Source organism: Pseudomonas gessardii (assembly GCF_001983165.1).
GTDB classification, from domain to species: Bacteria; Pseudomonadota; Gammaproteobacteria; order Pseudomonadales; family Pseudomonadaceae; genus Aquipseudomonas; species Aquipseudomonas gessardii.
In genome coordinates this window covers 1-43,351 of sequence record NZ_MNPU01000050.1, presented here as the reverse complement: position 1 = coordinate 43,351, position 43,351 = coordinate 1, and the positions used below count along the sequence as shown (strand labels likewise).

Here is a 43,351-nt window from a genome sequence, read left to right as displayed (position 1 = left end):
CTTGGTAACTTCTTGAAGATCGTTTTGGAGGGGCATGAAACGAACTCATAAAAACAGAGCCCGTTTCTATTATTGCTTGGCGGAGAAGTCAATTTCTTAACTGACTGGCATTAGGGCTTGCCCGCGAAGGCGTAGTGTCAGTTGATGCATAGGTGACTGACCCACCGCCATCGCGGGCAAGCCCGCTCCCACAATGAGTCCTCCTATACCTTGAGGTGTCAGTGGGTCCAGGACGCCGCACGCTCGGTGTGCAGGCCGTACCGTTCAATCGCCTGCTGACACACCTGCGCCTCCAGGCTGCCCTGCTCCACCAGGGCGGCCAACGCGGCCAGCACGATATGGTGGCGGTCCACCTCGAAGAAATCACGCAGCGCCGCCCGGGTGTCGCTGCGCCCGAAGCCATCGGTGCCGAGCACGGTGTAGTTCGACCCCAGGTATGAACCGATCATCTGCGGCACAGCCCGCACATAGTCCGACACGGCCACCACCGGCGCGCCCTCGGGCAGGCAGCTCGCCAGGTGGCTGCGCCGTGGGCTTTGCAGGGGATGCAGGCGGTTCCAGCGCTCCACCTCCCGCGCCTCACGGGCCAGTTCGCTGAAGCTGGTCACGCTGAACACCTCGCTGTCGATCTGCCAGTCGTCTGCCAGCAACTGCGCGGCGACCTGGGCCTCGCGCACCAGGGTGCCGGAACCGAGCAGGCGCACCTTGGCGCCGGCACTGCCATCAAGGCGGTACAGGCCCTTGATGATCGCCGCCTCGACGCCCTCGGGCAGGCTCGGTTGCGGGTAGTTTTCGTTCATCAGGGTCACGTAGTAGAACTCGTCCACATCGTGCTCAAGCATCTGGCGCATGCCGTGGTCGAGAATCACTGCAAATTCGCCGGCAAACGCCGGGTCGTAGGCGCGGCAGTTGGGCACGGTCGCGGCCATCAGGTGGCTGCTGCCGTCCTGGTGCTGCAGGCCCTCGCCACCCAGGGTGGTACGCCCTGCCGTGGCGCCGAGCAAGAAGCCCCGAGCGCGCTGGTCGGCAGCGGCCCAGATCAGGTCGCCCACCCGCTGGAAGCCGAACATCGAGTAGTAGATGTAGAACGGCAACATGCGCAAGCCATGCACCGAGTAACTGGTGGCCGCCGCGACCCAGGAGCTGATGGCGCTGGCTTCGCTGATGCCTTCTTCGAGGATCTGCCCGTCGGTGGCTTCGCGGTAGCTGAGAATCGAGCCAATGTCCTCCGGCTCGTAGCGCTGGCCGACGCTGGAATAAATGCCGATCTGCTTGAACAGGTTGGCCATGCCGAAAGTGCGTGCCTCGTCGGCGACAATCGGCACGATACGCGGGCCCAGGGCCTTGTCCTTGAGCAAATTGCTGAGCATGCGCACAAAGGCCATGGTGGTGGACATTTCCTTGCCTTGGGCCTGGGTCGCGAAACCGCCGTAGCCACTCACCGGCGGCACAGGCACCGGTTCGGCGCTCTGGCTGCGGCTGGGTACATAACCGCCCAAGGCGGCGCGGCGCTGGTGCAGGTAGCGCATTTCGGCACTGTCGGCGGCGGGTTTGTAGAAGCTCAGGGATTCGGTCTGCTCATCGCTCAGGGGCAATTGGAAGCGGTTGCGAAAGGCGATCAGCGCCTCGCGGTCGAGTTTTTTCTGCTGGTGGGTGGTCATCTTGCCCTGCCCGGCCTCGCCCATGCCAAAGCCCTTCTTGGTCTGGGCCAGGATCACCGTAGGGCGCCCCTTGACCCGCCGCGCCGCATGATAGGCCGCATGGATTTTCAGCATGTCGTGGCCGCCGCGCTTGAGACGGTCGATCTGCTCGTCGCTCAAGCCAGCCACCAGCTTGGCCAGGGACTCGCTCTGGCCGAAGAAGTGTTCGCGGTTATAGGCACCGTCCTTGGCGGCAAAGGTCTGGAACTGCCCGTCCACGGTCTGGGACAAGGTGCGCACCAACGCACCGTCCTCATCCTTGGCCAGCAAGGCATCCCAGTCCGACCCCCAGACCAGCTTGATCACGTTCCAGCCGGCACCGGCAAACAGCGCCTCCAGCTCGTCGATGATCCGCCCATTGCCACGCACCGGGCCATCGAGGCGTTGCAGGTTGCAGTTGACCACCCAGGTCAGGTTGTCCAAGCCTTCGCGGGCGGCCAGGGTCAGGGCCGACATGCTTTCCGGCTCGTCCATTTCGCCGTCGCCGAACACGCCCCAGACGTGGCGGTCGGTGGTGTCCTGCAAGCCGCGATGGTGCAGGTAGCGCATAAACCGCGCCTGGAAAATCGAGCTGATCGGGCCAATGCCCATGGAGCCGGTGGGGAACTGCCAGAAGTCCGGCATCAACCACGGGTGCGGATAGCTCGACAGGCCACGGGCGCCGGCCTTGACGGCACCCAGTTCCTGGCGATAGTGGGCCAGGTCCTGCTCGCTCAAGCGCCCTTCAAGAAAGGCCCGCGCATAGATACCAGGCGCGGAATGCGGCTGGTAGAACACCAGGTCGCCGCCCATGTTGTTGTGGCGTGCCCGGAAAAAATGGTTGAAACCCACCTCGAACAGGTCCGCCGCGCTGGCGTAGCTGGCGATATGACCGCCCAACTCGCCATAGGCCTGGTTGGCGCGCACCACCATGGCCAGGGCATTCCAGCGCACCAGCGAGGCCAGGCGCTCTTCGGTGGCCAGGTCACCGGGAAAGTGCGGCTGCTGGGCCACGCTGATGCTGTTGATATACGGCGTGCCATGGCGTGGCTTCCAGCCGATGGCCGGGGTATTGCCGGCGTCGGCCAGCATATCGAGGATCTGCCGCGCGCGCTCAGGGCCGGCATGGCGCACCAGGGAATCCAGGGCGTCGCGCCACTCGGTGAGTTCCTGCGGGTCAATGGCTGTTTGCTGGACTGTCTTGACAAAACCGTTCATGGGGGCACCTGCGAGCTGTTTTTTTCCAGTTTATGTCTGCCCATAAGGATTTTTTGACTGTTCTGGGTAGGTAAAAGGGCGATTTGCAGCACAAAACACTTAAACACCCCTGATTAAAAGCACGTTGTGCTTGCGTCACCTGAGTCAACGCAATTGTGTTTAAAATGCCGCCCGTTTAATGATCGACGCCGCCCGATGACCCCAGACACCCTCGCCCTGCTCCACACCCACTTGCTGACCGCCCTGCGTGATGTGCCCGTGGAAACCCGTCGCCTGTTCCACGGCCGGGGTCGTTGTTGGCCGGGGCTGGAGCAGTTGACCGTGGATTGGCTGCAAGGCGTGGTGCTGGTGTCGTTGTTCAAGGAGCCCGAGGCAGCGCAGCTGCAAGCCTTGCAACACCAACTGCGCGAACTCTGCGAAAGCTGCGAATGGCAACAGGCCGGCGCCCACACCCTGGCCCTGCAACATCGCTACTTGCCGCAAAGCACCACCGAATGGCTGTGGGGGGAAATGGTCGAGGAACTGACCATCACCGAAGGCGGCCTGCGTTATCGCATCGACCTGGGCAAAAAGCAGAACAGCGGGCTGTTCCTGGATATGCGCTACGGGCGCAATTGGGTGCGCGAGCACGCCGGTGGCCTGCGGGTGCTGAACCTGTTTGCCTATACCTGTGGGTTTTCCGTGGCCGCCATCGAGGGCGGGGCCGAGCATGTGGTCAACCTGGATATGGCCCGTGGCGCCCTGAGCCGGGGCCGCGACAATCACCGGCTCAATGGCCATGACCTGGGCAAGGTGAGTTTTCTGGGGCATGACTTGTTCAAGTCCTGGGCCAAGGTCACCGGCAACGGGCCTTATGACCTGGTGATCATCGATCCGCCGTCCTTCCAGAAAGGCAGCTTCCTGCTGACCAAGGACTACCAGCGCGTGCTGCGGCGCCTGCCGGACCTGCTGACACCCCAAGGCACGGTGCTGGCCTGCATGAACGACCCGGCGTTGGGCGAAGACTTCCTGATCGAAGGCGTCACCCGCGAAGCCCCGGGGCTGCGGTTTGAGCAGCGCCTGGCAAACCCGCCGGAATTTCCCGATATCGATGCACAAAGCGGCTTGAAGGCCCTGGTGTTCCGTCAGGGCTGATGCCGAATCCGCCAGTGCTTGCTACGCTGAATCCAAGGCCTTGGTGGTGAACCTTATCCCCCCCTTCCCGGTCGATACCTGCATCCCTTGGCCAGATTCGACGCCCAACCGCCGTCGGCTGCCCCGTTTCACCTTTTGGAGAACGCCCCTGTGATATCGACCCTGCATGTAGCCAGACTCAAAGCCTGGGGCGCCCACGGCTTTACCGCCACCGGCGTGGTGCTGGCCTTCCTGGCGACGCTGGCGCTGCTGGAGAACCAACCCAAGGCGTGCCTGCTGTGGCTGGGCCTGGCGTTGATCGTGGATGGCGTGGACGGGTCGCTGGCGCGGCGGGTCAATGTGCAGACGGTGCTGCCGAGCTTCGATGGCTCGGTGCTGGACCTGGTGATCGATTACCTGACGTATGTGTTTATCCCGGCGCTGTTTATCTACCGCTATATTGACCTGCCGGACTTCACCCACCTGTTCACCGTGTCGGTGATCCTGGTGTCGTCGCTGTTCTGCTTCTGCAACGTCAATATGAAGAGCAAGGACAACTACTTCCAGGGCTTCCCGGCGGCCTGGAACGTGGTGGCGCTGTGTGTCTACATTATCGACCCGAACGCCTGGGTAACCCTGGCCACGGTGATCGGCCTGGCGCTGCTGACCGTCACGCCGATGAAGTTCCTGCACCCGTTCCGGGTCAAGCGCTTTATGCCGATCAATATTGCAGTGACCACGGTGTGGCTGCTGTGCAGTCTGTTGCTGGTGATCGACCAGCCGTACACCAACAAACTGACCATGGGCTTGTGGTTGTTGATGTCGGCGTATTTCCTGGGGATCTGTATCTGGCGTACGGCGGTGGAGTGGTTGGATAAACGCAGGGCGTGATGCCTACCAGGCTGGCTCAGAACGCCAGCTTGAAACCAATCAACCCCAGCATCACCGCCAGGCACGGGCGCAGCAGTTCATCCGGCACCCGGCCGGACATATGGCTGCCGACATAGATGCCCGGCAGCGAGCCCATCAGCAAGAACCCCAGCAAATGCCAGTCCATATTGCCCATGCTCGCGTGCCCCAGGCCCGCGACCAGGGTCAGGGGGACCGCGTGGGCGATTTCGGTGCCCACCAGGCGCTTGGTGGCCAGGAACGGGTACAGGATAAACAGCGCCACGGTGCCCAGGGCCCCGGCACCGATGGAGGTCAGGGCAACCATGGTGCCCAGGATCGCACCGGTGAACACCGTCAACCCGTTGAGGCTGCGCGGGCTCACATGGTAGTTGTCGCCGGCATGGCGCTGGGCAAAGGCCAGCAATCGCTTCTTGAACAGAATCGCCAGGGCCGTCAGCAACAACACCACGCCCAGGGCTTGCTTGATCACCTCGTTCATCGCGCTGGGATCGGTGTGCAGATTCTTGAGGAACCACAGCGTCAGCAGCACCGCCGGCACGCTGCCCAGGGTCAGCCAGCCGGTGATGGTCCAGTCGATGTTCTTGTTCTTGCCATGCACCAGCACCCCACCGGATTTGGTGATGGCCGCGTACAGCAGGTCGGTGCCCACGGCCGTGGCCGGGTTGATGCCGAACCACAACAGAATCGGGGTCATCAGCGAGCCCCCGCCCACGCCGGTCATGCCGACGATAAAACCAACGATCAGGCCCGCCACCACAAAACCAAAATTACCCACATCCATTACAACTACCTGCGGCCTTATAAAATTCTGGCGGCAGCATAGCGATTTTTCTTATAACGACTTATACCAATAAGATCTGACTTTATTCCTTTTTCGGCATCCAGCCCTTCTGGCACTGGATTAAAACGCCGACACGCGCCATCCTCCGCGCTTTACGCCCAAAGGATCTGTTCATGCACGACCAAGCCCTCGCCCCCGCCGATTTCGAGTTTATCGAAGACATTCTGCTCAAGTACGGCGATGACAACTCGGTGTTGAACCTGGCCGAACTCGATGGCTACTTCACTGCCCTGGTGTCCGGCCCGGCACCGGTGGATGTGGCTATCTGGTTCCCCGCGATCTGGGGTGGGCAGATGCCGGCATGGGAAAGCAAGGAAGAACTCGGGCAGTTTATCGACCTGTGCACGCGCCATCTCAATAGCCTTGCCCAGCAGTTGGCCAGCGATGCCCAGGGTTTTGAGGCGCGCTTTGAACACACCGAACATCAGGACCTGCCACTGACCCTCGCCGAGGAATGGTGCTTTGGCTATATCCGTGGCGCCGCGATCAGCGAATGGCCCACCCTGCCGGCCGAGCAGGCGGCGCAGTTGGAAGCCATCTCCTGGTGCGCCGAGCAGGACAATTTCGAATTGCCGGCAGACCTGGATGTGGCGGCCCATCAACAGCAGGTGGCGCGCATCGAGCCAGCAGCCAGGGCCTTGCATGCCTATTGGTTGAGCCAACGCGGTTAAACCCGCGGCATGATTTGACCCTGCCCTGCCGGATGGTCGATTATTCGTCTCCGCCAGCCGGCCACTCCCAGCCACCGCGCCTTGAATCAGGAGCCTTGTACCTTGAGTTCGCAGAAAACCGTGACCGTGACACCGCCCAACTTTCCATTGCACGGCAAGGTAGCGCCTCCCGGCTCCAAATCCATTACCAACCGCGCCCTGCTGCTGGCGGCCCTGGCCAAGGGCACCAGCCGCCTGAGCGGCGCGCTGAAAAGCGACGATACCCGGCATATGTCCGTGGCCTTGCGCCAGATGGGCGTGACCATTGACGAGCCGGATGACGTGACCTTTGTCGTCACCGGCCATGGCAAGCTGCAGTTGCCGGCGCAACCGTTGTTCCTCGGCAATGCCGGCACCGCGATGCGCTTTCTCACCGCCGCCGTGGCGACCGTGGAGGGCACCGTGGTGCTCGATGGCGACGAGTACATGCAAAAGCGCCCCATCGGCCCGCTGTTGGCGACGCTGAACCACAATGGCATCAAGGTTGAAAGCCCCACCGGCTGCCCGCCTGTGACCGTGCAGGGCACTGGCCGTGTGCAGGCCAAGCGCTTTGAGATCGATGGCGGCCTGTCCAGCCAATACGTCTCGGCGCTGCTGATGCTCGCCGCCTGCGGCGAGGCCCCGATCGAGGTGGCCCTGACCGGCAAGGACATCGGCGCCCGTGGCTATGTCGATCTGACCCTGGACTGCATGCGTGCGTTTGGCGCCCAGGTGGAGGTGGTCAACGACAGCACCTGGCGTGTGGCGCCCACCGGCTACACCGCCCACGACTACCTGATCGAACCCGACGCCTCGGCGGCCACCTACTTGTGGGCGGCCGAAGTACTCACGGGCGGCAGCATCGACCTGGGTGTCGCCCCACAGGACTTCACCCAACCCGACGCCAAGGCCCAGGCCGTGATCGCCCAGTTCCCGCAGATGCCGGCCACGGTAATTGGCTCGCAGATGCAGGACGCCATCCCGACCCTGGCCGTGCTGGCGGCGTTCAACAACACCCCGGTGCGTTTCACTGAACTGGCCAATCTGCGGGTCAAGGAATGCGACCGCGTCCAAGCCCTGCATGACGGCCTCAACGAGATCCGCCCGGGCCTGGCGACCATCATCGGTGACGACTTGCTGGTCGCCAGCGATCCGGCGTTGGCCGGCACGGCGTGCACCGCACGGATCGACACCCACGCCGACCACCGCATCGCCATGTGCTTTGCCCTGGCGGGCCTGAAAGTCTCGGGCATCCAGATTCAAGACCCGGACTGCGTGGGCAAGACCTATCCTGAGTACTGGAACGCCCTGGGCAGCCTGGGCGTGCAACTGACCTACTAAGCCGTCAGCATCAGCGTGGGGAGGGAGTGATCATGACAATTCGCCAACCCTGCCCACCGGCTGTGTGTGACTGCGAGCGCGAACAATTGCTCGCGGCGCCCGGCGCCGACCAGCGCATCCTGCAACTGACCCGCCAAGAAGAAAAAAAGCTGCTCGAGCGCCTGGAAAACCTGCAAAGCCTGGCCGACCTGGAACGCATGCAACAGCTGATGCTGCAACAACTGGGCATCCGCGTGCACATCGCCCCGGGCCATACCGAAGTCAAAAGCATGCGTGGGATCCAGATTGTGATCGACGAGCTGCCGGGGCTGTGTCGCAAGACGCGGCAGTCGATTCCGGCGGCGATTCGCAGAGGGATGGAGAAGCGACCGGAGATTGCTTATCGGTTGCTGGATGCCCATGACCTGTTTCGAGGCGGTTGAACCCGCCACCCGATAAAAGGTGGCGAGTTTCAGGTACGCGCCTTACCAGGTGTAGGTACCACCACCCGGAGTTCGGAATGTAAATGTTTTTTCTTTGGCGGAATGTTTAATGTCGCTATTGCTCGCCGATTGCTCGTTTTCTAATACGTGTTTTTGAATATTATCCAACACCTCTAACCTAGCCTCGAACGCATCAGGCTTTTTGCCCGAGGTGTCGATGGTAGGGGCCAGTATTCCTGGGGTATTAGCTGAAATCGAGGACATATTCTTCTCCATTAGTCATAGGATCGCCAACCTGAGCTGCTCCGTTGCTGCAGCTTATGCGGGCACCGCTCACTAGTGGCAAACAGACAAAAACCGTTCCAAAGCATTCGTGCGCAATCTATTTCCAGCCATTTAAACCAGCAACCACCGCACACCTGAACGCTACGCCTGCCGCCCCTGAACAAACCTGCGGGCCTTGCGCGTCAGCTGGTCAAAATGCCGGTCGCGCTGTTTCTCGGCATCGATCATCGCGCGCTTGCCGTGTTTGTGTAGCAAATAGGTGTGGATCTGCCGCACTTCCAGGGAGCTGTAGATCGACGCCACCTCCAACACGCCCATCAGGCCATCGGTGCTGTAGTCGCGGGTGTTCATCAACACCTGGGTGCCCCGCACGCCGCGCACCTGAAAACCCATGGCCTCGAACGCCGGGACTTTTTCCACCGCGCAGGCCAGTTCGCCATGGGGGTAACGGCTAAGCATCTCATCGATCATCGCCCGCGCCACGCCCTGGCGACGGTGGCTGGCCTGCACGGCCATATAGGCCACACCGCAGGCTTCGGGATCATCCTTGACCGGCAGGTACAGCAGGAAGCCGATAACCTTGGCTGGATCCTGCTTATCCATCGCCACGATCAGCTCAACCGCAATGCCCTTGGCCCCGCCCACCGCCTCCAGATACAGGTGCACTTCGTAGCCGATTGCATACTGGTAGACGTTGTACAGTAGGTTGCTCGGCGGGATGGCGACACTACTGATATCGGTCAGGTAGTCGACCACCATCTGCAGGATCTGGCTGTTGACGGGCTCGGGGCATGGGCTGGCGTAATGGGTAAGGGTGAACATCGAATTCCTGTTTCCTGGTCTTTCACATCAAGGCTGGCGGGATTGTACCTGTTATGCGCCACACACCTCGCGTAAACAGCCACGCAACCAGCGATGCGCCAGGTCGGCATCCAGGCGTGGATGCCAGAGCATGGCCACGCTGAACGGCGGCACATCCACCGGCAGGGCAAAGCTGTGCATGTCATCGCGCAGGCCGTGGGTGTAACGCTCCGGGACGCTGGCGATCAGATCGGTCCTGTGCGCCAGGGCCACGGCCGTGGAGAACCCGGTGACGATGGTTGCCACGTCTCGCGTCAGGCCCTGGGCCGCAAGCGCATCGTCAATCTGCCCACGCTCGCGCCCGCGCCGCGACACGTAGATATGCCGGCCGGCGGCGTAACGCGCCAGGGTGATGGGGCCTTGGCTCAATGGATGGCCGGCGCGCACCACGCCGATAAAGCGGTCGCGAAACAACAACTGAGTCAGCACTTCGGGGTTGGCCGTGCTATCGACCACGCCGGTTTCCAGGTCCACGCCGCTGTCACGCAGCGGTGTACCGGGCTTGTGCATAAAGTGCAGGCGCACGCCGGGCGCCTGTTCGGCGACACGGGCAATCAGCGCAGGGCCAAAGCTCTCGACGAACCCTTCGCTGGTGCGCAGCACAAAGGTGCGCACCAAGCCCTTGAGGTCCAGGACCTGCAGCGGGCGCAGCAGCGCCTGGGCATCCTGCACCAGTTGGCTGACCTGCTCGCGCAGTTCCAGGGCGCGTGGCGTCGGCACCAGGCCACGGCCGGCGCGCACCAGCAATGGATCACCGGTGGTTTCACGCAGCCGCGCCAACGCCCGGCTCATGGCCGAGGGGCTCAGGCCCAGGCGTTGGGCGGCACGGGCGACGCTGCCTTCGGCGAGCAACACGTCCAGGGTGACCAGCAAGTTGAAGTCAGGCAGCGACACGGCGGCAATCCTTATCAGGCGTTTGACGCAGGTATAGAGTGCAACTACTGCGTCTTCCGCCATAGTAGGCGACGCCGTAGAGTGCGGGCAACGACCACTGCACGCCAAGGAAACCCCATGACATCCCCTACCCCACGCGGCGCGCTCGCCGGTTTGTCGTTGTGCATGTTGCTGGCCTCGCTGGGCACCAGCATTGCCAATGTCGGCCTGCCCCAGATGGCCGAGGCCTTCACTGCGCCCTTTGCGGCGGTGCAGTGGGTGGTGCTGAGTTACTTGCTGGCAACCACTGCGGTGCTGGTGAGCGCCGGTCAGTTGGGGGACCGATTCGGGCACCGCCGTCTGCTGCTCGCGGGGCTGTTGATCTTCGCCGTGGCGTGCGCTCTGTGCAGTGTCGCGCCGTCTCTCGGCCTGCTGGTGGCGGCGCGGGCACTGCAAGGTGTCGGGGCCGCCATCATGTTGGCAATGACTATGGCGCTGGTCACGGCCACCGGACGCGTGATGGGCTGGCTGGGAAGCCTGTCGGCCATCGGCACCGCCCTGGGGCCGGCCATCGGGGGAGTGTTGAGCGCCGCATTTGGCTGGCGTGCGCTGTTCTGGATCATGCTGCCACTGGTTGTCCTGGCCTATGGGCTGGTCCACTGCGCACTGGCCGCGGGTGATCGGCAACCGTCAGCCCCTGGCCATCGCCCCAGTGTGTGGCGGGTGCTGCGCGACCGGGTCCTGGGCGCCGGGCTGGGCATGAGCGCGCTGGTGGCAGCCGTGATGATGGCCACCCTGGTCGCCGGGCCGTTTTATCTGCGTCATGGCGCCGGGCTCAATCCTGCGCAGATGGGCCTGGCGATGGCCGTCGGCCCCGGTCTCGCGGCACTGGCAGGCTTGCCCGCCGGACGCCTGACGGAGCGTTTCGGCAGCGCTTGCACAACGCTGGGCGGCCTGTTGTGCATGCTGGCCGGCTGCCTGGTGCTGGCGCTGATGCCCATTGGCGCAGCGGGCTATATCGGTGCACTGGCTCTCCTGACCCTGGGCTATGCGCAATTCCAGGCGGCCAACAACACGGCGGTGATGAGCAAGCTGTCGGCGGATCGCCGCGGGGTGGTGGCCGGGCTGTTGAACCTGTCGCGCAACCTGGGCTTGATCATCGGCGCATGGGCCCTGGGCGCGGTGTTCGCCTGGGGCACCGGCGATATTCACTCGGCCCTGCCCGCCGCAGTCGGCCAGGGGCTGAGCATGACCTTTGGCGCGGCGCTGGGCCTTATCGTCCTGGCCTTGCTGCTGGCCGTCACGCGCCGAGTAAAAGCACAGCAAGCCATCACGGCACCTTGACAAGGGAAAATCGTAACAGCTATTGTCTGACAACCTGATCACCTAGGTTTTGCCATGCTTGAGCTCCAGCGTCCAGATTCCCTCGTGGTGCGTGTTGTCAGCGCCATACGGGCCGAGATTGACTCCGGACAACTGGCGCCCGAGTCGCGCCTGCCGACCGAGCAGCAACTGGCGGAACAGTTGAACGTCAGCCGTTCGGTGGTGCGCGAGGCGATCGCCCAGCTCAAGGCTGATGGCGTGCTGACCGCCCGGCGTGGCCTGGGCTCGTTTATTTCGCAGACCCCCGCCGGTACGGTGTTCCGCTTCCCCGAAAAGAACGGCCGGCGCCCTGACCTGGCACAAATGTTTGAAGTGCGCCTGTGGATCGAAACCCAGGCGGCCTCTATTGCCGCCCAACGCCGCGACGCTGACGACCTGCAACGCATGAAACGCGCCTTGCAGGAAATGCACGACAAGCGCGCCGACTTTGAAGCTGCAGCGCTGGCCGACGTGGCGTTTCACCGGGCCATCGCCGACGCCAGCAAAAACGAATACTTCGTTGCCTTCCACGACTTTTTGCGTAGCCAATTGGCCAGCGCCCGCAAGACGGCCTGGGAAAACTCGGCCTCGCGCTTTGCCAGCGGTTCGGCCGACGCCACCCAGGAACACCAGGCGCTGTACCAGGCCATCGTCGACGCCGATCCCCAAGGCGCCGCCGCTGCCGCCGAAGCGCATTTGCGCGCTGCCGCCAAACGCTTGCAACTGGAGCTGCCGGCAACCCATTGATCCATCGAACACCTATAAAGCGTGCCTGCGGGTGCGCCGTTTTTTTAACAAAAACATTAGTCTGACAACCTGATAAGCAGACTGAAATGTACTGATTTAGGTAGCCCATATGATTTATGACTTTTGCATCATCGGCGGCGGCATTGTCGGCCTGGCCACCGCGATGGAGCTGCTCAAGCGCCAGCCCAACGCGTCCCTGGTGATCCTGGAAAAGGAACCGGTCCTGGCCAAGCACCAGACCGGCCATAACAGCGGCGTGATCCATGCCGGCATCTACTACGCGCCGGGCAGCCTCAAGGCCGACCTGTGCAAGCGCGGCGCCGAGGCCACCAAGCAGTTTTGCCGCGAGCATGGGATCAAGTTCGAGGTGTGCGGCAAATTGCTGGTGGCCTCCACCGCCCTGGAAGTGCAGCGCATGGAGGCGCTGTATGCGCGCTCGCAACTCAACGGGATGAAGGTCGAACGCCTGGACGCCGAGCAATTGCAGGCCCGCGAGCCAAATATCGTCGGCCTTGGCGGGTTGTTCCTCGATGCCACCGGGATCGTCGACTACCGCCAGGTCTGCGAAACCATGGCCGGGGTGATTCGCCGCAATGGCGGTGAGATCTGCCTGGAAAAAACCGTCACGGCCATTACCGAAGACACCGACAAGGTCACCGTCAGCACCCACGACGGCGCCTGGCAGGCGCGGCACCTGGTGGTGTGCGCCGGCCTGCAATCGGACCGCCTGGCAACCCTGGCCGGGATCGATATCGACCACCAGATCATCCCGTTCCGGGGGGAGTATTTCCGCTTGCCCGCGTCGAAGAACAACATCGTCAACCACTTGATCTACCCGATCCCCGATCCGGAACTGCCGTTTCTGGGGGTGCACCTGACCCGCATGATCGATGGCAGCGTCACCGTCGGCCCCAATGCCGTGCTGGGCCTGGGTCGGGAGAACTACAAGAAGTTTTCCGTCAACTGGAAGGATGTGGCCGAGTACGCGCGCTTCCCCGGGTTCTGGAAAACCCTCTGGCAGAACCTCGGCTCCGGCAGCGTGGAAATGAAGAATTCATTGTTCAAGTCCGGCTACCTGGAGCAATGCCGCAAGTATTGCCCGTCCCTGGAACTCGACGACCTGCTGCCCTACGAAGCCGGGATCCGCGCCCAGGCGGTGATGCGCGACGGCAGCCTGGTGCACGACTTCCTGTTCGCCCAGACGCCACGCATGCTGCATGTGTGCAACGCGCCGTCACCGGCGGCCACCTCGGCGATTCCGATTGGCGAAATGATCGCCGACCGCATGTTCACCCCCCACTAAATCCCCCTGTAGGAGCTGTCTCGCCCCGCGAGGCTGCGATGACGGCGGCACAGGCAACACATGTATTGCCTGGCCCACCGCTATCGCAGCCTCGCCAAGGCTCGACAGCTCCCACAGTTGACCGCGTTTGCAACCCCCTAATAAATATAATGACTGAGAAGGAAGTACAGCATGACGGCAAAAGCCCACAACCCCGCCACGGTGGAAACCCCGGCCCAAACCAAGAAACGCCTGCGCAAGGTGGCTGCCGCCACCATCTTCGGTTCGATGCTGGAGTGGTACGACTTCTACCTCTACGCGACCATGGCGGCGATTGTCTTTTCCAAGATCTTCTTTGATAACAGTGACCCGAAAACCGCAACCCTGATGGCCTTCTCCACCTTCGCCATCGGCTTTATCGCCCGCCCTTTCGGCGGCATCCTGTTCGGCTACCTGGGCGACAAGTTCGGCCGTAAACATGTGCTGGTGCTGACGTTCTGCATGATGGGCGTGTGCACCACGCTGATCGGCCTGATCCCCAGCTATGCCTCGATTGGCATCTGGGCGCCGATCATTCTGGTGTTTATCCGTATCATCCAGGGGCTGGGTGCCGGAGCCGAGTTGTCGGGCGCGGCGGTCACGTCCTACGAACACGCCTCGGAAGGCAAGCGCGGCAGCCAGGGCGCCTGGCCGGCGCTGGGGTTGAACCTGGGCCTGTTGCTGTCGTCGCTGACCGTGTACCTGCTGACCATCAATGGCAATGAGTTCCTGCTGGCCGGCGGCTGGCGCATCCCGTTTATCTGCAGCATCGCCCTGGTGGGTGTGGGCCTGTGGGTGCGCAACAGCATCCCGGAAACCCCGGAGTTCAAGGAACTGAGCCAGGCGCCGGCCAAGGCCAAGGTCTCGCCGCTCAAGGCACTGTTCAAAAACGACCTCAAGGGCCTGGCGGTGGTGTTCTTCGTGGCGATTGGCTACAACGCCCTGAGCTATATCTTCAAGACCTTTTCCCTGGCCTACCTGACCCAGTTCAAGGGGGTCGACGTGCACGTCACCTCGCTGTCGGTGACCATCGCCAGCCTGGTGGCGATTGTCGCCGTGCCGTGCTTCGGCTGGCTGTGTGACAAGTGGAGCAGCAAGTCGGTGCTGGTGCTCGGCGGTGTGTTGTCGCTGCTGTTCGCCTACCCGTTCCTGGCGCTGCTGAACACCGGCGAAAGCCTGATGATCTACCTGGCCATCGGGATCGGCACCGGGATCCTCGCGCCGATGATGTTCGCGCCCCAGGGCTCGTTCCTCAGCCGGCAGTTCCCGACCCAGACCCGCTCTTCGGGCTTCGGCACCGGGCGGGAAATCGGTACCGCCATCGCCGGCGGTTTGGCGCCGCTGGGGGCCTTGTCGATGGTGGCCGCTTCGACCACTCACTCGACGGACGGCGTGGTGATCATCCTCGCCATCGCGTCGGTGCTGGTGGTGGTGTTTGCCCTGTGTGACCAGGGCCGCAAGCACTCGGCATTCAAGAACTGAGGGCAAAATATTGCCCAAGGGGTGCATCCGCGCCCCTTCATCGCGCATCATGGGCACTTTCATGCTCAAGGGAAACGTCCATGCGCGCTCTGTCATTGATGATAGGTGTCACGACGCTGGCCGCCAGCCTGGTGTTTTGCGCCACGGCGTCGGCGAGCGAAGAGAGTCAATTGATCGACTCGATCAACCAGTACCGCAGCCAGGTGCAGCGCTGTGGCGACCAGGGCTCCCAGGAATTGCCGCCGCTGGCGGTCGATCCGCGCCTGGTGTTGCCGGTCAATAATGTCGGCGATTTGCAGCAGGCCCTGGCCCAGGTGGCCTACCCGATGGTCAATGTACAGGCGATCAGCCTGTCCGGGCCGCGCGACGCGCAATCGGCAATGAAGGCGGTGCGCGAGAGCTTCTGCCGGGTGGTGCTGGACCCGCAATTTGTCGATATCGGCGTCAGCAACACTGGCCAGGACTGGCGCATTGTCCTCGCCCGCCCGCTGTTGAGCCGTGGCCTGGCCAGTTCCCAGGAGGCCGGCCCGCAGTTGCTGGAGATGGTCAACGCCGCCCGCAAACAACCGCGCCAGTGTGGCGAGCAAGCCTTCGCGGCCACCACCCCGCTGGCCTGGAACGCCCAGTTGGCGAGCGCCGCCGACAGCCATGCACGCAACATGGCCAACCATAATTTCTTCGACCACCTGGACCGCGACGGCCGCACCCCGGGCGACCGCGCGGAACTGGCGGGTTATGTGGCCCAACAGGTCGGCGAAAATATTGCCGCCGGCCTGGATACACCGCGCAAAGTGGTCGATGGCTGGCTCGCCAGCCCCGGGCATTGCGCCAACCTGATGAACCCGCAGTTCCGCGAATTGGGTGCCGCCTATGGGCTGGACCCAAAAAGCGACGCGGGAATCTACTGGACGGCGCTGTTAGGCACGCAATAGCGCTGCACTGGCCGGCGCTGCTTGGTATTGCCCTGTGTTGAGGGCAGACGTTATACCAGGGTTTGGTTACCCCTTGAGCGCCGCCTCAATCGCCGCAATGTCGATTTTCACCATGCCCATCATCGCCTCGAACGCGCGCTTGGCTGCCGCAGGATCGGGGTCGGTGATCGCCGCCGTGAGCAGGCGCGGGGTGATTTGCCAGGAGAGGCCCCACTTGTCCCGGCACCAGCCACAGGCAACCTCCTCGCCGTCATTGCCGACAATGGCCTGCCACAAGCGATCCGTCTCGGCCTGGTCATCCGTGGCGACCTGAAATGAAAATGCCTGGTTGTGCTGGATACCCGGCCCGCCATTGAGGCCCAGGCACGGGATGCCCATGACGGTGAACTCCACGGTCAGGACATCGCCCTGCTTGCCCGCCGGATAGTCACCCGGTGCTGTGTGTATGGCCTCTACCGAGCTGTGTGGGAAGGTCGCGGCGTAGAACCTGGCAGCCTCCAACGCAGCGCCGTCGAACCAGAGGCAGATGGTGTTTTTGTGGGTCATCTGGATGCTCCAAAAAGGCGATTGACCGTTTCAGTCTAGCCAACCCCAGAACCGGCGGCGCTGGCGCGTCTCCCCATCAGCCATCAGCGCGTGCTGCGCGACGCCGACTTCATTTCCAGCCACGCGAGCGCACGTACGGCCCCCATGGGGCGCGCGCGCAGATAGCCCTGGCCCAGCTTGCAACCCAGCTTGAGCAAGCGCTGGCGCTGGCTCTCGTACTCGACGCCCTCGACCACGACCGCCATCCCCAACGCCTCCCCCAATGCCAGGGTGCTGCTGATCGCCGCACGGTTGCGGGTGCTGGTTTTCAGGTCGCGGGCAAAACGGGCATCGAGCTTGATTTCGGTAAAGGGCAGTTGGCACAGGCGCTCCAACGACGAGTAGCCGATGCCAAAGTCATCGATGGCCAGGCCGACGCCCATCATCCGCAGGCGAATCAAGGTGTCGAGCACGCCGGGCGAGATCTCCAGCAATCCACTTTCAGTGATTTCAAAGCTCAGGCGCGACGCTGGGATAGCGTAGCGCTCCAGGGCCTCGCACAAACGCGGGAGCAGAGACTCATGGGCCAATTGCCCGGCCTCCAGGTTGAGCGCCAGCGACAACTCATGCCCCTGCTCCCGCGCCGCCTTGAGGAACGCAAGTGCCTGTTCGAGCTGGGCAAACAGCAGTTTATCCATCAGACCGAAGCGGCGGGCCTGCGCCAGGAAATCCGCCGGGCACAACACCCCATACTGCGGGTGTTCCCAGCGCGCCAGTACTTCAAGACTGCTCGCTTCACCGGTCATTAAGTTGAACTTGGGTTGGAAGAATGCCTTGAGTTCATGCTGTGTAATGGCCCGCTCCAGGCAAGCCTTGCTCGCGTGACCATAGCGAACCTGCCGAGACACGGGGTGCCCCGCCGCGACCGTTGTTTCCAGGTAGCGGGTCAACAGCGCTGCAATCGCCCCGGCCCGCACCGGGGTATCGACATAGCCCAGGAGGCTGCTCCCCAGCAGGCCGATCAGACGTTCGATGGCCTCATGCAGGTCTTGGGACCGAGCGCTGCACAGGATGATGGACTTGACCCGCCGGGTGCGGCTGAGCACTTCAAGGTTCGTCAGCCCTTGCACCCCATGCTCCTTGAGGGGGCAGAGCACGATATCCACCGGCCCTGTGCGCTCAAGCACTGCCAGGGCAGCGGCCACGTCGGCCACGCCCATCACCCATTCACACCCCGAGTCCTTGAAGACCTGGGTGGCAACGAGTTGCTTGAAAGGATGCTCTTCGACGACCAGAACACGAATCGGCAGAAAGGACATGAAAAATCACAGATGAAATGAAAGTGCCCCCATTCTCACGACTTTTCCTACCGGCGCATTTAGGAAAGCTCCTAAATGGAAATCGAAAATTCCGTGTTGGGTGGCTCTTACACGAGCTGAAAACGCCGTAGTGCACGTGTGGGAGCTGGCTCCCACATTCAATCTGCATTGTTTGCCGTTGCCCTACATGTCGTAGCGCAACACCAAACCCACCGTGCGCGGCGCGCCCACATCGACAATATCGCCGCTGCGGTTGTTGGTGATGTATGCCTTGTCAAAGGCGTTTTTCACAAAGCCGGAAACCGCGACGCTCCGGGTGACCTTGTACTCGGTGTTGAAGTTGACCAACCAGTAGTTGTCGCTCCGGCGCTCACCCGTGACCTTGCCTGCCGTATCGAACTCATACTCCGACGGCGCGGTGCTCTGATACACCAGGTCGGTGTTCAGGGTCAGGCGATCATTCCAGCGGTAGAGGCCGCCCAGGGACAGTTTGTACTTGGGCGAATAAAGAAATGCCTCGCCGCTCATATCGCGGCCGTCACCGGTCACGAAGTCCTTGTACTTGCCTGCGGTGATCGAGCCCCCAGCCGTCAGGGTCAACTGTTCGCCCAGGTCTTTCTCGACAAACACTTCCAGGCCCTTGATATCGCTGCTGCCGGCGTTGAATACCTGGACAAAGTCGGTGTTGCGCTCCAGCACGCTGACCTGCTGGTCCTTCCAGTCGGTGTAGTACAGGTTGGCGCGGGTGCGCAGGGTCTTGTCGAAGAACGAGCCACGGTAGGACAGCTCGTAGTTGGTGGTGTATTCCGGGTCGTAGCCCTCATGGCCGCCACCGGCACGCACGTTGACGCCGCCACCGCGATAGCCCTTCTGCACCATCACCCCCAGGTATTGGTTGGCGGCCAACTCGAAGTCCAGGCCCAGTTTCGGCAGGAGTGCATCAAACGACTTGCTGACCTTGCCGGGGCTGGAGAAATCGTCCTGCTTGATGTCGGTATCGTTGGTTTCGTGGTCATAGCGCAGGCCGGTGATCAGGGTCCAGCGCGGGGCGAATGTCCAGTTGATTTCACCGAATACGGCCTTGCTTTCAAGGGTCGTCTCGCCCTTGGCAGTGCCGAACAGGACGTTGTCGAACAACAGGCGGTCATGGAAGTTGTTGGTGTTGTGGCCGTAGTAGGCGCCGACAAAACTCTTCACCGTGTCGCCGCTGTAGTTCAGGCGCAGTTCCTGGCTGAACAGGTCGCCGTCCTGGGTGCGCAGCACCACCTGGTTGGCGTCGGCGGACTGGTCGAAATCCAGGCGCGCGTCGTAGTCCGAGCGGGTATTGGCGGTCAGGCTGGTCAGCGACCAGTTGTCGTCCAGGCGATAGTCCACCTTGGCGCTGAGGGTGTCCTGCTCAAGCTTGTCATAAGCCTTGGTGTTGGATGTCATCTTGTAATAACGGATCTTGTCGTTCTGGCGCATGGCCGAGTTGTCACCCTTGCGGCTTTCGCCATGGGCGTAGGTCAGCAGCACATCCAGATCGTCGTTGGGCAGGATCAGCAGCTTGCCCCGGGCATTGCCGGTGCGGGTCGGGTTGGCGTCGTCATGCAGGGCGACGTTGTCGATATAGCCGTCGCCTTCCTGGTAATCCACGGCAATACGCCCGGCGATCTTGTCAGCAACCAGCGCGCCGCCACCGGCCACCGCCGCACCGCGCTCGCCGTAGTTGCCCATGTTGGTGCGCGCTGCAAAACTCGGCTCGAAGGTGGGGTTGCGGGTCTGGATCACCACCGCGCCGGCCAGAGAGTTACGGCCCTGGGTGGTGGATTGCGGGCCGAGGAACACTTCGACCTGGTCGACGTCCCACAGCGGCATCGGGCTGAGGGTCAGGGCGCGGTTCGGTTGCACGGCGCCATCGACGAATACCGACACCGCCCCGTTGAGCGTGGCCGGGCCCTGGTCGTCGAAACCGGACACCGGCACGCCGCGAATCCCCCAGTTTTCATTGCCGGACTGGTTGTACACCCCTGGCGTGCGGGCCAATACATCCACCAGGTCACGGTCCTGCTTGTCACGCAGTTGTTGCTCAGTCACCACCACCACGCTTGACTGGGTCTGCTCCAGGGTACGGTTGATTTTTTCACCGGTGACGGTGATCGGCGCGATCTCCAGAGCGCTCGCAGGTTCTGCGGCCCACGCACCGTTGCACAAGCAGATAGCCGAACCCACCGCCGCCATTGTCGTTTTTTTGAAATTCACGCCCTGCTCCCCTACGCCTGTTTTTTTGTTTTTTCTGATGCCCAGAACGCTGTGTGTGCCCAGCCGGCGGCAGTCTAATCGAATCCTGATGTTAAAGAAATACAATTGATAACAACTCTCATTCACAATTTCCAGTTGCAGTGTGACGAAGCTGATACCCCCGGGCACCATGGCGTTTACTCCACGTTGACCATTCAAAGGGTAGTCGTTATTATCGCCAAAACCTACCGTCCGGTAGGCAGTTTTTTAAGTTGGAGGCTGTATGAATTCGCTCCCCACCCACAGGGCCTCCCTGCGGCTGGCTATTGGCCTGGGACTGATCGGCGCCCTCGGCCCGTCGGCTGTCGATATGTACTTATCGAGCCTTCCCGAGATTGCCCGCGAGTACCAGAGCAGCTTCACCAGCGTGCAGTTGACCCTGACGTTCTTCCTCCTGGCCATGGGCGCCGGCCAGTTGATCTTCGGGCCCATCGTCGACGCCTATGGCCGCCGCCGGCCCCTGCTGGCCGGCCTTGTGGTGTTTACCCTGTGTTCACTCGGCGCGGCGTGGGCACCGAGCCTTGAGGCCTTGATCGCCCTGCGCTTCATACAGGGCCTGGGCAGCGCCCTGACCCTGGTGGTGATCATGAGCATGGTGCGGGACGTCAGCGAAGGCGTGGCCGCAACCAAGCTCTTCGCATTGTTGATGACCATCGAAGGGGTTGCGCCAATCTTCGCCCCGGCACTGGGCGGGGTTATCGATACCCACTACGGTTGGCGTGCGGTGATGCTGGTCCTCGCCGCTTTTGGCCTGGCGGTACTCGGCAACAGTTGGCTGTCGCTGCCGGAAACCCTGGCCCCCAGCCAAAGGGAACCGCTGCGCCTGGGCGCGGTGTGCCGGACTTACCTGGCGATCGCCAGGGACCGGCACTTCCTGCGCCCGACCCTCGCCGTGACGGCGGTGTTCTTCTTTCTGTTTGCCTACATCGGTGGCGCAACCCTGGTGTACCAACAAACCTACGGCCTCAGTCCACAAGCGTTTGGCATGCTGTTCGGCGTCACCGGCGTGGCCATCCTGATGGGGGCGATGAGCGCCGGTAAGCTGGTCAGCCGGCTTGGTTTGCGCCGCCTCTCGTTGATCGGCGTGTCGTGCCTCGCCGCCGGCTCAGCCATCGCCCTGGTTTCCAGCGTTACCCACCTGGGCCTCCCCGGTATAGTGGCGGGTATGGCCGTGGCCCTGTTTGGCCTGGGCATCGCCGAGTCCACGCTGATGTCGCTGGTGATGTCCTCGCAACAACGTGCCCTGGGCTCCACCGCCGCACTGCTGGGCGCCTTCCAGCTGTCGATCTGTGCCAGCGCGACACCGCTCTCGGCCTTGGCGCTGACCTACGGACCGGTGGCTTGGGCAACGTTGCTGTTGGCCAGTGCATTGTTGACTTGCCTGCTGACCACCATCAGCCTCCCCCGGGGTACAGGCGAAACCTTTGACCTGGCCGGGCACTGATCAAGGAGCACTACCATGACATCCACCGTCCTGACCTCGGCTGCCGAACGCATCGCGCACCTGGCCCTGGAGCAATTTGCCGAGCATGGCTACGACGCCGCCTCACTCAATGACATCGCCGTGCGCGCCGGCATCAAAAAGGCCTCGCTGTACGCACACTTTGCGAGCAAGGATGCGCTCTACGTGGCCGTACTCGAGCTCGCACTGCGGGCCGAACGTGACTACGTGCAAAGCCAATTCGCGAAAAACGCCCGATCGATCAAGGCTCCCGGCGAGGTCTATCTCAACAACCTGCAACGCCGCCATAGCGCCAATGAATCCCTGCGGTTTCTGCTACGGGCCGCGTTTTACCCGCCGACGCCACTACGAGACGTGGTCATGTCCGGGTTCAATGACTACATGGCCACGATCCGCAGCCATTTCCAGCAGGCGCTGCTTAAAAGCTATCCAGACATCGATGAACAAACCCTGGAGGTACTGGCAGAGGCCTACCTGGTGATGATCGACAGCCTGCATGTAGAACTGACCTACGGCGACGCACAGGCCTACTCACGCCGCCTGGAGGCACTGCAACGGTTAGCGCGGGCGGTGGGTTACGCTGAGATTATTCGTCGGCTGCGTGGATAAGCACGCTGGCGGGGCTTGGCGTAATGCTGTCCAGTTAATCGGCAAACATAAGTGTGTCTGTGGTCGGCATTCCGACCACAATGCAGGCTTGCTGGGTAAACGCGGCGCCCTCTGATTCTGCGCAAGCAAGCTCGCTTGTACAGTGGGCCTGTTGTCACACGCCCCTCCCCGGCCAATGTAGATCACTGATATGGTGGGCTTTTTTCCCAAGCAGGCACACCCGACCAGGCAGAAAAAGAGCACATGCAAACTTGCGCCAAGGTGCCTTGATCTATATATTCCCTAGCCTGCTGCACTGCTCAGGCGCTTTGCTGAACAAAGCCTGCTTGAGTCGCTTCATCGCGCTGCCGCCCGAATGGCGAAACTGGTAGACGCATGGGACTTAAAATCCCCCGCTCGTAAGGGCGTCCCGGTTCGATTCCGGGTTCGGGCACCATCTCTAGTTCCACTGACAGCCAGTAAAGTCCATGGAACCCTTTAAAACCCGCCACTTGGCGGGTTTTTTCGTTTATGGCGTTCCGTCGGTTTCCAAGTGATTCCGACATTTTTAAGGGTAAGATTTGGGGTACAGGTCAGTTCGATAATAGGTAGTACCCTTATGTCCCGCACTACAACTCCTCTATCTGACGCAGCTTGTCGCACAGCCAAACCGCGAGACCGCGCCTATAAACTTTTCGATGGAGAAGGTCTCTATCTCTTAGTGCAAGCCAACGGTCGGAAAGGTTGGCGCATGCGATACGTCAAACCTGATGGCAAGGAAGGCCTTACCTCTTTCGGCAATTATCCTGTTTTCAGCCTGACAGATGCACGAGCCAAACGTTTGGAGCTCAAACGCCTGCTGACGCAAGGTATCGACCCCATTGAAAATAAGCGCAGCGTCAAAAAAGAAGCTGAGGTGAAAAGCCGAACCTTTGAAGATGTCGCACTGAATTGGCATCGAGATATGTCGCCCAGGTGGACCCCAGGCCATTCAAAAAACGTTTTACGCCGCCTTCAGACCTACGTCTTTCCACATATCGGGGCGCAGCCGATCGTTGAGCTGGACACCCACGATCTCCTCCAACCTTTGGAAACAATCAAGCAAAAGGGATCAATTGACGTTGCATTGAGGGTAAAAAACTACCTGCTGAATATTATGCGAGAAGCCAAGCGCAGCCGCCTGATTAGCGTTAACCCCGCGTACGATCTCGAAGGCTCGATCAAACCGCGACGCGTGACTCATCGCCCTGCACTGCCTTTGTCACGTTTACCCGAACTGTTGGAGCGCATCGACAGCTATAAAGGCCGCACACTCACTCGCCTGGCCGTTATGCTCTCACTGCATCTCTTCGTTCGCTCCAGCGAACTGCGCTTTGCCCGTTGGAGCGAGTTCGATCTCAAGGGGGCTGTCTGGGAAATCCCCGATACGAGACCTGCCCTTGAAGGCGTCAGCTTTTCAACTCGGGGTACAAAAATGGAGGGCGACATCCATTTAGTACCGTTATCCTCCCAAGCAATTGCACTACTCAAACGAATCCAGGTTATTACGGGTGGGTACGACCTGGTGTTCGCTGGCAACGCCAATCCCCGTAAGCCCTTATCAGAAAATACCGTCAACAAAGCGCTTCGAACAATGGGTTACGACACGCAATCCGAAATTTGCGGGCATGGATTCCGCACAATGGCTTGCAGTGCGTTGGTCGAGTCTGGGATGTGGTCAGTCACTGCGATTGAGCGGCAAATGAGCCATAAAGAGCGAAACAGTGTGCGGGCGGCTTACATTCATAAGGCTGAATTTATTGAAGAGCGTAGGCTGATCATGAATTGGTGGAGTGAGTATTTAGAGGCAAACCGGGATGAAGGGGTTACCCCTCATGATTTCGCCAATCGGTCCCGGGAATCGACCGTTGGTTTTTGGCTCCATTGCTCCCCAAACCCCAATATCGCCGGCAGCCTGGCGACACATCCTGCTCAACGGGCACTACACCTTTAACAGCGAAGGGAAGCTTATTGACCTCGATATAATGATTGAAGGAATGGATCTGGAATGACGAAGCTTTCTGGAGGACCTGCATCTAACCTCCGACAAAAAAATCTGGGGTTTGGGCGTACAGCCCCTAGCTCGGACTTACAAAATCATCTCTGACGCAGCACAGTGAAGGTTCTGGCACACCCCGGCCGGCCATTGTTGCGGCTGCTGAAGTTGGCTTAACGTGCTTTATTTTCCGAATTCTGAAGCGCCCCCTTTTTGTACCTGAAATTTGCCACCAATCACTCTCGCGCCGGATCTCTGCGCAACACCAACATCCCCACAAAAACCACCCCCGCCGCCCCCACCGATATCATCAGCCCATGCCCACTCACATAAGAAACCGTCGCCCCCGTAGCAATCGGTCCCAAAACACTCCCCAACGTATAAAACATCGCAATCGCCGTCATGGCCGTAGATACCTGATGCTCCCCCACCCGGTCTCCCGCTTCGATCACGGCCAGGGTGTTCATGCCGCCAATGGCACCGCCCCACAGGAATACGATGAGCGTCGCCAACCAGGGAAGCGACTGGCTGAATGGGATGGCGAGGGTGCCTAGCAGCAGGATCAATCCGCAGACCAATTGGCCGATTTTGTAGGAGCTGCGGTCTGCCATCCAGCCGATGGGCAGTTGCAGCAGGGTGCCGCCAATGCCGAAGACTGAGATCAGCAGGGTCGCAGCTGTGAGCAGGTAGCCGGCCGAGAGGCTGTAGCCGGCCAGGAATGATACGGATGAGGTTTCTGCAAAGCCGGCGATAAAAGCGCCACAGAGCGCGGTGGGGATGACGCTGAATAATTTGCCGTGGCGTTTTTCTGCCGGGGTTTGTGGTTGGGTGTCGTAGGGTTTGAGGGTGAGTGCCAGTACGCCGGAGAGCAGGACGATAACGGCACAGGCGTAGTAAGGCGCGGCGCTGCCGACGCCGAAGACCACCAGCAGCAACGGGCCGACGGCGATACCCAGGCCCATGAGGGTTTCGTGAACGCCAATCGCGCGGCCGCGTTCGTCTTTGGAGGCGACGGCGACGATCCAGGTATCGCAGGCGATCCAGCGCAGGATCAGGCCGATACCGAGGACAAAATTCAGCGCAAAAATCAGCCCCAGGTGGTGGGTCAAGGTCATGCCGATCAGCGCACCAATGGTCAGCACCGCACTGAGGATGTTGGTCTTGACCAGCCCCAGATGGGCGAGCAAATGCGGCACCCATTTGTACAGCAGCAGGATCGCCAGCCACGAGGCGCTGACGATCACGCCGACCTTGGCCGGCTCCACGCCTTGTTGTTCCAGCGACAGCGAAAGCAGCGGCGTGACGGTGCCGATCTGCACGATCTGCGACAGTGCCGAGAGGGTGTTGATCTTGGTGAGGGCAAACCAGCGCTGCTTGTCGGTGTATTCGATGCTCGGACTTTCCATGGGGGATCGACCTGGGTTAAACCGCCGTAAAGTGTTCAAACTGCCACGGGCACAACTCACCTTCGGGCTTGTGGAACAGGGCATTGATGGTGTCCAGCGGCGTCCAGTTGGTCTGGATGCCTTGGAGGCTGCCAAGGAAAGGTAGAGCAATTTCCAGCACGCGTTGGTGGTCCATCTGTTCCGGCTCGACAATTCCACGGTCGGGGTTTTCGATGGCCCAGATAATACCCGAGTACACGCCGGTGGCCACTTGCAGGCTGGTGGCGGTGTTGAACGGGGCAATCTGGCGCGCCTCGTCGATGCTCAGGATTGAGCCGTACCAGTAGGCATTCAGAGCGTGGCCCATGAGCAAAACGCCCAGTGCGTCGACACCACCGGGGGCAATTTCGTCGTTCATGATCCGCTTGGTGTTCTGGAGCCTCCAGCCTCTGCCGACATATTCATGCACCGACAACAGCGCATCGTCGCAAGGGTGATAGGCGTAATACACGGTGGGCCGGTACAGCAGCGTCTCGCCCACTTTGACAGTCAGAAAGTCAGGTAGCGAGATGGCTTCATTGTGGGTAATCAGCAGGCCGGTGCAGGGGCCACCATTGGGCGTCCAGGTTTTCACTGACACCGAGGCGCCGGGGCGTTCCAGGTAAATGGCGCTATTGGAACCGAACAGATGATGATGGGCGAACGGCGGCCAGGTTTTTTCGTGGGAGCCCCAGCCCAATTCGGCAGGCTGCCCGGCTTCGCTGACGAAGCCGTCGACGGACCAGGTGTTGACGAACTCGTCGTCGGTCTTGATGCGTGATGAGCGCTGGGTATCGCGCTCGGCAATGTGGATCACCTTGACGTTCAGTGCCATTGCCAGCTCGCCCCAGGCCACGCCTTCTTGGCCGTCGGGGACGCTCACGTCGAGTTTCGCCGCGAGCTGCAACAATGCAGATTTGACGAAGTGCGACACCAGGCCCGGGTTCGCGCCATGGGTCACCACCGCTGTCGGACCTGGGCCGAGCTCGCTTTTTAGCGACAACAACTGGTCGCGCAACGCATAGTTGGAACGCTGCGAGGTGCTCAGGCTCGGTTCGTTGTAGGTACCGACCCAGGGTTCAATGCAGGTATCGAGGTACAGCGCGCCGTGCGCATGGGCAAATCGGATCAGGTCGGCGCTGCTCACATTCACCGACAGGTTGACGATGAAATCACCCTGGCGGACCACATCGCATAACACACAGCCAAGGTTTTCGGGCGTGAGCGCCACATCGATAAAACTCACCCCGAGGTCAACAAAGGGCTGGTGCTGCTCGATCTGCGGCGCGATCACCACCGCCGATGAAAGCTCGATTGTACGCGCGCTCACCAGCAGCCCGAGGGTCGCCTTGGTGATCGAGCCGAAACCGATGAATACCCACTTTTTGCCGGAAGTATTTGCGTCCTTGCTCATTTCAAATGGCCTCAAGAGTCGTTTCAGATGTATCCAGGTGCTGGCTGCCAGGCGTGGACGTTTCACTGAAGTCCGGGATACGCCCGCTGGCGAAATATTGCTCCCATTCACAAAAGATCTTCGGCACATAAATCAACGGCATGTCGTGCCGATACAAGTCCTTTACCGATTCGGCAAACGCCGGGTCCTGATGGTTGGCGAACCAGTACCGATTGTTGTCATGCAAGTACACCGGGCACTTTTCAACATCGGTCATGGCGATGTAGTTACCCAAGGTTTTTTCGGCAAGACGCTGCCAACCATGTAACACCACTTCGTAGAGTTGTCCGCGTTCTGTAGGGGTCAACTCATATACTTCGCGTTTGAACTTCTGCACGCTCATGTCGCGACAGAACATTGAAAAGGCATAAACATCTGAGTTGAAGTTAACTGCCGGAATCGGTGCTGACATCAAAGGGTCATAAAGTTCGTCGTCTAAGTCATCGGATTGTGGACAAAACACCACCGCATCAAAGTCTTCGAATAACACCTTGGCCTTGGTCACCGGGCACATCAGGTAGAGCTTTTTATTCAGCGCATGGCCGGTCGCCAATGCTTCGGCAGAGAACTCACTGAGCGGGCTGAACAGCGCCGACAAGCGCCGTACTTCCTGAGCCACGCTGTATTGGCTCTGCTCAGGGTGAGTGGTCGGACAAATGATCAAACAGGCCACTACTTCTCGAGCCTCAAGGGCTCGTACATACGCCTCAAAACTCTCCCTGGCCTCATCGTGGTCCGTGCAATCGCCAACATATAACGTTTTTTACTGAACTCCCGTCGCCCGGCTGCACACCCCAGGCAACTGGTAAACCACTCTCTTATCTCTTCTATTATCTGTTGATCATTCATGAGCCACCGTCCCGATTACGTTCCAAGTGGTGTGACAGCCTGGCATGAGAACAGCTTGATGTATCGGAATTCTGGGAGCAACGAAACCCAAAACCAACGTAATCTATTAGAGTGAACGCCGGTTTTCGGTAAGCGGTCAGGCATCCCATCTTGCATAGATAAGCCGGTTGCCAACGATGCGGCAACAACTCAATTTCACTCGCCCGCTGCGTCGGCAGGCGAGTCAGAACGTCCTTCAGATAGGCATACGCATCGTGCCCGTTAAGCTTGGCCGATTGGATCAAACTCATCAGCGCCGCCGCACGTTGACCGCTGCGTAGGGAACCGGCGAACAGCCAATTTTTGCGTCCAAGCGCCCATGGCCTTATCTGATTTTCGATGTGATTGTTGTCTATCGGCACCGTGTCGTCATCCAGATAGCGACTCAACGCCACCCAGCGTTTGAGGCTGTAGTCCAAGGCTTTGGTAATCCCCAAACCTTCATGCACAAGCTCGCGCAGGGCGATCATCCAGGCATGAAATGCGCCCATCAGAGGCGCTGCTTTTTCCTGACGTATTTGTCGTCGGACATCCGGTTCTAAATCGCGGACTTCGCGTTCAACTTCATGTAAGGCCGCGATGTAACGCAGTGCTTGCTCGGCAAGCACGCTTTTGCCTGTGATGTGCAAGTTGTATAACTTGCGGCGGGCGTGGGTCATACAGCCGATTTCCGTGACGCCGAGTGCAAAACTGGCTTTGTAGCCACCGTAGTCATCACAGACCAACTTACCTTTCCAATCTCCCAGAAAGTTGCGGGCATACTCGCCCGAGCGGCCGGGGCTGAAGTCATACACCACCGCGCTGATCGGTGCGGTTGTCGTTGTCGCATAACCCCAGACGTAAGCCCGATGGGTTTTCTTCTCGCCCGGTGCGAGCATCTGCACCGGCGTTTCATCGACATGCACCACGTTGTGTTCAAGCACGACTTCGCGCAGGGCATCGACCAGCGGCTGCAACTGCACGCCGCAAACACCGACCCAACTGGCCAAGGTTGAACGAGGAGTTGCAAGATCGGCCCGCCCGAAGATTTGCTCCTGGCGGTACAGCGGTAAATGATTGGCGTATTTCGCGATCATCAACTGGGCCAGCAGCCCGGAAGTCGGGATGCCTTTGTCGATGACTTGCGCGGGAACCGGAGCCTGGATCAAGGTTTCGCAGTTGTTGCAGACCCATTTGCCGCGAACGTGCCGTTCAACGCTGAACACGCCCGGCGTGTAGTCGAGCTTTTCGCTGACGTCTTCGACGATATGCTTGAGGGCGCAGCCGCATGGGCATTGGGTGTTGTCAGGTTCGTGATGAATTAGTGTGCGAGGAAACTCGTCAGGCAGAGCAGTACGTTTGGGGTGCTGACGGGCTGGTGATTGCGCGGGTTTGGGGGCCAGGATTTCAAGCTCGGCTTCGATGGCGGCCAGGTCGGCTTCAATCAGGTCGTCGAGCAAGCTGGCCTGACCAGGGCTTAAGGACTCGGAACGTTTGGCGAAGCGGTGACGCTTGAGCTGGGCTATCTCGTGAATGAGCTGCTGGTTGCGGGTCTTTTGGTGCAGCACTTCTTTATCAAGGCGTTCGACATGCTCAAGCAGTTGCGCAGCGAAGCTGCGCAGTTGTTCGGTGTCGAGCTGATCGAGAGGGGGCATAGGAATCATGGCGATGACTCTGCCCGATCTGCTGATCGATGTCTGTCATCCATGTCTCTTAATGGTTACGGATGGCTCCGTCAGACCCAAGCCGCTGCCAGGGAAGACCGACCACCAGAGCCTGTAACTGCTCGGGACTTAACGCCATCTGATTGCCATACCGATTGCCTGGCCAGGAGGATTTTCCCTGATGCAAACGGCGTGCCGCCAGCCAAACGCCCTGGCAAACTCAGTGGGTGAAGCACCGCTTGAGCGTTACAACGTGGCACCAACCACCCAAGTCGCCCTGCTCCACCAGCAGGATGAAACGCTACACGCAGACCTGGTGCGGTGGGGTTGGCTTCTTGCCAGTGGCCCATGCGCTACCCTGCTGGTGCCATCTCGACCGCTACACAACGCCCTTTCGTCCGCACCTTCTGCACCAGCCGCGCTCTGTTGACGAACACATTGATCTCGCAACTGCCTGAGTGCTGTACGTCTTCCCAGTATTCTGCGTGCACAAGTTGCCCGTTCTGCGGCCCCGTGTAAGTACCCGCTGCTTCACGTGAGACATAGCTACTGTCACGTACATACCTAAGCACTACCATATCTTCCGCCGGCGCCACCATGATCTGCCTTGGCACACCGAAGAAGTCGATCAGTTCGCCCACCGGGCGATCTTTCCAGGCACTGCTGGCCGACAATGATGCACAGCCACTGAGCAAGGTGGCGAGCAGGGCCAACATAAACAATCGGTTCATAAGGTCTTCCCCCTGAAGGTCGCGTTACTTGGCAGGCATCTGCGCGAACCCTTCATCTATCTTCTGCATGATGGCCGTCTTGGCGGCCTCGCGGTTCAATATCTCGAAGAACTGCGGCCCTGCCTTGCTCATTTGCGACGCGGACATCACACCCAAGTGCTCCATCTTCTTGGCCTGGCGTTCAGTCGGCTTACAGACAAAGTCACGGCTTTGCACCAACCAGGCGTCAGGTTTGCTCTGCCATTGGCTGGAATACTTCGTATTGCGAAGCTCATTGAACACGCTGCGAAAATCCGCTGCCCCCATTATTCGCACGCGGTTCTTCGCACAATCGATTTCGACATCGTAAGCGGTGAAGTTGGGTTTACCGGGCTCTTCGTAAAGTTGATAGACACCCAATGATTTCGCGCCACCTGGGCGATTGACGATGTGAGTGGGGTCGCCGTCTGCGATGAACACCTGATTCTTGCCCAAGGCACCTTGGTGGTGAACGACCCAGAAGTCGCCCTTCAGCACTTCGCTCGCCTGGGCAGAGAGGGCACTACACAGTAATGCGACAGGTAGGAGATGCCTTGTAAAAGCGATCATAGGGGCGGTCCTTTGCCGTTATTTTTGAAGACAATAGCTTCACACCCTGGACATGAGGCAAAGGGCCACCTAGCACATTCGTACTATTCATAAGAGACTTCTACGCCAATACCATCGTGACACAGGCGGCCATGCGCTTCGGCGCTAAAGCACTAGAAAAAGGATTTTGGAAAATGTTAAAGAAAATAACCATAGCTGGTTTCACTCTTGCACTTACAGGTTGCGGACTTCTCCCTCCCCCAGCGCCACCCGCTCCCCCCACAGTCGAGCACTCTATTGCAAGCAAGACCGAAATCGCCGATGCAAAAAGAAAGCTGCTCAGACGTATATCAGACCCTGACTCCGCGAAATTTGAAACTATTTACAAATTCAAGGGGCGCTTCGCTAGCGGTAAAAGCTATGAAGGAGTCTGTGGGTATGTGAATTATAAAGGCGCAGAAGGTGGCTATGAAGGATTTACACCGTTTATGGTCGTTGGAGATGTGGTCTCTTATTACGGTGACCATTTACCTCATAACTACCATATCCTCAAAAGTTTTTGCACAAAGTCACGATCAAGCTAATAGGCAGAGGCCGGCAAGTAAAGGTCAAGTTAGCCTTTGAGATCAACAGTAAGTACTACCGAACCTATATTAATACTTTCCTAGGCTAGTGCCCCGAATGGCTAGCCGGTCTGGATGTTAACGCATCCGCCCGGCTCACTTCTTTTCAGACTGTTGTTTCGCGCCTATAGGCCTGACAGGCCTTGAGTAGGATTAGGTCTCGGTCGTCGGCTTGCATGATGAACTTCATACAGGCCCTTATCTTTTCCGCAGCGCAATTTTAAACCCCGCTCCGCAACTCCCATCATCCGGCGTCCTGCCGACTGTTTTTCACGTGTACGGCGTAGCAACACGCGAGCTTTTGTCATAAAACAGCCGAGTGTCAGTGATAGGTTCACATCAGGTATCACTTCATCAAAGGAATGGATTATGAACGCCTCATGCCTGCTGATGCTGGCAGGTCATGGTGAGTTTCACCTGCCTTGCGAGGCAATATGGAGTCATCGGCACGGACCTTGAGTTCAGCTATGCCGATCCCGTTTACTCACGGATTCGCTACGGGTCTACCCGAGCCACCGCAAGCATGACGATAACGCAGTGAGGCTGGCCATGAGGAATATGCCTGGTTTTTTCAGAACCGTTGCCAGAATGGGCGTATTGCTGACAACGATACCGTTGTCTCTTTCTGGCTGCGCTCAAGAACCGCCCAAGACGGTAAGCCAAGACGCCACGCGACAGGTGTCGGTGATCTGCTCCAGCAGCATCCCTACGGACGCCACCCCGTGTCAGCAAAAAGCCGAGTCGGTATGTCAAGGTGCCGTGAAACTACACTCCGTCAAACCACCCACCAAGGTCATCGTCGCAGAAGGCATCTCCCAACACCCATTAACGGTTGCCTACACCTATGACACGGTTTACCTCTGTGAGAACTTACCCTCAAGCACGCTGTGACACGACCGCATCGGCGCCGCCCATCTATTGATGGCCTGGTTCCCAGCGTTACGCACCTGTGCGCCCCACAACTTTACTACCTGCTCCGCCCCGCAAACTCGCGAACTCAAGAATCACCGTAAAACGCTGCTGCTCAAGGATCACCTCAATCTGCCAACCCAATTTTGCGCATAACTGACGCATCAATTGCAGCCCCAGGCCGTAACCGAAATCATTAGACTCCTCCCGCGGCTTGGCCTCCCGGACGTGATTGGCAATCACCAACCGGGGATAGTCGAAGCTGATTTCTACCTGGCCTTCTTCCGCGTATTGCAGCGCATTGCGCAGGAAGTTGCCGATCACGATGCGACACGCGGTGGGGGGGAGTCGGCAGGGTTCGTTGTGGATGTCGACAAGCAGCTCGATATCCCGGTTGCCGATCAGGTAGCGATGTTTGTCAATCAACTCGCCCACCAACGCGCTCAGGTCAATGTCTTCCTGCGGCAACGGTTCGGGGCGCTCGCGGCTCATCCACAGCAAGGTCTCGGCGATAAGCTGCATATTCAGCACCGAGCGCTCAATACGTTGCAGGGCGGGTGGCAGGACACCGCCGGCCTGCAGGGTCAGCAGTTCTATATTGGCCTTGAGCACCGCCAGCGGGGTTCGCAGTTCATGGCTGGTGTAGCGCAACAGGCGCCCTTCGCGCTGGCTGGCGGCCTGCACTTGCTCAACACTCTGGGCCAGGGCGTCGGCCAGGGTATTGAACTCCTTGAAGCTGAAATCCGGGCGTTTGCAGGCCATGGCATCAGGGTTTTTCAGGGTGCCGGACCATTGGGCCAGGCGCCCCAGCGGCCGCACCAGCCACCAGACCAACAGGGCGATGATGATCAGCGCCGGCACGAACACCGCCAGGCTGATAAACACGACGCCTTGCAGGACCTGGTCAAAGTAGGCGTCGGACAGCGGCGTCTCGACCTCGCCACCCTCTTCGTGATCATGGTCGATGTCATACATATACAGGGTCTTGCCGTCGCCCAGGGGCTGGGAAAGGACCGCCCGGACCTCTGTGTCGTCGTCATCGGAGTCGGTATCACCAAAGACCTGGACCGCGCCGAAGGACATGCTCGGCGGTGCCTTGAGCAACTCACGCACACTGGCCGGCAAGGCTTCCTTGCCGATGACGGACTCGAAGAAGTAATTGTGCGGGGGTGGCGTGGTCGGGTCCTTCTCGTAGTGCCTGACGAAATACCGGGCCTCCTCTTCCATCATCGCGCTGGCGGTGTAGAGCAGGCCGCGCACGGTGTATACCGGCAGCAGCTGGCTGTAGATCAGTAACACCACGGCAATCAGGAACAGGAAGCTGCCGCTGATCACCCACTTCAGGCTCAGGCCGTTACGCATGGGGTTTGACCTGAATACCGACCCCGGGAAGGGTGTGGATCAACGGCCGGTTGAAGGGTTTGTCGACCGCCTTGCGCAGCCGATGCATGTGGACCTTGAGGGTATTGCTGTCCGGCGGTTCGTCGCCCCAGATTGTGGTTTCCAGGCGTTCCCGGGGCACGGGTTCAGGGCTGGCGCGCATCAGGTACTCCAGCAAGGTCCAGCAGATGGGCGACAAATGCAGTACCTGCCCGGCGCGGCTGACGGTGCGGGTCGTCAGCTCCATCACCAGGTCGTCCACTTGCAGGCGGCTGGTCTGGCTGCTGCGGCGCATGCTCAGGGCACGAATCCTGGCGACCAGTTCGGCCAGCTCGAAGGGCTTGACCAGATAGTCGTCGGCGCCTGCTGCAAAGCTGGCGAGCTTGTCCGGGAGGGCGTCCAGTGAAGTGAGCATCAGGATCGGCGTCTGGCTGCCTTGCGCGCGTAACCGTTCGCACACTTGCTGGCCGTCCAGGCGCGGCAACATGATGTCCAGGAGGATCACGTCGTAATGCTGGTCGAGTGCCAGGTTAAGACCGGCCTGGCCATTGCTGACGTGGTCGCAGACCATGCCGCTGATCTCCAGGTATTCGATGATGGTCGTGGCCAGGTCAAGGTTGTCCTCGACCAGCAACAGATGAATATGCACGGGAACGTCCCCTCGGACAGGTGTTGCGCAGAGGGTTGAAGGATAACGGAAGTCGCGCGATTTCCCGTGGATGTTTACCTCGCGTTAACCCGCCACTCTCTAAGCTGGCCTCTTCCTATCCAGAGGTCATCACCGCCATGAACCGTTACTCGATGGTCAAAAGAGTCCTGCTGGCCTTGATTCTCTTCGCCCTGATGGCCAGCGTCCTGCCCGCTCGCGGGCATCGGGGGGAAGGCAGCCGGTTTCTGCTGGGCACGGGCATCGAGCAGGCAGCTCCGTGCTGTGGCGCCAATGCCTTCCGATAGCGGCACCCGTTACACCTGGCAGGTGGTGATATGCCTGGGGGTGATTATGGGGGTATCGATTGCGATGGGCGCCTATATCATGCATTTGAATGCGCGCATTGATAAGCAGCGAGAACTGTCGCCGGTGTATCTGCACGACTGTGACAGCGGGCGCGGGGGGTTTATTGTCTACCCCGATGGCCGGCGCAGCAGTGACAATTGCTACCCCATCGATGAGGCTGAAGCGACGGGCGCCGACCTGACGCCAGACCTGCCAGGCCCGCCCCGCACGGAATGGCTCAAATACATCCTGCCTGCCGCTGAGCCCGCCCCAAGAACGCCCAAGGGGGCCCGGACGGTCTGATCAGCACCTCCAGGCCCCAGCCCAAACCCCGGCACACCAGCCTGCAAGCTGCATCTGATACGCTTTTTTCTTTATCAGCTGCATCTGTACCGAACAGCCCACAACCCCGACAATGGCTCATCGGCAGGAACCCTCCTGCCACCCTTCTGCCTTTTGGAGGCCCCATGGCTAAGATGGCACTTTTTCTGTTTGGGTTTCTGGCACTGACCATCGGGATCGGCCTGCTTGCCACCATCTCACCGGTCTGAGCCCTGGCCCGCAAAGGCCTCGGCTCTTTAGCCGGCAAAAAACATCGGGTACAACGACAGCACCAACAGCCCCGCCATCGACCCGTTGAAGATTTTCAACCAGCGAGGCTCACGCAGGATATTGCGCAAACCGGTGCCACACCCGGCCCACACGCACACACTGGGCAGGTTGACCACGGCAAACACCACGGCGATGACCAGCACGTTGGTGAAGTAACCTTCAGCCGGTGTATAGGTGGTGATCGCCCCCAACGCCATGACCCAGGCCTTGGGGTTGACCCACTGGAACACCGCGGCGGCGAGAAAGGTCATGGGCTTGCGCTTGCCGTCCGTGTCGTCCGACATCGCGCTGGAGGTCGCAATCTTCCACGCCAGGTACAACAAGTACGCCGCCCCGATATAACGCAACGCGGTGTACGCCCAAGGCAATGCCTTGAACACCTCCCCCAGGCCCAGGCCGACCGAAATCACCAACACCATAAAGCCCACGCTGATCCCCAGGGCATGGGGAATCGAACGACGAAAACCGAAGTTCACCCCCGACGCCAACAGCATGGTGTTATTGGGGCCAGGGGTAATCGAAGAGACGAAGGCAAACAGCGCAAAGGCCGACAGCAGGCTGGTGGACATCAACATGGGGCGTTATCCGGGCAAATTATTGTTGCCCTGACAGTAGAGCGTTCTGTGACGCCTCGCCCCGTACAGCTAGGGGTAGATCGAGAGATACAATTTGGAGGGTGTTCCGCCAAGTTCCCACCCAAGGCCGCTGACAACCGGCAATGAAGATCCCACTCTGGATAGCAAATGGTCGGTTCAACCCCGCTCTGCTATGGTGCTGTCATCTGAAAACCCTGGCTGTCGCGCACCTACAGCCCTCAAGGAGTCGGCATGTTCAGCCACATTACCGTAGGCACCAACGACCTGGATAAAGCCGCCGCATTCTACGATGCCGTACTGATCCCACTGGGCCTGTGCCGCCGCCCTGTGACTCCGGATGGCGGGCCGTCTTCTGCTTGCTGGATCACCCCAGGCAGCCCATTGCCACGTTTCTATGTCTACTCCCCTTACAACCGTCAGGACGCCACAGCGGGCAATGGCAGCATGGTGGCTTTCTCTGCCCCCTCACCCGATGCCGTCAATGTGGCCTATGCCGCCGGAGTGCTGGCGGGTGGACGCAATGACGGTGAGCCCGGTCCACGCCCGCATTATGGCGACGGTTACTATGGCGCCTATCTGCGGGACCCGGACGGCAACAAAGTGCATATCGTGCATCGCGGCGATCTCCAGGCCACGGCATAACGGCCAGACCGCTGCGAATAATGGCCGCGTATCTCAAGCGCCCAGCTCCATTCAACTCAACCGGAACGCTGGGTCACTGTCAGTAAGATCCCGAAGCCCACAAGCAGGCCGCCAAAGATGCGATCAATCCAATGTCGCGCGGCCATTAACCGTTCGCGCACCATCCCGGCCGAGAAACACAGCGCGACAAGGCTGAACCACAGTACATGCGCGCCAGCGATAAATAACCCATAGGCCATTTGCACGGTCAACGGGGTGTCTGCTCGTACTACCCCCATGAACAGGCTGACGATGAAGATCGATGTTTTCGGATTCAACGCATTCGTCAGAAACCCCGTACGCAGCGCTGCCAGATCCGACATAGCGGGTGGCGCTGCGTCCAACGGTTCAAGAGCCGGCTTGGAGCGAAGCATCTTGATGCCCAAGTAGACGAGATAGGCCGCTCCAGCCAGCTTCAATGCATTGAACAACCAAGGTGTCTGTTGCAGCACCACCCCGAGTCCAAGCAACGTGTAGCCCACGTGGACAAGCACCCCCAGGCCAATTCCCACAGCGGTGAACACCCCTGCCCGTCGAGACAGGAGCAGTCCGTTGCGCGATACCATGGCGAAATCTGGCCCCGGACTGATGCATGCAAGGAGTGTGATGGTGATTACTGCTATCCATTCGCCCATGTTGTACCCTTTGATCTATTGGTCGTATGACGCAATATTTACAGATCTTATGCCTGGGTAATAACGATGATTCCTGAAGGAAATAGTGACTGCAACTCACTGATTTCTGAGAGCCGCATGCCGTCTCTGCTTGCATTGCGCTGCTTTGAATCAGCCGCACGCCTCGAAAATTTCGCCCGTGCGGCTGACGAACTGCACCTGACCCCTGGTGCCATTAGCCGCGCAGTGCGCCTGCTGGAAGAGGATTTGGGCGTTGATCTGTTCGAGCGGCGCAGCCGAAGGGTGTTCTTGACCGAGGCCGGAAGACGCCTGGCAAAAGCAGTCAGTGAAGGGCTTGGCTTGATAAACCAGACCGTGCGCGGGATACGCACCGATGCCCGGCGAACCCGCCAGTTGGTCTTGTCCTGCGAGCCAACGCTGCTGATGCGCTGGTTGATCCCTCGTTGGAGCGACTTCCAGGCCCATCATCAAGGGCTGGACATTCACCTGGTTGCCGGCGGTGGCCCCTTCTCATTCAACCAGGGGATCGACCTGGCCATTCGCCGGGACGACTTCCCCCGACCTGCCGACTACCATGCCGAGCCCCTATTCCCAGAGAAGGTCGGCCCAGTGTGCCGGCCGGAAAAGGCCGAGCAGTGGTTTGGCAAACGCAGGCAAGCCCTGCTCTCCTCAGCCCCGCTGCTGCAGACGACGAGCCGGCCTACGGCTTGGCAAGAGTGGGCCAGTGCAAAAGGACTGCCCACTCCGGCCATGGACATGCAACCATTTGAGCACTTTTACTTCAGCATCCAGGCGGCTGTTGCAGGCCTTGGAGTGGCCATTGGCCCGTGGCACTTGGTGCGCGACGATATCCAAAGCGGTGTGTTAGCCGCGCCATTGGGATTTGTTGAAGATGGCTCGCAGTACTGCCTACTCTCGCCTACCGCACCTAAGCTGGGTAGCGTGGAAATGGAACTGCTTGAATGGTTGCAGGCTGTGGGCTGACGTTTATGGGTTTTCGTGACATCCGTTGCGACCCGCTTGCTGATCGACACGTTTTCATCAGCATGGGGGCAGTCTTCACTCTTTAAAAAATCAACACGTTTTCACGTGATCAGTTTCACCACAGCGCCAACGTATAGTTAAAGATCAAACGGTTCTCATCTATATCGCTACCAAAATTGCGGGAACGCACGGTTGCGTTGCGCAATTTGATACCCACATTTTTCATTGGACCGCTTTGAATCACGTAACCCAGGTCGGTATTGCGCTCCCACTCCGAACCCTCGGGAAGACCGCCCCCCAACTCAATGCTATCCCCTTTCACATAACGAGTCATAAAGGTCAGGCCAGGAACCCCCAGGGCGGTAAAGTCATACTCGTAGCGGGCTTGCATCGAACGTTCATTACGGTTGGCGAACTCAGATATTTGCACGAGGTTAACCAAGAATGGATCGCCATTACCCAGATAGGGATACCCCGTTTTCCCATTCATTTTCTGGAAGGTAACCGTAAATGCATGACTATCCAAAGTATAAGTAAACATCCCACCCAGAGCCCGGTTATCAACGTTGCTGTTGGTCCCATTCTTGGCCCAAGCATAGCGTAAGTCGGTTTTCAGGACCTGGCCCTGGGCAATGGGCAACGTATGCACCAGGTTGATAATCTTCTGCTCATAGAGCCCCTCCAACCGGCCATAGTGCAGCCCCGTTGCGAGCCTTGGCTGCCACTGGTAGGTCAACCCTGCAAAGTCGAAACGATCACTGCTCTTGCCTACCACAATCCCCTTGGCTCCTCCCGTGGTGATGGTCATCTTTTCTGCATTCGATGAGTCGCGCTGACTGACCCTGTCCAGGCGGCCAAAATCCAACGTCAGTCCATCAATCTCAGAACTGTTCAGATGAGCCCCCCGATAGGTCTGCTGTATCAGGCGGGTGTCGTTGGCCAGCACAGTGGGAAGCCTGGGAATCAGCGTACCGACCTTCAATTGACTGTTTGAAGCACGCAACTTGATGGTGGGCCCTAAGCGTCCGAAATCGTCAGGCGCTCGACGCGGTGCTGAGCGCCCCCGAGGAAGTAGTCCACTGCCGGCTCTATCTGGGCTCGAATCCAGCTTGATGCCCAACTGGCCAATCATATCGAGCCCCACACCCACCGGGCCCGAGGTGTAACCGGAGGCATAGCGCAATGTAAATGCCTGTGCCCACTCCTCCTGCTTGGATTGTGTGGCAGTCGGCTGGCGAAAGTCGCGGTTAAAGTAGAAATTACGCATATCGATGCTGGCTTTACTGTCACTGATAAAATCCGCAAAGGCCTGAGGCACCGTCAGGGTAAAAAACAACGGGGTTATCAGCAAAGTAAGCGGACGCGCAGATACACAACGAAAGAAGGTCATTGTTTTTATTCTCGACGATCAAGCGATAAAAATGGCCGCATCCCCGAACAACATGCGAATACACGGAATACTCATCCAAATAACATCAAGTTGTACGGTATGAGTCGGGGCAGGGTTTTGTCGATTCCAGCGATAAGGGCGCGAGCACGCCTTCCTCAGTAGGTTTCTCTCCAGAGGATCGGACTTTCAAAATGAATAACGCGACCGGAATAAAGCAGAAGAAGGAGCAAAACAAGCTGGTAACGGGACATCGGACTAGCGCCAAGCGCAGTACGAAAACTGACAATCTGATTCTGCATCGCAAGGTACCTTTTATTTTTTTAGGGTTACCGCATGGCATGGGACGGGTGAAATCGCTTACAGATTTTTAATCTAAACAGTCTTTTTCATTTGCGTAATCGAATTACGCCAAACGTAATTCCTCCAGGAAAGCTCGTCAACCCCAAAATATCAACCTTCCGTCTTATAGCGTAAAGGAATATGAAAATTCCTTTTTGATATAAACCCACAAAGACGAAATCAAAATTTTCGCCATCGTCGGCGACAAAAAAATCGACGCTGCCATTCAATTCCTAGCGGCAATTCAATTAATAAAAATTAAAGATTTTAAACTTGGCAAAACTCTATCGTCATTTAAAAGGTTACTACAAGACCCCGTAAGATGGTATATCCATAATCTCCGCAAGGAAACTAGCTCCCTCCTGATCGGCGAATTTGAGACACGCATCCGGGGCAGTCGCTTATCAATTAATAAGAAATCTTTAGAACATAATTAAGTTTATTGTTATTTTTTTCCTGAGTATTTTTGTCTACCTTGGCGACTCACCTAGAGGAGATCGTCATGAGCAGCGTAAAGAGGAAGTTTGGCATCTCAGTTTGGGGGCTGGGGCTGTCTATTCTTCCAATAATATCGACACCCGCTCTGGCCGAGAACCTAAAAGATCAGATCGGCATGGCCCGTCATCTCGGTACTGCTACTTGGGCGCGTTGCGCGCTTGAGTTAGAAAAACCAGGCGCCAAAGCTTTTGAACTCTCTCACGAGCGGGCCAATGAGATGCCACAAGCGAAGTTCGCCGAGAACGAACAGTATCGCTTTGATGCCCCGCATGGCCTACCTAATACTCGCCACGGCTTCAACACCGAATCGGTCCAAGGAAATATCGGGGGGCAAGGCACTCAGATCGATGCCCTTGGCCACTTCGGGTATCTTCCATTCATATGGGATGGCAAGGGTGAGTTTCCAAAAGACAAACTCAAATACTACGGAGGCTGGACGCATCAGCAGATCAAACCTACCGATGATTCAAGGCTCCAAGCCTTGGGAATCGAAAAAGTCCCGCCCATTGTAACCTCCGCCATCTTGCTGGATGCCGCTCGCTACCTGAATAATGGTAAGCGTCTCAACGACAATCAGATTATCAGCCAGGCTGATATCGAAGGCATGCTAAAAGCACAAGGGCTGGCCAAACGAGGTCTCCTGCCCGGAGATATGCTGCTGATTTACACAGGCTGGGGTAAGAACTGGGATGAAGCTCCAGCAAAGTATTACACCCAGGGCCCGGGGCTCGGTTATGACGCAGCGCTTTATTTGCAGCAGCATGAAATCGTGGCAGTCGCTTTGGATAACCCGTTCACTGACCCAGCTCCAAAAGGCATGCTCGACGGCACGAAACAACCGGAGGGAACACCTAAGGGGCTCCCCTTCGCTATCCACCATAACAATCTGACTCAGGCGGGCATCTATCAGATCCAGAACGCCAAGCTGGACGAACTGGCAGAAAACCAGGTCTGGTCATCTTGCGCAATAGTCCTGCCCTTGAAGATCAAAGGGGGTGCTCAATCTCCCGTGAGGCCCATCGCTATTGGAGCGGCTTCGAGCTAATTCCCTCCAGGCCGTCCCGCCAGAGTGGCGGTGAAGGGTCTAAGCCAGATGAAATACTCTGGAGGTTGCATAAAAACGGGACAGATTTATTTTCTATAAAAACGGGACAGATTTATTTTCGGAGAACAGGCCACTTTTTTCGATAAATAAATCCGCTCCCCTTTATGCAAAGCGGTGTGTTAGCCGCGCCATTGGGGTTTGTTGAAGATGGCTCGCAGTACTGCCTGCTATCGCCTACCGCGCCTAAGCTGGGTAGCGTGGAAATGGAGCTACTTGAATGGTTGCAGGCTGTGGGCTGACGCCTGTGAACCATCAGCCACTTCCACGCCCCCCTTCAGGTTGTGTTACACAAACGATCCTAACTGCCAGGCAACACCCACTCAGCGAAGGACATAGCGTGCTTATCGTATTCAGCGGCCTTCCCGGCACCGGAAAAACCACTATCGCCAAGGACCTCGCGGCTACGACAAGCGCCGTCTACCTACGGATCGATACGATTGAGCAAGCGCTCCGCAACTCCGGTGCATTTGCACAAGACGTGGGACGCAGTGGCTACAGGGTTGCTAACGAGCTTGCATTGAGTAATCTTCGCCTCGGCCACACAGTCGTCGTTGATTGTGTAAACCCTGTGAACGAAAGCCGAATAGCCTGGAGCGAAGTCGCCTCAAAGGCCGGTGCCCGGTTAGTCAATATTCAAGTGATTTGCTCTGATAAAAATGAATATCAGCGGCGGGTAGAAACAAGGAAGATTGATGTTCCAGGGCTGACTGCGGATTCCACGGCCATCCGGCCACCTATTCCATGAACATCCGGCCACTGATTCCACGGTGATCCGGCCACCCGTTCCACGCTCATCCGGCCACCCTTAAAGCAGGCAGCAACGCAGGATTAATTCACTACCATCGACCTCTTTTATCGAAGCAGAGAGGTCGTCGTGGAGCGGTTATCCATGCGTAAAATTAGGGAAGTGCTACGTCTCAAATTCGAGGTCGGCCTATCTGCCCGCCAGGTCGCTGTCAGCTTGCAAGTGGGTCGAGCCAGCGTCGGTGAGTACCTCAATCGCTTTGCTGCCAGCGGCCTGACTTGGCCCACGCAGTTGTCGGACGCCGAACTGGAGCGATGTCTATTCCCGCCAGCGCCGACGGTTCCCAGCGATCAACTGGGAAATTGCACTCCACTTGACCACCCGTTTGCATTCGACTTGACCAGTCGTTTGCATCGGACGTGACCAGGCATTTGCATTGGACTTGACCACCCGCATAGCGGGTCATGGGAAGGCTACAGCAGTGCTACGGGTGGCACTACCTGGGGCGTGCCATCAATGATGCACATCCATCCCCAAGTCCTGAGCGCCGACGTCTTCTTAAACTCCTCGACCAAATCGCCCGCGATTTCCCCGATGTCTTCCCGCAACTCGAACTGCGGGCGCATTGCGTGCAGAACGTCAATTCCCATATCCCCAGCAAGCAGCTTGCACATCAGCCTGGTCCGAAGCTTCCAAGGCAAGGTTTTTCCGCGTCTTTCCGGATGCTGGTAAACCATAGTTGTCAAACAGCGTTGAAAAGTTTCCAGGTAACAGCGTCCAAAAGTTTCCAGTTGCTCAAGCTTTTTTCACGGCCTTTTTCCGTTGTTTGAAGCGGAAAGAGTCATTACCCGTCTCAAGGATTTCGCA

General features: G+C 59.1%; 38 protein-coding genes, 1 tRNA gene and 5 pseudogenes. 24 read left to right on the top strand and 20 right to left on the bottom strand.

Annotated features, from left to right (window positions below; all coding sequences use genetic code 11):
* Positions 1 to 218: 218 nt before the first annotated feature.
* Entirely contained in the window at positions 219 to 2,897 is a 2,679-nt protein-coding gene (gene mdeB, locus BLL38_RS24815) for an alpha-ketoglutarate dehydrogenase (protein WP_076964695.1), read from the bottom strand.
* Positions 2,898 to 3,092: 195 nt separating this feature from the next.
* On the opposite strand from mdeB, the gene BLL38_RS24810 reads away from it, so the two are divergent.
* A complete protein-coding gene (locus BLL38_RS24810; RefSeq protein ID WP_076964694.1) occupies positions 3,093 to 4,031 on the top strand; it encodes a class I SAM-dependent methyltransferase in 939 nt (312 codons plus the stop codon).
* Positions 4,032 to 4,181: 150 nt separating this feature from the next.
* Positions 4,182 to 4,901 (top strand): phosphatidylcholine synthase, encoded by a 720-nt coding sequence (gene pcsA, locus BLL38_RS24805; RefSeq protein ID WP_076964693.1) that lies wholly within the window; start codon positions 4,182 to 4,184, stop codon positions 4,899 to 4,901.
* Positions 4,902 to 4,917: 16 nt separating this feature from the next.
* On the opposite strand, the gene BLL38_RS24800 is transcribed toward pcsA, so the two are convergent.
* Complete coding sequence (locus tag BLL38_RS24800) at positions 4,918 to 5,703, bottom strand: sulfite exporter TauE/SafE family protein (protein ID WP_076964692.1); 786 nt, start codon at positions 5,701 to 5,703, stop codon at positions 4,918 to 4,920.
* Between the two features lie 173 nt (positions 5,704 to 5,876).
* On the opposite strand from BLL38_RS24800, the gene BLL38_RS24795 reads away from it, so the two are divergent.
* The 3 genes from BLL38_RS24795 (at position 5,877) to BLL38_RS24785 (ending at position 8,215) form a co-directional block, all read left to right on the top strand.
* Positions 5,877 to 6,434: a UPF0149 family protein gene (locus BLL38_RS24795; protein WP_076964691.1), complete on the top strand. Its 558-nt coding sequence runs from the start codon at positions 5,877 to 5,879 to the stop codon at positions 6,432 to 6,434.
* Between the two features lie 102 nt (positions 6,435 to 6,536).
* Positions 6,537 to 7,793, top strand: coding sequence for a 3-phosphoshikimate 1-carboxyvinyltransferase (gene aroA / locus BLL38_RS24790; RefSeq protein ID WP_076964690.1), 1,257 nt, complete (start codon positions 6,537 to 6,539; stop codon positions 7,791 to 7,793).
* 32 nt (positions 7,794 to 7,825) lie between these two features.
* Positions 7,826 to 8,215, top strand: coding sequence for a hypothetical protein (locus BLL38_RS24785; protein WP_076964689.1), 390 nt, complete (start codon positions 7,826 to 7,828; stop codon positions 8,213 to 8,215).
* Positions 8,216 to 8,257: 42 nt separating this feature from the next.
* Here the strand turns inward: BLL38_RS24785 and BLL38_RS24780 are convergent, their stop codons facing one another.
* The 3 genes from BLL38_RS24780 to BLL38_RS24770 all read right to left on the bottom strand — a co-directional run bounded on the left by BLL38_RS24780 (position 8,258) and on the right by BLL38_RS24770 (position 10,255).
* Positions 8,258 to 8,479, bottom strand: a complete 222-nt coding sequence (locus tag BLL38_RS24780) for a hypothetical protein (RefSeq protein ID WP_076964688.1) — start codon at positions 8,477 to 8,479, stop codon at positions 8,258 to 8,260.
* A gap of 162 nt (positions 8,480 to 8,641) precedes the next feature.
* Positions 8,642 to 9,322: a GNAT family N-acetyltransferase gene (locus BLL38_RS24775; RefSeq protein WP_076964687.1), complete on the bottom strand. Its 681-nt coding sequence runs from the start codon at positions 9,320 to 9,322 to the stop codon at positions 8,642 to 8,644.
* Positions 9,323 to 9,373: 51 nt separating this feature from the next.
* Complete coding sequence (locus tag BLL38_RS24770) at positions 9,374 to 10,255, bottom strand: LysR family transcriptional regulator (protein WP_076964686.1); 882 nt, start codon at positions 10,253 to 10,255, stop codon at positions 9,374 to 9,376.
* Between the two features lie 117 nt (positions 10,256 to 10,372).
* On the opposite strand from BLL38_RS24770, the gene BLL38_RS24765 reads away from it, so the two are divergent.
* The 5 genes from BLL38_RS24765 (at position 10,373) to BLL38_RS24745 (ending at position 16,078) form a co-directional block, all read left to right on the top strand.
* Positions 10,373 to 11,578 (top strand): MFS transporter, encoded by a 1,206-nt coding sequence (locus tag BLL38_RS24765; protein ID WP_076964685.1) that lies wholly within the window; start codon positions 10,373 to 10,375, stop codon positions 11,576 to 11,578.
* 54 nt (positions 11,579 to 11,632) lie between these two features.
* Positions 11,633 to 12,343: a FadR/GntR family transcriptional regulator gene (locus BLL38_RS24760; RefSeq protein ID WP_076964684.1), complete on the top strand. Its 711-nt coding sequence runs from the start codon at positions 11,633 to 11,635 to the stop codon at positions 12,341 to 12,343.
* Positions 12,344 to 12,452: 109 nt separating this feature from the next.
* Entirely contained in the window at positions 12,453 to 13,646 is a 1,194-nt protein-coding gene (gene lhgO / locus BLL38_RS24755) for an L-2-hydroxyglutarate oxidase (protein WP_076964683.1), read from the top strand.
* A 171-nt stretch (positions 13,647 to 13,817) separates the two neighbouring features.
* Complete coding sequence (locus BLL38_RS24750; RefSeq protein WP_076964682.1) at positions 13,818 to 15,146, top strand: MFS transporter; 1,329 nt, start codon at positions 13,818 to 13,820, stop codon at positions 15,144 to 15,146.
* 80 nt (positions 15,147 to 15,226) lie between these two features.
* On the top strand, positions 15,227 to 16,078 hold the full coding sequence (locus BLL38_RS24745) for a CAP domain-containing protein (protein WP_076964681.1): 852 nt from the start codon (positions 15,227 to 15,229) through the stop codon (positions 16,076 to 16,078).
* A 66-nt stretch (positions 16,079 to 16,144) separates the two neighbouring features.
* On the opposite strand, the gene BLL38_RS24740 is transcribed toward BLL38_RS24745, so the two are convergent.
* The 3 genes from BLL38_RS24740 to BLL38_RS24730 form a co-directional block, all read right to left on the bottom strand.
* A complete protein-coding gene (locus BLL38_RS24740; protein ID WP_076964680.1) occupies positions 16,145 to 16,624 on the bottom strand; it encodes a VOC family protein in 480 nt (159 codons plus the stop codon).
* An 83-nt stretch (positions 16,625 to 16,707) separates the two neighbouring features.
* Positions 16,708 to 17,922 carry an EAL domain-containing response regulator gene (locus BLL38_RS24735; RefSeq protein WP_076964679.1) on the bottom strand — a complete coding sequence of 405 codons (1,215 nt, stop codon included), beginning with the start codon at positions 17,920 to 17,922 and terminating at the stop codon, positions 16,708 to 16,710.
* Positions 17,923 to 18,105: 183 nt separating this feature from the next.
* Positions 18,106 to 20,163 (bottom strand): TonB-dependent receptor, encoded by a 2,058-nt coding sequence (locus BLL38_RS24730; protein ID WP_076964698.1) that lies wholly within the window; start codon positions 20,161 to 20,163, stop codon positions 18,106 to 18,108.
* Positions 20,164 to 20,425: 262 nt separating this feature from the next.
* Between BLL38_RS24730 and BLL38_RS24725 the strand changes: the two genes are divergently transcribed.
* The 4 genes and pseudogenes from BLL38_RS24725 to BLL38_RS24710 form a co-directional block, all read left to right on the top strand.
* Positions 20,426 to 21,646 (top strand): multidrug effflux MFS transporter, encoded by a 1,221-nt coding sequence (locus BLL38_RS24725; RefSeq protein WP_076964678.1) that lies wholly within the window; start codon positions 20,426 to 20,428, stop codon positions 21,644 to 21,646.
* A 15-nt stretch (positions 21,647 to 21,661) separates the two neighbouring features.
* Entirely contained in the window at positions 21,662 to 22,273 is a 612-nt protein-coding gene (locus BLL38_RS24720) for a TetR/AcrR family transcriptional regulator (RefSeq protein WP_076964677.1), read from the top strand.
* A 349-nt stretch (positions 22,274 to 22,622) separates the two neighbouring features.
* Positions 22,623 to 22,709: transfer RNA gene (locus tag BLL38_RS24715), tRNA-Leu, on the top strand.
* A 162-nt stretch (positions 22,710 to 22,871) separates the two neighbouring features.
* Positions 22,872 to 24,146 (top strand): annotated as a pseudogene (locus BLL38_RS24710) (tyrosine-type recombinase/integrase); the annotation flags it as partial.
* Between the two features lie 377 nt (positions 24,147 to 24,523).
* On the opposite strand, the gene BLL38_RS24705 reads toward BLL38_RS24710, so the two are convergent.
* From BLL38_RS24705 to BLL38_RS32030, 5 genes and pseudogenes are all read right to left on the bottom strand, one after another.
* Positions 24,524 to 25,693: an MFS transporter gene (locus tag BLL38_RS24705; protein WP_076964676.1), complete on the bottom strand. Its 1,170-nt coding sequence runs from the start codon at positions 25,691 to 25,693 to the stop codon at positions 24,524 to 24,526.
* A 16-nt stretch (positions 25,694 to 25,709) separates the two neighbouring features.
* Complete coding sequence (locus BLL38_RS24700; RefSeq protein WP_076964675.1) at positions 25,710 to 27,125, bottom strand: saccharopine dehydrogenase C-terminal domain-containing protein; 1,416 nt, start codon at positions 27,123 to 27,125, stop codon at positions 25,710 to 25,712.
* A gap of 1 nt (position 27,126) precedes the next feature.
* Entirely contained in the window at positions 27,127 to 27,762 is a 636-nt protein-coding gene (locus BLL38_RS24695) for a hypothetical protein (protein WP_076964674.1), read from the bottom strand.
* A 415-nt stretch (positions 27,763 to 28,177) separates the two neighbouring features.
* Positions 28,178 to 29,695: pseudogene (gene tnpC / locus BLL38_RS24690) on the bottom strand (IS66 family transposase); the annotation flags it as partial.
* Positions 29,696 to 29,744: 49 nt separating this feature from the next.
* Positions 29,745 to 29,882 carry a hypothetical protein gene (locus BLL38_RS32030; protein WP_159439760.1) on the bottom strand — a complete coding sequence of 46 codons (138 nt, stop codon included), beginning with the start codon at positions 29,880 to 29,882 and terminating at the stop codon, positions 29,745 to 29,747.
* Between BLL38_RS32030 and BLL38_RS31520 the strand changes: the two are divergent.
* A pseudogene (locus tag BLL38_RS31520) lies at positions 29,877 to 30,026 on the top strand (DUF159 family protein); the annotation flags it as partial. The gene BLL38_RS32030 and the pseudogene BLL38_RS31520 overlap by 6 nt on opposite strands.
* A gap of 22 nt (positions 30,027 to 30,048) precedes the next feature.
* Here the strand turns inward: BLL38_RS31520 and BLL38_RS24675 are convergent.
* Both BLL38_RS24675 and BLL38_RS24670 read right to left on the bottom strand, forming a co-directional pair.
* Positions 30,049 to 30,426, bottom strand: a complete 378-nt coding sequence (locus BLL38_RS24675; RefSeq protein WP_076964673.1) for a hypothetical protein — start codon at positions 30,424 to 30,426, stop codon at positions 30,049 to 30,051.
* Positions 30,427 to 30,450: 24 nt separating this feature from the next.
* Positions 30,451 to 31,014 (bottom strand): hypothetical protein, encoded by a 564-nt coding sequence (locus tag BLL38_RS24670; protein ID WP_076964672.1) that lies wholly within the window; start codon positions 31,012 to 31,014, stop codon positions 30,451 to 30,453.
* A gap of 173 nt (positions 31,015 to 31,187) precedes the next feature.
* Here BLL38_RS24670 and BLL38_RS30790 point away from each other — a divergent pair, with 173 nt between their 5' ends.
* Positions 31,188 to 31,577 carry a hypothetical protein gene (locus BLL38_RS30790; protein ID WP_141562839.1) on the top strand — a complete coding sequence of 130 codons (390 nt, stop codon included), beginning with the start codon at positions 31,188 to 31,190 and terminating at the stop codon, positions 31,575 to 31,577.
* 978 nt (positions 31,578 to 32,555) lie between these two features.
* Here the strand turns inward: BLL38_RS30790 and BLL38_RS24665 are convergent.
* Complete coding sequence (locus tag BLL38_RS24665; protein WP_076964671.1) at positions 32,556 to 33,887, bottom strand: sensor histidine kinase; 1,332 nt, start codon at positions 33,885 to 33,887, stop codon at positions 32,556 to 32,558.
* Positions 33,880 to 34,554: a response regulator transcription factor gene (locus tag BLL38_RS24660; RefSeq protein WP_076964670.1), complete on the bottom strand. Its 675-nt coding sequence runs from the start codon at positions 34,552 to 34,554 to the stop codon at positions 33,880 to 33,882. The genes BLL38_RS24665 and BLL38_RS24660 overlap by 8 nt, the downstream gene beginning before the upstream one ends.
* A 137-nt stretch (positions 34,555 to 34,691) precedes the next feature.
* On the opposite strand from BLL38_RS24660, the gene BLL38_RS31185 reads away from it, so the two are divergent.
* Positions 34,692 to 34,859, top strand: coding sequence for a hypothetical protein (locus tag BLL38_RS31185; protein ID WP_154220662.1), 168 nt, complete (start codon positions 34,692 to 34,694; stop codon positions 34,857 to 34,859).
* Positions 34,846 to 35,202, top strand: coding sequence for a hypothetical protein (locus BLL38_RS24655; protein ID WP_076964669.1), 357 nt, complete (start codon positions 34,846 to 34,848; stop codon positions 35,200 to 35,202). Before BLL38_RS31185 ends, BLL38_RS24655 begins: the two co-directional genes overlap by 14 nt.
* Before the next feature lie 275 nt (positions 35,203 to 35,477).
* Here BLL38_RS24655 and BLL38_RS24650 read toward each other — a convergent pair whose 3' ends face one another.
* Entirely contained in the window at positions 35,478 to 36,086 is a 609-nt protein-coding gene (locus BLL38_RS24650; protein WP_076964668.1) for a LysE family translocator, read from the bottom strand.
* 252 nt (positions 36,087 to 36,338) lie between these two features.
* On the opposite strand from BLL38_RS24650, the gene BLL38_RS24645 reads away from it, so the two are divergent.
* Positions 36,339 to 36,749: a VOC family protein gene (locus BLL38_RS24645; RefSeq protein WP_076964667.1), complete on the top strand. Its 411-nt coding sequence runs from the start codon at positions 36,339 to 36,341 to the stop codon at positions 36,747 to 36,749.
* A 56-nt stretch (positions 36,750 to 36,805) separates the two neighbouring features.
* Here BLL38_RS24645 and BLL38_RS24640 read toward each other — a convergent pair whose 3' ends face one another.
* On the bottom strand, positions 36,806 to 37,423 hold the full coding sequence (locus BLL38_RS24640; protein WP_076964666.1) for a LysE family translocator: 618 nt from the start codon (positions 37,421 to 37,423) through the stop codon (positions 36,806 to 36,808).
* 66 nt (positions 37,424 to 37,489) lie between these two features.
* On the opposite strand from BLL38_RS24640, the gene BLL38_RS24635 reads away from it, so the two are divergent.
* Positions 37,490 to 38,407 carry a LysR family transcriptional regulator gene (locus BLL38_RS24635; protein ID WP_076964665.1) on the top strand — a complete coding sequence of 306 codons (918 nt, stop codon included), beginning with the start codon at positions 37,490 to 37,492 and terminating at the stop codon, positions 38,405 to 38,407.
* Between the two features lie 115 nt (positions 38,408 to 38,522).
* Here the strand turns inward: BLL38_RS24635 and BLL38_RS24630 are convergent, their stop codons facing one another.
* Positions 38,523 to 39,797: an OprD family porin gene (locus BLL38_RS24630; RefSeq protein ID WP_076964664.1), complete on the bottom strand. Its 1,275-nt coding sequence runs from the start codon at positions 39,795 to 39,797 to the stop codon at positions 38,523 to 38,525.
* Between the two features lie 191 nt (positions 39,798 to 39,988).
* Here BLL38_RS24630 and BLL38_RS31180 point away from each other — a divergent pair, with 191 nt between their 5' ends.
* The 4 genes and pseudogenes from BLL38_RS31180 to BLL38_RS24615 all read left to right on the top strand — a co-directional run.
* On the top strand, positions 39,989 to 40,168 hold the full coding sequence (locus BLL38_RS31180; RefSeq protein ID WP_154220661.1) for a hypothetical protein: 180 nt from the start codon (positions 39,989 to 39,991) through the stop codon (positions 40,166 to 40,168).
* Positions 40,169 to 40,638: 470 nt separating this feature from the next.
* Positions 40,639 to 41,679: a cyclase family protein gene (locus BLL38_RS24625; RefSeq protein ID WP_083743115.1), complete on the top strand. Its 1,041-nt coding sequence runs from the start codon at positions 40,639 to 40,641 to the stop codon at positions 41,677 to 41,679.
* A gap of 397 nt (positions 41,680 to 42,076) precedes the next feature.
* Positions 42,077 to 42,448, top strand: a pseudogene (locus BLL38_RS24620) (P-loop nucleotide/nucleoside kinase family protein); the annotation flags it as partial.
* A gap of 180 nt (positions 42,449 to 42,628) precedes the next feature.
* Positions 42,629 to 42,838, top strand: a pseudogene (locus BLL38_RS24615) (IS21 family transposase); the annotation flags it as partial.
* Between the last annotated feature and the right edge of the window lie 513 nt (positions 42,839 to 43,351).

Coding starts and splice junctions, on each gene's coding strand:
- mdeB (WP_076964695.1), bottom strand. CDS start 2,897: ATGAACGGTTTTGTCAAGACAGTCCAGCAAACAGCCATTGACCCGCAG.
- BLL38_RS24810 (WP_076964694.1), top strand. CDS start 3,093: ATGACCCCAGACACCCTCGCCCTGCTCCACACCCACTTGCTGACCGCC.
- BLL38_RS24800 (WP_076964692.1), bottom strand. CDS start 5,703: ATGGATGTGGGTAATTTTGGTTTTGTGGTGGCGGGCCTGATCGTTGGT.
- BLL38_RS24795 (WP_076964691.1), top strand. CDS start 5,877: ATGCACGACCAAGCCCTCGCCCCCGCCGATTTCGAGTTTATCGAAGAC.
- BLL38_RS24785 (WP_076964689.1), top strand. CDS start 7,826: ATGACAATTCGCCAACCCTGCCCACCGGCTGTGTGTGACTGCGAGCGC.
- BLL38_RS24780 (WP_076964688.1), bottom strand. CDS start 8,479: ATGTCCTCGATTTCAGCTAATACCCCAGGAATACTGGCCCCTACCATC.
- BLL38_RS24775 (WP_076964687.1), bottom strand. CDS start 9,322: ATGTTCACCCTTACCCATTACGCCAGCCCATGCCCCGAGCCCGTCAAC.
- BLL38_RS24765 (WP_076964685.1), top strand. CDS start 10,373: ATGACATCCCCTACCCCACGCGGCGCGCTCGCCGGTTTGTCGTTGTGC.
- BLL38_RS24760 (WP_076964684.1), top strand. CDS start 11,633: ATGCTTGAGCTCCAGCGTCCAGATTCCCTCGTGGTGCGTGTTGTCAGC.
- lhgO (WP_076964683.1), top strand. CDS start 12,453: ATGATTTATGACTTTTGCATCATCGGCGGCGGCATTGTCGGCCTGGCC.
- BLL38_RS24750 (WP_076964682.1), top strand. CDS start 13,818: ATGACGGCAAAAGCCCACAACCCCGCCACGGTGGAAACCCCGGCCCAA.
- BLL38_RS24745 (WP_076964681.1), top strand. CDS start 15,227: ATGCGCGCTCTGTCATTGATGATAGGTGTCACGACGCTGGCCGCCAGC.
- BLL38_RS24740 (WP_076964680.1), bottom strand. CDS start 16,624: ATGACCCACAAAAACACCATCTGCCTCTGGTTCGACGGCGCTGCGTTG.
- BLL38_RS24735 (WP_076964679.1), bottom strand. CDS start 17,922: ATGTCCTTTCTGCCGATTCGTGTTCTGGTCGTCGAAGAGCATCCTTTC.
- BLL38_RS24725 (WP_076964678.1), top strand. CDS start 20,426: ATGAATTCGCTCCCCACCCACAGGGCCTCCCTGCGGCTGGCTATTGGC.
- BLL38_RS24720 (WP_076964677.1), top strand. CDS start 21,662: ATGACATCCACCGTCCTGACCTCGGCTGCCGAACGCATCGCGCACCTG.
- BLL38_RS24705 (WP_076964676.1), bottom strand. CDS start 25,693: ATGGAAAGTCCGAGCATCGAATACACCGACAAGCAGCGCTGGTTTGCC.
- BLL38_RS24700 (WP_076964675.1), bottom strand. CDS start 27,125: ATGAGCAAGGACGCAAATACTTCCGGCAAAAAGTGGGTATTCATCGGT.
- BLL38_RS24675 (WP_076964673.1), bottom strand. CDS start 30,426: ATGAACCGATTGTTTATGTTGGCCCTGCTCGCCACCTTGCTCAGTGGC.
- BLL38_RS24670 (WP_076964672.1), bottom strand. CDS start 31,014: ATGATCGCTTTTACAAGGCATCTCCTACCTGTCGCATTACTGTGTAGT.
- BLL38_RS30790 (WP_141562839.1), top strand. CDS start 31,188: ATGTTAAAGAAAATAACCATAGCTGGTTTCACTCTTGCACTTACAGGT.
- BLL38_RS24665 (WP_076964671.1), bottom strand. CDS start 33,887: ATGCGTAACGGCCTGAGCCTGAAGTGGGTGATCAGCGGCAGCTTCCTG.
- BLL38_RS31185 (WP_154220662.1), top strand. CDS start 34,692: ATGAACCGTTACTCGATGGTCAAAAGAGTCCTGCTGGCCTTGATTCTC.
- BLL38_RS24655 (WP_076964669.1), top strand. CDS start 34,846: ATGCCTTCCGATAGCGGCACCCGTTACACCTGGCAGGTGGTGATATGC.
- BLL38_RS24650 (WP_076964668.1), bottom strand. CDS start 36,086: ATGTTGATGTCCACCAGCCTGCTGTCGGCCTTTGCGCTGTTTGCCTTC.
- BLL38_RS24645 (WP_076964667.1), top strand. CDS start 36,339: ATGTTCAGCCACATTACCGTAGGCACCAACGACCTGGATAAAGCCGCC.
- BLL38_RS24640 (WP_076964666.1), bottom strand. CDS start 37,423: ATGGGCGAATGGATAGCAGTAATCACCATCACACTCCTTGCATGCATC.
- BLL38_RS24635 (WP_076964665.1), top strand. CDS start 37,490: ATGATTCCTGAAGGAAATAGTGACTGCAACTCACTGATTTCTGAGAGC.
- BLL38_RS24630 (WP_076964664.1), bottom strand. CDS start 39,797: ATGACCTTCTTTCGTTGTGTATCTGCGCGTCCGCTTACTTTGCTGATA.
- BLL38_RS31180 (WP_154220661.1), top strand. CDS start 39,989: ATGAATAACGCGACCGGAATAAAGCAGAAGAAGGAGCAAAACAAGCTG.
- BLL38_RS24625 (WP_083743115.1), top strand. CDS start 40,639: ATGAGCAGCGTAAAGAGGAAGTTTGGCATCTCAGTTTGGGGGCTGGGG.